General features: G+C 46.2%; 39 protein-coding genes, 10 tRNA genes, 6 rRNA genes and 1 riboswitch (2 of these 56 cut by a window edge). Of the genes, 43 read left to right on the forward strand and 12 right to left on the reverse strand.

Annotation, left to right across the window (positions count from 1 at the left end; all coding sequences use genetic code 11):
• On the forward strand, positions 1 to 378 hold the 3' portion of the coding sequence (gene fabR / locus QMY49_RS15285) for an HTH-type transcriptional repressor FabR (RefSeq protein ID WP_005430912.1). It extends 264 nt beyond the left edge of the window; only the last 378 of its 642 coding nucleotides appear in the window; its start codon lies beyond the left edge, outside the window; its stop codon occupies positions 376 to 378.
• Entirely contained in the window at positions 378 to 743 is a 366-nt protein-coding gene (locus tag QMY49_RS15290; protein ID WP_005430908.1) for a YijD family membrane protein, read from the forward strand. Before fabR ends, QMY49_RS15290 begins: the two co-directional genes overlap by 1 nt.
• A gap of 64 nt (positions 744 to 807) precedes the next feature.
• Here QMY49_RS15290 and trmA read toward each other — a convergent pair whose 3' ends face one another.
• Positions 808 to 1,917 carry a tRNA (uridine(54)-C5)-methyltransferase TrmA gene (gene trmA / locus QMY49_RS15295; protein ID WP_005451984.1) on the reverse strand — a complete coding sequence of 370 codons (1,110 nt, stop codon included), beginning with the start codon at positions 1,915 to 1,917 and terminating at the stop codon, positions 808 to 810.
• Between the two features lie 184 nt (positions 1,918 to 2,101).
• A riboswitch (cobalamin riboswitch) is annotated at positions 2,102 to 2,303 on the forward strand.
• A 58-nt stretch (positions 2,304 to 2,361) separates the two neighbouring features.
• On the opposite strand from trmA, the gene QMY49_RS15300 reads away from it, so the two are divergent.
• The 3 genes from QMY49_RS15300 to murI all read left to right on the forward strand — a co-directional run bounded on the left by QMY49_RS15300 (position 2,362) and on the right by murI (position 5,828).
• A complete protein-coding gene (locus QMY49_RS15300; RefSeq protein ID WP_005451983.1) occupies positions 2,362 to 4,215 on the forward strand; it encodes a TonB-dependent receptor domain-containing protein in 1,854 nt (617 codons plus the stop codon).
• 82 nt (positions 4,216 to 4,297) lie between these two features.
• Positions 4,298 to 4,981: a Dph6-related ATP pyrophosphatase gene (locus QMY49_RS15305; protein ID WP_009695926.1), complete on the forward strand. Its 684-nt coding sequence runs from the start codon at positions 4,298 to 4,300 to the stop codon at positions 4,979 to 4,981.
• Positions 4,982 to 5,021: 40 nt separating this feature from the next.
• Positions 5,022 to 5,828 (forward strand): glutamate racemase, encoded by an 807-nt coding sequence (gene murI, locus QMY49_RS15310; protein WP_049538450.1) that lies wholly within the window; start codon positions 5,022 to 5,024, stop codon positions 5,826 to 5,828.
• Here the strand turns inward: murI and QMY49_RS15315 are convergent.
• A complete protein-coding gene (locus tag QMY49_RS15315) occupies positions 5,791 to 6,246 on the reverse strand; it encodes an RNA-binding protein (RefSeq protein WP_005451980.1) in 456 nt (151 codons plus the stop codon). The genes murI and QMY49_RS15315 overlap by 38 nt on opposite strands.
• Before the next feature lie 598 nt (positions 6,247 to 6,844).
• On the opposite strand from QMY49_RS15315, the gene QMY49_RS15320 reads away from it, so the two are divergent.
• The 12 genes from QMY49_RS15320 to QMY49_RS15375 all read left to right on the forward strand — a co-directional run bounded on the left by QMY49_RS15320 (position 6,845) and on the right by QMY49_RS15375 (position 17,849).
• Positions 6,845 to 8,396: ribosomal RNA gene (locus QMY49_RS15320) — 16S ribosomal RNA — on the forward strand.
• Positions 8,397 to 8,485: 89 nt separating this feature from the next.
• Positions 8,486 to 8,561 (forward strand) — tRNA-Glu (locus QMY49_RS15325).
• Between the two features lie 265 nt (positions 8,562 to 8,826).
• A 23S ribosomal RNA gene (locus tag QMY49_RS15330) occupies positions 8,827 to 11,716 on the forward strand.
• A gap of 92 nt (positions 11,717 to 11,808) precedes the next feature.
• A 5S ribosomal RNA gene (gene rrf, locus QMY49_RS15335) occupies positions 11,809 to 11,925 on the forward strand.
• Positions 11,926 to 12,240: 315 nt separating this feature from the next.
• A 16S ribosomal RNA gene (locus tag QMY49_RS15340) occupies positions 12,241 to 13,792 on the forward strand.
• Between the two features lie 89 nt (positions 13,793 to 13,881).
• Positions 13,882 to 13,957 (forward strand) — tRNA-Glu (locus QMY49_RS15345).
• 2 nt (positions 13,958 to 13,959) lie between these two features.
• Positions 13,960 to 14,035: transfer RNA gene (locus tag QMY49_RS15350), tRNA-Lys, on the forward strand.
• A gap of 30 nt (positions 14,036 to 14,065) precedes the next feature.
• Positions 14,066 to 14,141, forward strand: a tRNA-Val gene (locus QMY49_RS15355).
• A 319-nt stretch (positions 14,142 to 14,460) separates the two neighbouring features.
• Positions 14,461 to 17,350 (forward strand): 23S ribosomal RNA (locus QMY49_RS15360).
• 92 nt (positions 17,351 to 17,442) lie between these two features.
• A 5S ribosomal RNA gene (gene rrf, locus QMY49_RS15365) occupies positions 17,443 to 17,559 on the forward strand.
• The 16S, 23S and 5S rRNA genes sit together here with 6 tRNA genes alongside, the layout of an rRNA operon.
• A 68-nt stretch (positions 17,560 to 17,627) precedes the next feature.
• A tRNA-Asp gene (locus QMY49_RS15370) sits at positions 17,628 to 17,704 on the forward strand.
• Positions 17,705 to 17,772: 68 nt separating this feature from the next.
• Positions 17,773 to 17,849, forward strand: a tRNA-Trp gene (locus tag QMY49_RS15375).
• Positions 17,850 to 18,627: 778 nt separating this feature from the next.
• Here the strand turns inward: QMY49_RS15375 and pssA are convergent.
• Positions 18,628 to 19,968, reverse strand: a complete 1,341-nt coding sequence (gene pssA / locus QMY49_RS15380) for a CDP-diacylglycerol--serine O-phosphatidyltransferase (RefSeq protein ID WP_005451105.1) — start codon at positions 19,966 to 19,968, stop codon at positions 18,628 to 18,630.
• Between the two features lie 71 nt (positions 19,969 to 20,039).
• Positions 20,040 to 20,471: a GNAT family N-acetyltransferase gene (locus tag QMY49_RS15385; RefSeq protein ID WP_283314132.1), complete on the reverse strand. Its 432-nt coding sequence runs from the start codon at positions 20,469 to 20,471 to the stop codon at positions 20,040 to 20,042.
• Between the two features lie 101 nt (positions 20,472 to 20,572).
• Between QMY49_RS15385 and murB the strand changes: the two genes are divergently transcribed.
• Both murB and birA read left to right on the forward strand, forming a co-directional pair.
• Complete coding sequence (gene murB / locus QMY49_RS15390) at positions 20,573 to 21,616, forward strand: UDP-N-acetylmuramate dehydrogenase (RefSeq protein WP_038899707.1); 1,044 nt, start codon at positions 20,573 to 20,575, stop codon at positions 21,614 to 21,616.
• Positions 21,613 to 22,578, forward strand: coding sequence for a bifunctional biotin--[acetyl-CoA-carboxylase] ligase/biotin operon repressor BirA (birA, locus tag QMY49_RS15395; RefSeq protein ID WP_005451112.1), 966 nt, complete (start codon positions 21,613 to 21,615; stop codon positions 22,576 to 22,578). Before murB ends, birA begins: the two co-directional genes overlap by 4 nt.
• 25 nt (positions 22,579 to 22,603) lie before the next feature.
• Here birA and coaA read toward each other — a convergent pair whose 3' ends face one another.
• Complete coding sequence (gene coaA, locus QMY49_RS15400) at positions 22,604 to 23,527, reverse strand: type I pantothenate kinase (protein WP_283312263.1); 924 nt, start codon at positions 23,525 to 23,527, stop codon at positions 22,604 to 22,606.
• A 206-nt stretch (positions 23,528 to 23,733) separates the two neighbouring features.
• On the opposite strand from coaA, the gene QMY49_RS15405 reads away from it, so the two are divergent.
• The 13 genes from QMY49_RS15405 (at position 23,734) to rpoC (ending at position 37,720) form a co-directional block, all read left to right on the forward strand.
• Positions 23,734 to 23,809: transfer RNA gene (locus tag QMY49_RS15405), tRNA-Thr, on the forward strand.
• Between the two features lie 52 nt (positions 23,810 to 23,861).
• Positions 23,862 to 23,946, forward strand: a tRNA-Tyr gene (locus tag QMY49_RS15410).
• Positions 23,947 to 23,981: 35 nt separating this feature from the next.
• A tRNA-Gly gene (locus QMY49_RS15415) sits at positions 23,982 to 24,056 on the forward strand.
• A 13-nt stretch (positions 24,057 to 24,069) separates the two neighbouring features.
• Positions 24,070 to 24,145, forward strand: a tRNA-Thr gene (locus QMY49_RS15420).
• Between the two features lie 101 nt (positions 24,146 to 24,246).
• On the forward strand, positions 24,247 to 25,431 hold the full coding sequence (gene tuf, locus QMY49_RS15425; RefSeq protein WP_005451119.1) for an elongation factor Tu: 1,185 nt from the start codon (positions 24,247 to 24,249) through the stop codon (positions 25,429 to 25,431).
• Positions 25,432 to 25,698: 267 nt separating this feature from the next.
• Positions 25,699 to 26,079 carry a preprotein translocase subunit SecE gene (gene secE / locus QMY49_RS15430; protein WP_005451121.1) on the forward strand — a complete coding sequence of 127 codons (381 nt, stop codon included), beginning with the start codon at positions 25,699 to 25,701 and terminating at the stop codon, positions 26,077 to 26,079.
• Positions 26,080 to 26,092: 13 nt separating this feature from the next.
• Entirely contained in the window at positions 26,093 to 26,641 is a 549-nt protein-coding gene (gene nusG / locus QMY49_RS15435; protein ID WP_005451123.1) for a transcription termination/antitermination protein NusG, read from the forward strand.
• 143 nt (positions 26,642 to 26,784) lie between these two features.
• Positions 26,785 to 27,213 (forward strand): 50S ribosomal protein L11, encoded by a 429-nt coding sequence (gene rplK, locus QMY49_RS15440; protein WP_005451125.1) that lies wholly within the window; start codon positions 26,785 to 26,787, stop codon positions 27,211 to 27,213.
• A gap of 4 nt (positions 27,214 to 27,217) precedes the next feature.
• A complete protein-coding gene (rplA, locus tag QMY49_RS15445; RefSeq protein ID WP_005384683.1) occupies positions 27,218 to 27,919 on the forward strand; it encodes a 50S ribosomal protein L1 in 702 nt (233 codons plus the stop codon).
• Between the two features lie 293 nt (positions 27,920 to 28,212).
• Positions 28,213 to 28,707: a 50S ribosomal protein L10 gene (gene rplJ / locus QMY49_RS15450; protein ID WP_005451126.1), complete on the forward strand. Its 495-nt coding sequence runs from the start codon at positions 28,213 to 28,215 to the stop codon at positions 28,705 to 28,707.
• A gap of 57 nt (positions 28,708 to 28,764) precedes the next feature.
• Positions 28,765 to 29,133, forward strand: a complete 369-nt coding sequence (gene rplL / locus QMY49_RS15455) for a 50S ribosomal protein L7/L12 (RefSeq protein WP_283312268.1) — start codon at positions 28,765 to 28,767, stop codon at positions 29,131 to 29,133.
• A gap of 250 nt (positions 29,134 to 29,383) precedes the next feature.
• Entirely contained in the window at positions 29,384 to 33,412 is a 4,029-nt protein-coding gene (gene rpoB, locus QMY49_RS15460; protein ID WP_005451129.1) for a DNA-directed RNA polymerase subunit beta, read from the forward strand.
• 105 nt (positions 33,413 to 33,517) lie between these two features.
• On the forward strand, positions 33,518 to 37,720 hold the full coding sequence (gene rpoC / locus QMY49_RS15465) for a DNA-directed RNA polymerase subunit beta' (protein WP_005451130.1): 4,203 nt from the start codon (positions 33,518 to 33,520) through the stop codon (positions 37,718 to 37,720).
• A gap of 307 nt (positions 37,721 to 38,027) precedes the next feature.
• On the opposite strand, the gene QMY49_RS15470 is transcribed toward rpoC, so the two are convergent.
• Complete coding sequence (locus QMY49_RS15470; protein ID WP_005434886.1) at positions 38,028 to 38,519, reverse strand: Rsd/AlgQ family anti-sigma factor; 492 nt, start codon at positions 38,517 to 38,519, stop codon at positions 38,028 to 38,030.
• A gap of 178 nt (positions 38,520 to 38,697) precedes the next feature.
• Between QMY49_RS15470 and nudC the strand changes: the two genes are divergently transcribed.
• The 4 genes from nudC (at position 38,698) to hemE (ending at position 42,210) form a co-directional block, all read left to right on the forward strand.
• Positions 38,698 to 39,480, forward strand: a complete 783-nt coding sequence (nudC, locus tag QMY49_RS15475) for an NAD(+) diphosphatase (protein ID WP_005451132.1) — start codon at positions 38,698 to 38,700, stop codon at positions 39,478 to 39,480.
• Between the two features lie 121 nt (positions 39,481 to 39,601).
• Positions 39,602 to 40,093 (forward strand): hypothetical protein, encoded by a 492-nt coding sequence (locus QMY49_RS15480; RefSeq protein WP_005451133.1) that lies wholly within the window; start codon positions 39,602 to 39,604, stop codon positions 40,091 to 40,093.
• A 4-nt stretch (positions 40,094 to 40,097) separates the two neighbouring features.
• Complete coding sequence (locus QMY49_RS15485) at positions 40,098 to 40,838, forward strand: hypothetical protein (protein ID WP_045490586.1); 741 nt, start codon at positions 40,098 to 40,100, stop codon at positions 40,836 to 40,838.
• A 304-nt stretch (positions 40,839 to 41,142) separates the two neighbouring features.
• Positions 41,143 to 42,210 carry a uroporphyrinogen decarboxylase gene (gene hemE, locus QMY49_RS15490; RefSeq protein WP_005433634.1) on the forward strand — a complete coding sequence of 356 codons (1,068 nt, stop codon included), beginning with the start codon at positions 41,143 to 41,145 and terminating at the stop codon, positions 42,208 to 42,210.
• A 220-nt stretch (positions 42,211 to 42,430) separates the two neighbouring features.
• Here the strand turns inward: hemE and QMY49_RS15495 are convergent, their stop codons facing one another.
• Positions 42,431 to 43,003: a uracil-DNA glycosylase family protein gene (locus QMY49_RS15495; protein WP_009697536.1), complete on the reverse strand. Its 573-nt coding sequence runs from the start codon at positions 43,001 to 43,003 to the stop codon at positions 42,431 to 42,433.
• Between the two features lie 7 nt (positions 43,004 to 43,010).
• A complete protein-coding gene (locus QMY49_RS15500) occupies positions 43,011 to 43,934 on the reverse strand; it encodes a D-2-hydroxyacid dehydrogenase (RefSeq protein ID WP_009700453.1) in 924 nt (307 codons plus the stop codon).
• A 66-nt stretch (positions 43,935 to 44,000) separates the two neighbouring features.
• Between QMY49_RS15500 and QMY49_RS15505 the strand changes: the two genes are divergently transcribed.
• Complete coding sequence (locus QMY49_RS15505; protein WP_005451139.1) at positions 44,001 to 44,588, forward strand: YjaG family protein; 588 nt, start codon at positions 44,001 to 44,003, stop codon at positions 44,586 to 44,588.
• Between the two features lie 78 nt (positions 44,589 to 44,666).
• On the opposite strand, the gene QMY49_RS15510 is transcribed toward QMY49_RS15505, so the two are convergent.
• On the reverse strand, positions 44,667 to 45,800 hold the full coding sequence (locus tag QMY49_RS15510; RefSeq protein ID WP_005451141.1) for a CNNM domain-containing protein: 1,134 nt from the start codon (positions 45,798 to 45,800) through the stop codon (positions 44,667 to 44,669).
• Between the two features lie 253 nt (positions 45,801 to 46,053).
• Here QMY49_RS15510 and hupA point away from each other — a divergent pair, with 253 nt between their 5' ends.
• Positions 46,054 to 46,326: a nucleoid-associated protein HU-alpha gene (gene hupA, locus QMY49_RS15515; RefSeq protein ID WP_005433627.1), complete on the forward strand. Its 273-nt coding sequence runs from the start codon at positions 46,054 to 46,056 to the stop codon at positions 46,324 to 46,326.
• A 39-nt stretch (positions 46,327 to 46,365) separates the two neighbouring features.
• Positions 46,366 to 47,064, forward strand: coding sequence for a DUF1481 domain-containing protein (locus QMY49_RS15520; RefSeq protein WP_009697538.1), 699 nt, complete (start codon positions 46,366 to 46,368; stop codon positions 47,062 to 47,064).
• A gap of 90 nt (positions 47,065 to 47,154) precedes the next feature.
• Here the strand turns inward: QMY49_RS15520 and purD are convergent, their stop codons facing one another.
• Together purD and purH are read right to left on the reverse strand one after the other, a co-directional pair.
• Positions 47,155 to 48,444 carry a phosphoribosylamine--glycine ligase gene (gene purD / locus QMY49_RS15525; protein WP_038899382.1) on the reverse strand — a complete coding sequence of 430 codons (1,290 nt, stop codon included), beginning with the start codon at positions 48,442 to 48,444 and terminating at the stop codon, positions 47,155 to 47,157.
• A gap of 133 nt (positions 48,445 to 48,577) precedes the next feature.
• Entirely contained in the window at positions 48,578 to 50,185 is a 1,608-nt protein-coding gene (purH, locus tag QMY49_RS15530; RefSeq protein ID WP_283312279.1) for a bifunctional phosphoribosylaminoimidazolecarboxamide formyltransferase/IMP cyclohydrolase, read from the reverse strand.
• Positions 50,186 to 50,451: 266 nt separating this feature from the next.
• On the opposite strand from purH, the gene zntR reads away from it, so the two are divergent.
• The 4 genes from zntR to QMY49_RS15550 all read left to right on the forward strand — a co-directional run bounded on the left by zntR (position 50,452) and on the right by QMY49_RS15550 (position 56,920).
• Positions 50,452 to 50,850 carry a Zn(2+)-responsive transcriptional regulator gene (gene zntR, locus QMY49_RS15535; protein ID WP_005451151.1) on the forward strand — a complete coding sequence of 133 codons (399 nt, stop codon included), beginning with the start codon at positions 50,452 to 50,454 and terminating at the stop codon, positions 50,848 to 50,850.
• A 156-nt stretch (positions 50,851 to 51,006) separates the two neighbouring features.
• On the forward strand, positions 51,007 to 52,578 hold the full coding sequence (cadC, locus tag QMY49_RS15540; RefSeq protein WP_009697530.1) for a lysine decarboxylation/transport transcriptional activator CadC: 1,572 nt from the start codon (positions 51,007 to 51,009) through the stop codon (positions 52,576 to 52,578).
• A 746-nt stretch (positions 52,579 to 53,324) separates the two neighbouring features.
• Positions 53,325 to 54,668, forward strand: a complete 1,344-nt coding sequence (cadB, locus tag QMY49_RS15545; protein WP_005434864.1) for a cadaverine/lysine antiporter — start codon at positions 53,325 to 53,327, stop codon at positions 54,666 to 54,668.
• 116 nt (positions 54,669 to 54,784) lie between these two features.
• Positions 54,785 to 56,920 carry a lysine decarboxylase CadA gene (locus QMY49_RS15550; RefSeq protein WP_005451159.1) on the forward strand — a complete coding sequence of 712 codons (2,136 nt, stop codon included), beginning with the start codon at positions 54,785 to 54,787 and terminating at the stop codon, positions 56,918 to 56,920.
• 275 nt (positions 56,921 to 57,195) lie between these two features.
• Here the strand turns inward: QMY49_RS15550 and adhP are convergent, their stop codons facing one another.
• Positions 57,196 to 57,671, reverse strand: the end of a protein-coding gene (gene adhP / locus QMY49_RS15555) for an alcohol dehydrogenase AdhP (RefSeq protein ID WP_009697531.1). The gene runs 541 nt beyond the window's last position; the window shows 476 of its 1,017 coding nt (coding positions 542-1,017); its start codon lies off the right edge, out of view; it ends in the stop codon at positions 57,196 to 57,198.

Below are 57,671 nucleotides of genomic sequence, written 5' to 3' on the forward strand. Positions count from 1 at the left end.
AGTGTGATTCGAACTTCAGTTGAAACCTTTATGGAATTCATTGAAAGTAGTCCTAACGTTTTCCGCTTATTGTTGCGTGAGCGCTCCGGCACTTCCTCTGAATTTCGTACTGCCGTCGCTCGAGAAATTCAGCATTTTGCGGCAGAATTAACTGAGTACTTAATGAGCACCGGTATGACCAAAGAAGAGGCGTTCACTCAAGCAGAGGCGTCGGTTACTTTGGTGTTTAGCTCTGGTGCGGAAGCTTTAGATTTAGATCGACGCGAGCGCGATGAACTCGCCGAGCGATTGATCATGCAATTGCGAATGATAGCCAAAGGGGCCTATTGGTATCGCAAAGAACGTGAACGTAACCGATTAAAAGGCGGGATAGAATAATGTCGAATGGAAATAAATCTGAAAAGAAAACGCTGATTTTGGCACTGGTTGCAGGTATGTGTGGTGATGCTTTGTTGTCATGGTTGACCATGAGCGAAGTATCTTTTTCAATCTTCCCTCTGATTGCACTCGTGCTAGCTGTACAGGCGCTGTACCAAGAATACCTTAACAACCCAGTATCAGAAGATATCCCACTTGTTGGTCTGGCGTGTTTCTTCGTAGGTGCATTTGGTCACTCTGCGTTTATTAAAGCGCAATACCCAGAAGCAGGCTCTAACTTCTTCGCTATTCTGGTTTCAATGATTCTCCTAGCGTGGATCGGTAAGAAGCTGGGTTTCATGGAAAAGAAGACCACCGCTGAATAAGCAAAACGAATCCAACAAAAAAGCGAGCCATGAGCTCGCTTTTTTTATGTTTGATGCTGGTTGATTACGCTTTACGTTCCAACAGTACACCTGCTTCCATGTGGTGCGTGTAAGGGAATTGGTCAAACAGAGCAAAACGCGTCACGTTGTGGGTTTCGCATAGAATGTCCAAGTTCTCTTTAAGTGTCTCTGGGTTACAAGAGATGTACATGATGCGCTCGTAACCTTGCACCATCTTACAAGTGTCGACATCCATACCTGAGCGTGGTGGATCGACAAAAATCGTATTACAGTTGTAGCTCTTCAGATCCACACCTGCATCTTGTAGGCGGCGGAATTCACGCTTACCTTCGATTGCTTGAGTAAACTCTTCTGCTGATAGACGTAGGATTTGTACGTTATCAATCTCGTTCGCTGCAATGTTGTATTGCGCAGAAACCACAGATGGCTTCGCTAATTCAGTTGCAAGAACGCGGTCGAAGTTTTGTGCCAACGCCAGAGAGAAGTTACCGTTACCACAGTAAAGTTCTAGTAGGTCGCCAGTGCTTTCTTGAGTACAGTCGACTGCCCATTCCAACATTTTCTCTGCCACTTTACCGTTTGGCTGAGTGAAGCTGTTTTCAACTTGTTGGTAGATGTAGCTTTGACCATTTACGTCTAGCTTCTCGATCACGTAGTCACGGTCTAAGACAATCTTCATTTTACGAGCACGACCAATGATGTTTAGGTTGAAGCCTTCATCATTCAAACGCTGCTTAAGGGCTTTCGCGTTTTCAATCCACTCTTCATCCAGTTGACGATGGTAAAGCAGTGAAACCAGAATCTCACCGCTAAGCGTTGATAGAAAGTCCACTTGGAACAGTTTACGACGTAGCGATTCGTTGTCTTTCATCGCTTCAACTAGTAGTGGCATCAGGTCGTTGATCAGACGGCTTGCTGCTGGGAATTGGTCAACGCGGTATTTCTCACGAGTTTCTTGATTGAACATGATGTAGTAAAGGTCTTCACCCTCATGCCAAACGCGGAACTCAGCACGCATGCGGTAGTGCTGCTCTGGTGATTCAAACACTTCCAGTTCTGGCACGTTGTATGGCGCGAACATATCGTTCAGACGTTCGACTTTTTCAGCCAGTTGTTCTTGGTAGCGTTGTGGGTTTACATCAAGAGTAGCCATGATCTTACCTTTTATGGTGCATTCAATTTAAGAGCGCAGATTTTATTCAATCTCAATAGGATGTCCAGTTTTGTGCCCCAATTGATTTAAAGATAGTGTGTTCTGTGTCAGTTGATACACCAATGAACCAAATCGTTACGATTGTCAGAGGTAATATTGGCTGGACAAATAATCAATAGCTTAATAGTATTTGCCCCAAGCTGGTGCTATCTAGCAATCTAGATGGCTGAAATGGGAATCTGGTGGAAATCCAGAACTGACGCGCAGCGGTAAAAGAGAACGAACGCTCATCAAGACACTGCATTAGTTTATGTGGGAAGTCGAGCAAGTAGGATGGTGTAACCTCGCTCTTAAGTCCGAATACCTGCCAGCAACTGAGCCACAGCACTGGACTGCTCAACACGAGTAGGGCTCGGTAGGAATTACGCGACTTAGGACAATACAATGAGAAAAACATTTCTTGCGATCACGTGTGCATCGCTGCTTTCACCTACCTTTTATTCACAGGCCCAAGAAGTTTCCGCAGATGAAACGGTTGTGGTTACGGCAAACCGCTTCAAGCAAATTGATGGTGCTGTTCTTGCACAAACCGTTACGGTAACCAAAGAAGACATTAAACGCCTGCAAGCAAATAGTCTGTTTGATGTGTTCCGTACACTGCCGAGTGTTGAAGTTGCTCAGTACGGTGGGCGTGGTCAATCCGCATCTATCTACGTTCGAGGTGGTAGCTCGTCTCAAGTACTCGTTTTAGTTGATGGGGTGCGTATGCCTCGTGCAATCATGGGTGGTATCGACTTTAACCAATTTCCAATCAACTCTGTCGAACGTATCGATTACATTCGTGGTGCACGAGCCTCTATCTATGGTTCAGAAGCGATCTCTGGCGTAATCAACATTATTACTCGTGCGCCTATTAATGACGATTCAGGTCGAGTGTCTGCAGGTTATGGCTCAAATAACCATAAAAAAGGCACGTTTGTGGTCTCTAAACCTGTGGGTGAAGGTAAACACTTTAAGGGTGTCTTAGGATACGAGAAAACCGATGGTTTTAATGTTAAGCCTCAGCCAGGATTGAATGATGGCGATGAGCATGGCTTCGAAACGCTAAACCTGAAGTTGGGTTACCAACAAAACTTTTCTGACAACTTGTCTGGTTACGTTGGGGTGAGTGCTTACAACAATGAATACGATTACGACAACAGTAGTATTTGGAGTGGTCATGAGAAAAAAACTGGTGAAGTAGAGTATGTAGGCACCGACTTATCGCTGGAATACAACAAAGACGTTTACTCATCTGAATTAAAATTGGCTTATGGTCAACAAGACAACTACGACCATAAATCAGGTCAAAACAAATCTACTGGCGATCATGTTGCTATTGAGCAGTTCAACGCGATTTGGTTGAACTCGTACAGCGTTAACGAAGAACTGAGTATTGGTGGCGGTTTGGATTACCGTACTGAGAAGCTAGCAAAAGGCTACATTGCGGCGAACAGTTGGGGACCAGCTAAAGACTATGATCCAGAGAAGAACCCAAGAACTAACTTTGGTGTTAGTGCCATTGCTCAATATGTTTATGACGTATGGACGTTAGAAGCAAGCGTACGTAATGACGACAACAATCAATTTGGTAACAACACCACATGGCAAACCGCTGCGGGTTGGAGTTTTTACGAAGGTTACGAGTTAACCCTGAGTCATGGTACTGCTTTCCGTGCGCCGAGCTTTGTTGATTTGTATTACCCAGGCTACGAAATGCCAAACCTAAAACCAGAAGAATCAGAAAATACCGAGCTGTCGCTATCAGGTGCTGTATCGATTGTTGATTGGACGGTGACGGGTTACTACAACCAAATTGAGAACATGTTGATTTGGAAAGGCTCTGGCATGCAAAACGTGGGTGAAGCTGAGATCAAAGGTGTCGAACTAGAGGTGAAATTCGACACGGATATCGTTTCTCACGAGTTTTACTTAGATTATAAAGATCCTGTCGATAAGTCTGGGGCAAAAGATACTCAGCTAGCGTACCGCTCCAAGCGTGGTGCTAAGTGGAACGCCTACGCAACGTTTGACCAATGGACGTTGGGCTCGCAGTACCTGTACCAAGGTGAACGCTTTAATGGCAGTACCAGACTACCGAGCTACAGCCTATGGAACTTCACTGCTTCTTACGCCGTGAACCAAAACTGGGATATTAATGCGAAGCTAAGCAACGCTTTCGATAAAAACTACGAGATGTACACTAGTTACGCGACGCCAGGGCGTCAGTACTTTGTCTCGGCAGACTACCGCTTTTAATCAAGCTAAACGAGACCGCCATATCGGCGGTCTTTCTTTTTGTAAGTAAAGCGCTGGTGGAAATAGGTAACAAGGAAAGACGATGACTAAACCAAAACGTGTTGTGATTAGCTGGTCAAGCGGAAAAGACTCTACATTAACGTTGGAGCGTCTAAACGAAGATCCGCATTATCAGGTAGTTGGCTTGTACACCACTTATGTTGATAAAGAAGTCCCTTTTCAAGCAACCCCGCTTGAGGTCGTGCAAATGCAGGCGGACTTACTTGGCCTTCCGCTCATTACTATCGAACTGCCTGAAGTGTTCCCGAATAACGACATTTATCAATCGACGATCGTTAATGCACTACAAAGCAGTGGGCTGAATGTAGAAGCTGTCGCGTTCGGTGATATGTTTTGTAATGGTATTGCTGATTATCGACGCAGCTATATTGAACCTGCCGGCTGGGAATGTGTATTCCCTTTGTTGGGGGAAGAAAGCAAGGCATTGGCATTTGAAATTATCGAGCGTGGAATTCAAACCATGTTGATTACCACCGATGGAAATGTATTGCCGCCGGAGTGGTGTGGACGTTGGTATGACAAAACGTTGATTGAGTCATTACCCGGTCATATTGATCCCTGTGGCGAAGATGGCGAATTCCATACATTGGTGACATCAACCTCATCATTTCAAGGACATATAGAGTTGGCTAAGCTTGAAGTGGAAACAGGGGAGCGATTCAGTCATCAAAGATACCGAGCCAAAGCATTGCCAAAACAAATCTAACCAGTATGATCGCCGAGTCTCTAATTTGCAGGTAAGACTCGTGCGAGCATCAAGTAAGAAAAAAGTCCTAGTGTTTGATTCCGGTGTCGGAGGGCTATCGGTCTTCCAAGAAATCCACCGACTTCTACCAAACATGGATTACTTGTATCTGTTCGATAACGAAGCTTACCCATATGGTGAGCTAGACCAAGATGTGCTGATCACTCGCGTTAATAAGCTGGTGGCAGCATTGGTTGAAGAGCATCAAGCTGACATAGTAGTCATCGCCTGCAATACCGCAAGTACCATAGTGTTGCCATCATTGCGTGCGAATCTATCCATTCCGGTTGTCGGAGTGGTGCCTGCGATCAAGCCGGCCTCATTACTCGCTTCTCAGGGTGTAGGACTTATTGCTACGCCCGCGACCGTGACTCGTCAATATACTCATGAACTGATCCGTGACTTTGCTCAAGGTAAACCTGTCGAACTATTAGGTTCCACTCGCTTAGTGGATATGGCAGAAGAAAAGCTGCGTGGCGAAAGTATTTCTATTCCAGAGCTCGAAAGCATTCTTCTCCCATTACGTAATAAAGTCGATGTAGCTGTATTGGGGTGCACTCATTTTCCTTTGATTAAAGACGAAATCCATCAAGCGTTAGGTGGAGAGGTTACGTTAATTGATTCTGGCGAAGCCATTGCTCGTCGAGTGAAAGCATTACTACTCAGCGATATGAAGGAAGAAAGCCAAGAGGAAGGGAGTAAGAAGATTTATGCCAGTGCACCTCCTTGGCAAGAAGATGCACTGAATACCTGTTTGGCGACCTTAGGGTTTAATCCTGTTCAGGTTTACCGCCATCAGGGTGTTTAGGATCGTTAGCAATACGCACTTTAAGTGTACGCTCCATATATTCCTTCTCGTTAAGTTTAGCGATAGCAGGTTTTGCATCTGCCGCAGCCATCACTACAAAACCAAACCCTCTCCTTTTACCAGTGCGCTTATCTTTCATTAAGCGTACTGCATAGACCTGACCATACTCAGCAAACAAATCTCGAACGTGACTTTCATTTGCCTTATAAGGAAGGTTGCCGACATACAGCGTTTTAGTTGAAGGATCGGAATCCGAAGATTGAAGAACAGGTGTTTTGCTAGAAAGTGAAAAAAGAAAAGCAGTAGCGACAACACCGATAACAAAGCTCAAGGCAGGTGACACAGGTAACTGAGAGAAGATGATTCCCCCAATGACCGCCAACCCAGCACACAAGATCAGATTTTTTTTAGACGTCATTTTGATTACTACATATAGATGATAAAGAGATTGGCTGCCTATTAACAAAATAGACACATGAATCTTACGTATATGGTTGGTGTTTTTCCAACCAATTGCTGTGATATGTCTCAAATGTGACGAAGAAATATGCAGATATAACGCATTTGGTGGATAAATAACCGCTTAGAAAGTTTTTTTCAAAAAAAGGTTGCGCTAATTTCTCAACTCCCTATACTGCGCATCCACCGACACGGAGTGAGACGAAAGTCACACAGCGAGTCGGAAGAGAGAAAAAAGAATTTGAAAAAATACTTGACTCTCAAAGCGGGAAGCGTAAGATACGCACCCCTAACGACGAGGCGCTGAGGCGGCAAGTTAGTTAGAAAAGTTCTTTAAAAATATAGACCTATCAATCTGTGTGGGCACTCGTTGATGATAATCCAATTAGATACTTCGGTATCAAATTAGGTTTCAATGAAACGAAGTGACCATTCGAATTGGGAAGCAGCCTTGAGCTGTTTTATTTCACTTTTTAAAAGTGAAAACCAATAAGAGCACAGTCAATTCAAACATTACTTATGTAATGTTCAGTATTCATTGAGCCGAACAAAATCTTAAATTGAAGAGTTTGATCATGGCTCAGATTGAACGCTGGCGGCAGGCCTAACACATGCAAGTCGAGCGGAAACGAGTTATCTGAACCTTCGGGGAACGATAACGGCGTCGAGCGGCGGACGGGTGAGTAATGCCTAGGAAATTGCCCTGGTGTGGGGGATAACCATTGGAAACGATGGCTAATACCGCATAATACCTACGGGTCAAAGAGGGGGACCTTCGGGCCTCTCGCGTCAGGATATGCCTAGGTGGGATTAGCTAGTTGGTGAGGTAATGGCTCACCAAGGCGACGATCCCTAGCTGGTCTGAGAGGATGATCAGCCACACTGGAACTGAGACACGGTCCAGACTCCTACGGGAGGCAGCAGTGGGGAATATTGCACAATGGGCGCAAGCCTGATGCAGCCATGCCGCGTGTGTGAAGAAGGCCTTCGGGTTGTAAAGCACTTTCAGTCGTGAGGAAGGTAGTGTAGTTAATAGCTGCATTATTTGACGTTAGCGACAGAAGAAGCACCGGCTAACTCCGTGCCAGCAGCCGCGGTAATACGGAGGGTGCGAGCGTTAATCGGAATTACTGGGCGTAAAGCGCATGCAGGTGGTTTGTTAAGTCAGATGTGAAAGCCCGGGGCTCAACCTCGGAATAGCATTTGAAACTGGCAGACTAGAGTACTGTAGAGGGGGGTAGAATTTCAGGTGTAGCGGTGAAATGCGTAGAGATCTGAAGGAATACCGGTGGCGAAGGCGGCCCCCTGGACAGATACTGACACTCAGATGCGAAAGCGTGGGGAGCAAACAGGATTAGATACCCTGGTAGTCCACGCCGTAAACGATGTCTACTTGGAGGTTGTGGCCTTGAGCCGTGGCTTTCGGAGCTAACGCGTTAAGTAGACCGCCTGGGGAGTACGGTCGCAAGATTAAAACTCAAATGAATTGACGGGGGCCCGCACAAGCGGTGGAGCATGTGGTTTAATTCGATGCAACGCGAAGAACCTTACCTACTCTTGACATCCAGAGAACTTTCCAGAGATGGATTGGTGCCTTCGGGAACTCTGAGACAGGTGCTGCATGGCTGTCGTCAGCTCGTGTTGTGAAATGTTGGGTTAAGTCCCGCAACGAGCGCAACCCTTATCCTTGTTTGCCAGCACTTCGGGTGGGAACTCCAGGGAGACTGCCGGTGATAAACCGGAGGAAGGTGGGGACGACGTCAAGTCATCATGGCCCTTACGAGTAGGGCTACACACGTGCTACAATGGCGCATACAGAGGGCAGCCAACTTGCGAGAGTGAGCGAATCCCAAAAAGTGCGTCGTAGTCCGGATCGGAGTCTGCAACTCGACTCCGTGAAGTCGGAATCGCTAGTAATCGTGGATCAGAATGCCACGGTGAATACGTTCCCGGGCCTTGTACACACCGCCCGTCACACCATGGGAGTGGGCTGCAAAAGAAGTAGGTAGTTTAACCTTCGGGAGGACGCTTACCACTTTGTGGTTCATGACTGGGGTGAAGTCGTAACAAGGTAGCGCTAGGGGAACCTGGCGCTGGATCACCTCCTTATACGATGATTATTCACGATGAGTGTCCACACAGATTGATACGGTTTATAAAGTAAAGAGAGGAAGAGCTCCCAAACTCTTCAATCCAGTGTCCCGTTCGTCTAGAGGCCTAGGACACCGCCCTTTCACGGCGGTAACAGGGGTTCGACTCCCCTACGGGATACCATCTTTAAACATTCTCTCTTGAGAGTTTTTAAAAATGGTTACTTCATTAGAAGTGATTAGCTCTTTAACAATTTGGAAAGCTGACAAAACAAACTTTTAAGTTTGTTTGTAAAGTTCTCAATGTTTGTCTTTATGACAAACACCAATACAACACATTCAAGTGTTCTTGGAATTTGAGTCCGGCAAAATCGAGTCTGCATCATGTATAAAAATTGCAGACAACTTTGGTGACTTGTTCATCAACTCGAAACTCCTTCGGGTTGTATGGTTAAGTGACTAAGCGTACACGGTGGATGCCTTGGCAGTCAGAGGCGATGAAGGACGTATTAACTTGCGATAAGCCCAGATTAGGTAGTAAAAACCATTTGAGTCTGGGATTTCCGAATGGGGAAACCCACTAGCATAAGCTAGTATCGCTGCGTGAATACATAGCGCAGCGAGGCGAACCGGGGGAACTGAAACATCTAAGTACCCCGAGGAAAAGAAATCAACCGAGATTCCGAAAGTAGCGGCGAGCGAAATTGGACTAGCCCTTAAGCTTTTTATGCGTCAGGTGAAACTTCTGGAAAGTTGTGCGATACAGGGTGATAGCCCCGTAACCGGCAACGCATATAAAGTGAAATCGAGTAGGGCGGGACACGTGATATCCTGTCTGAATATGGGGGGACCATCCTCCAAGGCTAAATACTACTGACTGACCGATAGTGAACCAGTACCGTGAGGGAAAGGCGAAAAGAACCCCTGTGAGGGGAGTGAAATAGAACCTGAAACCGTGTACGTACAAGCAGTAGGAGCACCTTCGTGGTGTGACTGCGTACCTTTTGTATAATGGGTCAGCGACTTATATTCAGTGGCAAGGTTAACCATCTAGGGGAGCCGTAGGGAAACCGAGTCTTAACTGGGCGTTCAGTCTCTGGATATAGACCCGAAACCAGGTGATCTAGCCATGGGCAGGTTGAAGGTTGAGTAACATCAACTGGAGGACCGAACCGACTAATGTTGAAAAATTAGCGGATGACTTGTGGCTAGGGGTGAAAGGCCAATCAAACCTGGAGATAGCTGGTTCTCCCCGAAAGCTATTTAGGTAGCGCCTCGGACGAATACTACTGGGGGTAGAGCACTGTTAAGGCTAGGGGGTCATCCCGACTTACCAACCCTTTGCAAACTCCGAATACCAGTAAGTACTATCCGGGAGACACACGGCGGGTGCTAACGTCCGTCGTGGAGAGGGAAACAACCCAGACCGCCAGCTAAGGTCCCAAATTACTACTAAGTGGGAAACGATGTGGGAAGGCTCAGACAGCCAGGATGTTGGCTTAGAAGCAGCCATCATTTAAAGAAAGCGTAATAGCTCACTGGTCGAGTCGGCCTGCGCGGAAGATGTAACGGGGCTAAGTAGTAAACCGAAGCTGCGGCAATGCACTTTAGTGCATTGGGTAGGGGAGCGTTCTGTAAGCGGTTGAAGGTGTGTGGTAACGCATGCTGGACGTATCAGAAGTGCGAATGCTGACATGAGTAACGATAAAGGGGGTGAAAAACCTCCTCGCCGGAAGACCAAGGGTTCCTGTCCAACGTTAATCGGGGCAGGGTAAGTCGACCCCTAAGGCGAGGCCGAAAGGCGTAGTCGATGGGAAACGGGTTAATATTCCCGTACTTCTTACAATTGCGATGGGGGGACGGAGAAGGCTAGGTGGGCCTGGCGACGGTTGTCCAGGTTCAAGTGCGTAGGCTTAAGAGTTAGGTAAATCCGGCTCTTTTTAAGGCTGAGACACGACGTCGAGCTACTACGGTAGTGAAGTCATTGATGCCATGCTTCCAGGAAAAGCCTCTAAGCTTCAGATTGTAAGGAATCGTACCCCAAACCGACACAGGTGGTCGGGTAGAGAATACCAAGGCGCTTGAGAGAACTCGGGTGAAGGAACTAGGCAAAATGGTACCGTAACTTCGGGAGAAGGTACGCTCTCGACGGTGAAGTCCCTTGCGGATGGAGCTATTGAGAGTCGCAGATACCAGGTGGCTGCAACTGTTTATTAAAAACACAGCACTGTGCAAAATCGTAAGATGACGTATACGGTGTGACGCCTGCCCGGTGCCGGAAGGTTAATTGATGGGGTTAGACTTCGGTCGAAGCTCTTGATCGAAGCCCCGGTAAACGGCGGCCGTAACTATAACGGTCCTAAGGTAGCGAAATTCCTTGTCGGGTAAGTTCCGACCTGCACGAATGGCGTAATGATGGCCACGCTGTCTCCACCCGAGACTCAGTGAAATTGAAATCGCTGTGAAGATGCAGTGTACCCGCGGCTAGACGGAAAGACCCCGTGAACCTTTACTACAGCTTGGCACTGAACATTGACCCTACATGTGTAGGATAGGTGGGAGGCTTTGAAGCACGGTCGCTAGATTGTGTGGAGCCGTCCTTGAAATACCACCCTTGTAGTGTTGATGTTCTAACGTCGACCCCTAATCGGGGTTGCGGACAGTGCCTGGTGGGTAGTTTGACTGGGGCGGTCTCCTCCCAAAGCGTAACGGAGGAGCACGAAGGTGGGCTAATCACGGTTGGACATCGTGAGGTTAGTGCAATGGCATAAGCCCGCTTGACTGCGAGAATGACGGTTCGAGCAGGTGCGAAAGCAGGTCATAGTGATCCGGTGGTTCTGAATGGAAGGGCCATCGCTCAACGGATAAAAGGTACTCCGGGGATAACAGGCTGATACCGCCCAAGAGTTCATATCGACGGCGGTGTTTGGCACCTCGATGTCGGCTCATCACATCCTGGGGCTGAAGTCGGTCCCAAGGGTATGGCTGTTCGCCATTTAAAGTGGTACGCGAGCTGGGTTTAGAACGTCGTGAGACAGTTCGGTCCCTATCTGCCGTGGGCGTTGGAAGATTGAAGGGGGCTGCTCCTAGTACGAGAGGACCGGAGTGGACGAACCTCTGGTGTTCGGGTTGTGTCGCCAGACGCATTGCCCGGTAGCTAAGTTCGGAATCGATAACCGCTGAAAGCATCTAAGCGGGAAGCGAGCCCTGAGATGAGTCTTCCCTGATACTTTAAGTATCCTAAAGGGTTGTTCGAGACTAGAACGTTGATAGGCAGGGTGTGTAAGCGTTGTGAGGCGTTGAGCTAACCTGTACTAATTGCCCGTGAGGCTTAACCATACAACACCCAAGGGGTTTTGATGGACTCGATGTAAGAACATTGAATGTGTGTAAGTAGAATTTAAAATCAGTTTTCCGAATTAAAGAATTTGCTTGGCGACCATAGCGATTTGGACCCACCTGATTTCCATTCCGAACTCAGAAGTGAAACGAATTAGCGCCGATGGTAGTGTGGGGCTTCCCCATGTGAGAGTAGGACATCGCCAGGCTTTATTTCCGACTTGTCTGAATACAGACGAGTCACCATAAAGTTCTAAATAAATTTAGAGTTTTATGTTGACTTTCAAAGTGGAAAGCGTATTATACGCACCTCGCTTAAGTGCTAAGGCACTGAAAGCCAAGCTCTTTAACAATATAGACCTATCAATCTGTGTGGGCACTCGTTGATGATAATCCAATTAGATACCTCGGTATCAAATTAGGTTTCAATGAAACGAAGTGACCATTGAATCGAAAGATTCAGCACAGTCAATTCAAACATTACTTATGTAATGTTCAGTATTCATTGAGCCGAACAAAATCTTAAATTGAAGAGTTTGATCATGGCTCAGATTGAACGCTGGCGGCAGGCCTAACACATGCAAGTCGAGCGGAAACGAGTTATCTGAACCTTCGGGGAACGATAACGGCGTCGAGCGGCGGACGGGTGAGTAATGCCTAGGAAATTGCCCTGATGTGGGGGATAACCATTGGAAACGATGGCTAATACCGCATAATACCTACGGGTCAAAGAGGGGGACCTTCGGGCCTCTCGCGTCAGGATATGCCTAGGTGGGATTAGCTAGTTGGTGAGGTAATGGCTCACCAAGGCGACGATCCCTAGCTGGTCTGAGAGGATGATCAGCCACACTGGAACTGAGACACGGTCCAGACTCCTACGGGAGGCAGCAGTGGGGAATATTGCACAATGGGCGCAAGCCTGATGCAGCCATGCCGCGTGTGTGAAGAAGGCCTTCGGGTTGTAAAGCACTTTCAGTCGTGAGGAAGGTAGTGTAGTTAATAGCTGCATTATTTGACGTTAGCGACAGAAGAAGCACCGGCTAACTCCGTGCCAGCAGCCGCGGTAATACGGAGGGTGCGAGCGTTAATCGGAATTACTGGGCGTAAAGCGCATGCAGGTGGTTTGTTAAGTCAGATGTGAAAGCCCGGGGCTCAACCTCGGAATAGCATTTGAAACTGGCAGACTAGAGTACTGTAGAGGGGGGTAGAATTTCAGGTGTAGCGGTGAAATGCGTAGAGATCTGAAGGAATACCGGTGGCGAAGGCGGCCCCCTGGACAGATACTGACACTCAGATGCGAAAGCGTGGGGAGCAAACAGGATTAGATACCCTGGTAGTCCACGCCGTAAACGATGTCTACTTGGAGGTTGTGGCCTTGAGCCGTGGCTTTCGGAGCTAACGCGTTAAGTAGACCGCCTGGGGAGTACGGTCGCAAGATTAAAACTCAAATGAATTGACGGGGGCCCGCACAAGCGGTGGAGCATGTGGTTTAATTCGATGCAACGCGAAGAACCTTACCTACTCTTGACATCCAGAGAACTTTCCAGAGATGGATTGGTGCCTTCGGGAACTCTGAGACAGGTGCTGCATGGCTGTCGTCAGCTCGTGTTGTGAAATGTTGGGTTAAGTCCCGCAACGAGCGCAACCCTTATCCTTGTTTGCCAGCACTTCGGGTGGGAACTCCAGGGAGACTGCCGGTGATAAACCGGAGGAAGGTGGGGACGACGTCAAGTCATCATGGCCCTTACGAGTAGGGCTACACACGTGCTACAATGGCGCATACAGAGGGCGGCCAACTTGCGAGAGTGAGCGAATCCCAAAAAGTGCGTCGTAGTCCGGATCGGAGTCTGCAACTCGACTCCGTGAAGTCGGAATCGCTAGTAATCGTGGATCAGAATGCCACGGTGAATACGTTCCCGGGCCTTGTACACACCGCCCGTCACACCATGGGAGTGGGCTGCAAAAGAAGTAGGTAGTTTAACCTTCGGGAGGACGCTTACCACTTTGTGGTTCATGACTGGGGTGAAGTCGTAACAAGGTAGCGCTAGGGGAACCTGGCGCTGGATCACCTCCTTATACGATGATTACTCACGATGAGTGTCCACACAGATTGATACGGTTTATAAAGTAAAGAGAGGAAGAGTTCCCAAACTCTTCAATCCAGTGTCCCGTTCGTCTAGAGGCCTAGGACACCGCCCTTTCACGGCGGTAACAGGGGTTCGACTCCCCTACGGGATACCATTGGGTCGTTAGCTCAGTTGGTAGAGCAGTTGACTTTTAATCAATTGGTCGCAGGTTCGAATCCTGCACGACCCACCATTCTTCTCCACGAAGAATCAAAACTTACGTGGGCGATTAGCTCAGTTGGGAGAGCACCTGCCTTACAAGCAGGGGGTCACTGGTTCGAGCCCGGTATCGCCCACCATTCTCTAAGTATTTTTGGATAGGAATTCCAAACCACTTCAGTAAAACGTACGTGGTTAGAATCTTCGTCTCTGAAAGTCTTTAGAAAATGTACTTCCTTGTGAAGAAACATAGCTCTTTAACAATTTGGAAAGCTGACAAAACAAACTTTTAAGTTTGTTTGTAAAGTTCTCAATGTTTGTCTTTATGACAAACACCAATACAACACATTCAAGTGTTCTTGGAATTTGAGTCCGGCAAAATCGAGTCTGCATCATGTATAAAAATTGCAGACAACTTTGGTGACTTGTTCATCAACTCGAAACTCCTTCGGGTTGTATGGTTAAGTGACTAAGCGTACACGGTGGATGCCTTGGCAGTCAGAGGCGATGAAGGACGTATTAACTTGCGATAAGCCCAGATTAGGTAGTAAAAACCATTTGAGTCTGGGATTTCCGAATGGGGAAACCCACTAGCATAAGCTAGTATCGCTGCGTGAATACATAGCGCAGCGAGGCGAACCGGGGGAACTGAAACATCTAAGTACCCCGAGGAAAAGAAATCAACCGAGATTCCGAAAGTAGCGGCGAGCGAAATTGGACTAGCCCTTAAGCTTTTTATGCGTCAGGTGAAACTTCTGGAAAGTTGTGCGATACAGGGTGATAGCCCCGTAACCGGCAACGCATTTAAAGTGAAATCGAGTAGGGCGGGACACGTGATATCCTGTCTGAATATGGGGGGACCATCCTCCAAGGCTAAATACTACTGACTGACCGATAGTGAACCAGTACCGTGAGGGAAAGGCGAAAAGAACCCCTGTGAGGGGAGTGAAATAGAACCTGAAACCGTGTACGTACAAGCAGTAGGAGCACCTTCGTGGTGTGACTGCGTACCTTTTGTATAATGGGTCAGCGACTTATATTCAGTGGCAAGGTTAACCATCTAGGGGAGCCGTAGGGAAACCGAGTCTTAACTGGGCGTTCAGTCTCTGGATATAGACCCGAAACCAGGTGATCTAGCCATGGGCAGGTTGAAGGTTGAGTAACATCAACTGGAGGACCGAACCGACTAATGTTGAAAAATTAGCGGATGACTTGTGGCTAGGGGTGAAAGGCCAATCAAACCTGGAGATAGCTGGTTCTCCCCGAAAGCTATTTAGGTAGCGCCTCGGACGAATACTACTGGGGGTAGAGCACTGTTAAGGCTAGGGGGTCATCCCGACTTACCAACCCTTTGCAAACTCCGAATACCAGTAAGTACTATCCGGGAGACACACGGCGGGTGCTAACGTCCGTCGTGGAGAGGGAAACAACCCAGACCGCCAGCTAAGGTCCCAAATTACTACTAAGTGGGAAACGATGTGGGAAGGCTCAGACAGCCAGGATGTTGGCTTAGAAGCAGCCATCATTTAAAGAAAGCGTAATAGCTCACTGGTCGAGTCGGCCTGCGCGGAAGATGTAACGGGGCTAAGTAGTAAACCGAAGCTGCGGCAATGTACTTTAGTACATTGGGTAGGGGAGCGTTCTGTAAGCGGTTGAAGGTGTGTGGTAACGCATGCTGGACGTATCAGAAGTGCGAATGCTGACATGAGTAACGATAAAGGGGGTGAAAAACCTCCTCGCCGGAAGACCAAGGGTTCCTGTCCAACGTTAATCGGGGCAGGGTAAGTCGACCCCTAAGGCGAGGCCGAAAGGCGTAGTCGATGGGAAACGGGTTAATATTCCCGTACTTCTTACAATTGCGATGGGGGGACGGAGAAGGCTAGGTGGGCCTGGCGACGGTTGTCCAGGTTCAAGTGCGTAGGCTTAAGAGTTAGGTAAATCCGGCTCTTTTTAAGGCTGAGACACGACGTCGAGCTACTACGGTAGTGAAGTCATTGATGCCATGCTTCCAGGAAAAGCCTCTAAGCTTCAGATTGTAAGGAATCGTACCCCAAACCGACACAGGTGGTCGGGTAGAGAATACCAAGGCGCTTGAGAGAACTCGGGTGAAGGAACTAGGCAAAATGGTACCGTAACTTCGGGAGAAGGTACGCTCTCGACGGTGAAGTCCCTTGCGGATGGAGCTATTGAGAGTCGCAGATACCAGGTGGCTGCAACTGTTTATTAAAAACACAGCACTGTGCAAAATCGTAAGATGACGTATACGGTGTGACGCCTGCCCGGTGCCGGAAGGTTAATTGATGGGGTTAGACTTCGGTCGAAGCTCTTGATCGAAGCCCCGGTAAACGGCGGCCGTAACTATAACGGTCCTAAGGTAGCGAAATTCCTTGTCGGGTAAGTTCCGACCTGCACGAATGGCGTAATGATGGCCACGCTGTCTCCACCCGAGACTCAGTGAAATTGAAATCGCTGTGAAGATGCAGTGTACCCGCGGCTAGACGGAAAGACCCCGTGAACCTTTACTACAGCTTGGCACTGAACATTGACCCTACATGTGTAGGATAGGTGGGAGGCTTTGAAGCACGGTCGCTAGATTGTGTGGAGCCGTCCTTGAAATACCACCCTTGTAGTGTTGATGTTCTAACGTCGACCCCTAATCGGGGTTGCGGACAGTGCCTGGTGGGTAGTTTGACTGGGGCGGTCTCCTCCCAAAGCGTAACGGAGGAGCACGAAGGTGGGCTAATCACGGTTGGACATCGTGAGGTTAGTGCAATGGCATAAGCCCGCTTGACTGCGAGAATGACGGTTCGAGCAGGTGCGAAAGCAGGTCATAGTGATCCGGTGGTTCTGAATGGAAGGGCCATCGCTCAACGGATAAAAGGTACTCCGGGGATAACAGGCTGATACCGCCCAAGAGTTCATATCGACGGCGGTGTTTGGCACCTCGATGTCGGCTCATCACATCCTGGGGCTGAAGTCGGTCCCAAGGGTATGGCTGTTCGCCATTTAAAGTGGTACGCGAGCTGGGTTTAGAACGTCGTGAGACAGTTCGGTCCCTATCTGCCGTGGGCGTTGGAAGATTGAAGGGGGCTGCTCCTAGTACGAGAGGACCGGAGTGGACGAACCTCTGGTGTTCGGGTTGTGTCGCCAGACGCATTGCCCGGTAGCTAAGTTCGGAATCGATAACCGCTGAAAGCATCTAAGCGGGAAGCGAGCCCTGAGATGAGTCTTCCCTGATACTTTAAGTATCCTAAAGGGTTGTTCGAGACTAGAACGTTGATAGGCAGGGTGTGTAAGCGTTGTGAGGCGTTGAGCTAACCTGTACTAATTGCCCGTGAGGCTTAACCATACAACACCCAAGGGGTTTTGATGGACTCGATGTAAGAACATTGAATGTGTGTAAGTAGAATTTAAAATCAGTTTTCCGAATTAAAGAATTTGCTTGGCGACCATAGCGATTTGGACCCACCTGACTTCCATTCCGAACTCAGAAGTGAAACGAATTAGCGCCGATGGTAGTGTGGGGCTTCCCCATGTGAGAGTAGGACATCGCCAGGCTTGTATTTTATTTTCACTTTTTATGAAAAAGTGAAGACAAAAACTTAGACTTTAGGTCTAACCAGTGCGGAGCGGTAGTTCAGTTGGTTAGAATACCGGCCTGTCACGCCGGGGGTCGCGGGTTCGAGTCCCGTCCGCTCCGCCACTTATTTCAAAGACCTCGCTTTTGCGAGGTTTTTTTGAATCTACAATGTGATAAACTGTAGTTTCTACAGGGGTGTAGCTCCAATTGGCAGAGCAGCGGATTCCAAATCCGCGTGTTGGGAGTTCGAATCTCTCCACCCCTGCCATATTTAAGGCTCTAGCAGAAATGCTAGAGCCTTTTTCGTATATGGAGGAACGAGTACCAGTCTAGTTGGAAGAGCAGGGGATTCCCCTAATGCCAAAATAGTGCGTGTTGGGAACTGAGCCGCCAGTCCGCTTGGCAGCAAGCCATATCGAATCTCCGGAGTGCCGGTCCAATCCACCCCTGCCATATTTAAGGCTCTAGCAGAAATGCTAGAGCCTTTTTCGTATATGAAGGAACGAGTACCAGTCTAGTTGGAAGAGCAGGGGATTCCCCTAATGCCCAAATAGTGCGTGTTGGGAACTGAGCCGCCAGTCCGCTTGGCAGCAAGCCATATCGAATCTCCGGAGTGCCGGTCCAATCCACCCCTGCCATATTTAAGGCTCTAGCAGAAATGCTAGAGCCTTTTTCGTATATGAAGGAACGAGTACCAGTCTAGTTGGAAGAGTATCTGATTCTCCTAACGCCAGAATCGTGCGTGTTGAGATTAGATCTCCAGCTCGCTTGGCAGTAAGTCCTATCGAATCTCGGAGTATTGATCCAATCTACCTCTGTCATATTTAAAGCTCCAGCAGAAATGCTGGAGCCTTTTCGTTACAATCTGGACCTGTTATCTTGTTGAATTTCTTAGAATACAAAGTCGTCTCATCCCATTGTATATCGAACTGTCAGTTTAAATACTTAAAGAAAGCAACAATGTTGTAATCTATGTCGCTAGCTGTACATAATAAAAAAGCCCAGTATTTTCATACTGGGCTCTGTAAGTTTACTATCGAAGCATTTTAAAGAATGCGTTTTAGTACACCATCAGCTTTGATACGTGTGATCTTACGGACCAGCTTCTGAACACTGACTGGATAGTCTTCCACTTTCTCTAATTGCTTGTAAGTACAAATAAGCTGAGTGTGCTCTAGAATGTTTGCCACCTCTTGTTCAAATTTGTCTGTCATCTTCGCGAAGTTGTCTTGTACTAAAAGACCATTTTCAAGATCTAGTGACCATGCTCTAGGGTTTAGGTTGTTGCCTGTCATAAGCATGTAGCGCTTATCAACCCAGATACCTTTGAGGTGGAAGCTATTGTTATCATGTTTCCAAAGGTGAATAGATAATTTGCGAGCAGCAATGCTTGCTTCATTCGCTTTAGCGAAACGACGTAAGTTGAGTTCGTACAGATATGGTAAACCACCAATAGTTTTGAACTCTTCTTCAGGAGAGATGTAAAAGTCGTTTGCAGTCTTGTCACCAACCACGATTGTTACTTTTACACCACGTTTCATTGCACGTTTTACTTCACGATTAATCGCTTTCGGGAAGTTAAAGTAAGGTGTACAGATAAAGATTTCGTTCTGAGCAGCTGCAAGCAGCTTAACGATTTTCTGGTTGAGTAAATTACGGCGCTTCCCTAAACCTACCAGCGGTGTAACTTTCACTTCGTCTTCGCTGGCTACTTCTGGTTTAAATTCGTAATTAGCACGAGCTAAAGAAGAGCGAAGTTGGCGAATGTCCGCTTTGATCTCTTTTGTCTCAGGTTTATCTTTATCTGCAAGATCATTAACTGCAGGGTGGGCGATCATTTCATCCTGAATGAATCCTACCATCGAGTCTGCTAATGCTTTGTGTTGAATGACATGGTAGCGATCGAAGCGGTAACGACCATTGTATTGTAGGTATACGTTGTTAAGACTTGCTCCGCTGTAAATGACGGTGTCATCTACGATGAAGCCTTTAAGATGAAGTACACCAAAGACTTCTCTGCCTCGTACAGGAATACCGTATACAGGAATTGAGTGCTGGTATTTTTTTGCGAATGCCTTGTAAAGTGCTGCGTTGCCTTCAGATGATTCTGCACCAATGAGACCACGTTGCGCTCGGTGCCAATCTACACAGATATTGATGTCCAATCCAGGATTGCGCTGTTTCGCTTCATAAAGCGCTGTGAAAATTTCACGTCCAGCTTCATCATCTTCCAGATATAGAGCGACTAGGTAAATTCGTGACGTTGCTTTGCTGATCGCATCAAGAAGACGAGCTCTGAAAGCATCTGCTGCGTGCAGAACTTCGAAGTCTTCAGGCTTAACTGCGAGACTTGGCAACTGTTCGAATGGGTTCCTACTTACTATCATACCGGTGTGAGTACCTTAATTAAGTGCAATATTGCGAACCTGATATTTTACCAAAGATATGATTTCTCTGGCTACAAAAGCGCACTGTTTGAAGCACTAGAAGTAATGAATTGCATTGGAATGAGATCTTTGCCACTGTCCACGTACCGTAAATAAGCCATTTTCAATGAGTTTGGAAGCTCAGAGCTATCAATGGTTTTGAATCTATGTTGAGAGTAATAAGCCTCTAAATGATTAAAAGCAAAGCAATAATCTCCATTGTTGAAAACAGTGTTTTCGCAATGAGTAAGTAATGCTTGACCGACCCCTGTTCCCCTACATTCCGGAACAACAAGCATACCAGTCAGCAAGCGAGACTTTTCGACCGCTTTCATTCTAAGGAGAGCAACGATTTTTCCTTCTAAACTTGCGGTGATGATCAGCTCATCACGCTTGGCTTTTCCGGCAGGGTAATGTGCTTTGTATAATCTCTTGATCAGAGGTAGTTTGATCGGATTTAACACTTCTATGATTAATGAGCTAGGTATTGTCACTGCGGCTAAAACATAACTAAGGTAGAATGGCTACAGTTTAAGAGAATCTCATCTGGCGTTGCAAATCCACTATGGAAATTAAGAAACATGCGAGCCTCAAGGCTTTCCACACATTTGGTATCGAACAAACCTGTGCTTATTTAGCGATCGTTGAAACTATCGATGATGTTATTCAGCTATTTAAAGATGAAGCTTACCTAGAGTTACCGAAGCTATTTTTAGGTAAGGGCAGTAACATGCTGTTTACTCAACACTATGAAGGCATGGTCATTATTAACCGCTTAATGGGCAAAACTGTTACTGAAGAAGGTGCTCATTATCTATTGCACATTGAAGGCGGTGAGGATTGGCCGGCGCTTGTTCAATGGTGTGTAGAACAAGGCATGGGAGGTATTGAGAACCTCGCACTCATCCCTGGCTGTGCAGGCTCGGCACCTATTCAAAATATCGGAGCCTATGGATTGGAACTGCAAAATGTGTGTGAATACGTAGATATCCTCGATTTGGAGAACTTCACGACCAAACGCATGACAGCAGAAGAGTGCCAATTTGGCTATCGTGATTCGATCTTCAAGCATGCATTATATGAAAAATGCTTTATTACTGCGGTCGGTCTCAAACTGCCAAAGCAATGGAAGGCGATCAATCAATATGGTCCTTTGCAAAGTATTCCTGAAGAAGAGCTTAGTCCCCTAACCATTTTTGAGCGTGTATGCCAAGTGCGAATGGAAAAACTGCCAGACCCTGCAAAAGTTGGTAACGCAGGAAGCTTTTTTAAAAATCCAGTGATCAGCCAAGATCATTACGATCAACTTATCAAAAAGCACAGCAATATGGTGGCTTACCCTGCGAAAGGAGGAATGAAAGTCGCTGCGGGTTGGCTAATCGACCAATGTGGTTTGAAGGGGGTATCAGTGAACGGTGCTCAAGTAAATCCACTCCAAGCTTTGGTTCTAACTAATGTTGATAATTGTAGTGCTAATGACGTTGTCGAGCTTGCGTCTTTGATAAAAAGGACCGTTTGGGATAAATACCAAATTGAACTAGAACATGAAGTTCGTTTTATGAATAACAAGGGCGAGACTAACCTAACTGAGATTGAGGCTACGCGATGAGAAAGGAACACTCTGCAAAACTGCATATTCTCAAAGCGCTAAGTGACGGTGATTTTCATTCTGGGGAAGCCTTAGGGCAAGAATTGGGTATATCACGCGCTGCTATTGCAAAGCACATCAAAGGTCTTAATGATTGGGGCGTAGACATTTACCGGATTCAAGGACGTGGCTACCAGCTAGCTCAGCCTTTACAACTGCTTGATGAGCAAAGGCTTCAAGCTCATGTTGATACTCAACTTGAACTCATCTCGGTTATAGATTCAACCAACCAATATCTGCTCGAGAAAGTCGATGACTCCGATAAGGGGCGCGTATGTTTGGCTGAATATCAAGCAAAAGGAAGAGGACGACGTGGGCGCCAATGGATATCGCCTTTTGGAACTAACTTGTATTTGTCGATGTACTGGCGTTTGGATGCTGGTATGGCAGCGGCTATGGGGTTGAGCTTAGTTGTTGGTATCGCAGCAGTGGAAGCTATTGAAGAGATGGGTATCCAAGGCGTAAAACTCAAATGGCCGAACGATATTTACTACGAAGATAAAAAGCTTGCAGGCATTTTAGTTGAAATGTCAGGGCAAGCCGGTGGGGCTGCGCATCTAGTTATTGGCATGGGGCTTAATATCGGTATGCCAGACTTGCAACCTGAAATCGATCAACCGTGGACAACCTTAAACCAAGTGAGCGATAGCCTAGATATCGATCGTAACCAGTTAGCGATTAACCTGATTGAACACTGGAAGAAAGCACTAGAAGAATATGAAATGACAGGGCTCGGTGGATTTGTAGAGCGTTGGAATCGTTTAGACAACTTTATTGGACGCCCTGTAAAGCTATTGATGGGACCTAGAGAAATCCATGGGGTAGTAAAGGGCATCGATCAGCAAGGTGGTGTAGTATTAGAAACCACTAATGGATTGGAGACCTACGTTGGTGGTGAGATCTCCCTGAGGAAAGGTGATTAACCTCTAGTCTAGTGCCTGATAGAGGTTATTTTCTCAACGACACCTTGTCGACGAGATGACTAGGACCTTTGTGCAGAATTAGATGGGCTCTCTCGCGAGTTGGCAGAATGTTATGTTCTAGATTGAGCCCGTTAATGCTTTGCCAAATTTCTTTAGCTTTGTTTTTCGCCTCTTCGACAGACAATTGCGTGTAATGACTAAAATAAGAGCCTGGTTGAGTAAATGCACCTTGGCGGAATTTCAAAAATCGTTCTACATACCATTGCTCAATGGTCTCAGTTTCTGCATCAACATAAATAGAGAAGTCTAGGAAATCAGAGACAAACACGCGATGTGGAGCATGCGGATAGTCCATACCACTTTGCAGAACGTTTAACCCTTCGATAATCAGTACATCTGGACGATCTACTTTCTTTCGTTCTTTAGTAATGTCGTACGTAATGTGTGAATAAACTGGGACTTCTAAGTTTGGTTGACCTGCTTTTACATCTGAAACGAATTCTACCAAGCGTTTAATATCGTAAGATTCCGGAAAGCCTTTACGATGCATGATGCCTCTCTCTTCCAGCACTTTCTTTGGATATAAGAAACCATCTGTTGTCACAAGGGCGACTTTCGGATGGTTCTCCCAACGAGAGAGCAATGCTTTTAGAAGTCGTGCGGTAGTACTTTTTCCTACCGCCACACTGCCGGCAATGCCGATAACAAAGGGTGGAGCATGTTCTTCCGTGTTGAGGAACTGCTGAAGTACAGAGTTACGACTTTGGCGAGCCTGAACGTACAGATTTAAAAGACGTGACAAAGGAAGGTAGATCTCTACCGCTTCCTCCATAGTGAGGTTTTCATTAATGCCTTGAAGCGCTTTCAGATCGTCTTCAGAGAGTGTCATCGGAACAGAATTGCGCAATTCTGCCCATTCGGCACGGTCAAATGACAAAAATGGACTCATGGGTCTCTTTTATCCTTGGTTTCATCGAGAGCAAGAACATACAACAAGCTCCGTGCAAAGCAAACGACAAAGCTCGAAAGTTTGCTTTAAAAAGCGAGGTTTGTATGATTTTGCAGCAATCGATTCTAAAAAGTCGAATTTTACGATTTTTTTTGAAATAGCTATTGCAACCTAGAAAATCATTCAATAGAATGCGCACCACTTATGCCGACTTAGCTCAGTAGGTAGAGCAACTGACTTGTAATCAGTAGGTCACCAGTTCGATTCCGGTAGTCGGCACCATTCTTTCCTGTTTCTAGTGGAAACAATTGTAGTAAGAATGGCTTAAAAATTTGGAGGGGTTCCCGAGTGGCCAAAGGGAGCAGACTGTAAATCTGCCGGCACTGCCTTCGATGGTTCGAATCCGTCCCCCTCCACCATATTCTTTAGGAAATAGCTCTCAGAGTTACGTGTTGCGGGCATCGTATAATGGCTATTACCTCAGCCTTCCAAGCTGATGATGCGGGTTCGATTCCCGCTGCCCGCTCCACTCTAATTTGAGTGCTGATATAGCTCAGGTGGTAGAGCGCATCCTTGGTAAGGATGAGGTCGGCAGTTCGAGTCTGCCTATCAGCACCAGCTCTCAAAGTTATCTCCTTTTGATATAAGATTTACCAATTATCTTTTTTGGTTGCGTGGTCAATTCGGGCCACCTAAATCCGTACCTAGAGGGACTACTCATGTCTAAAGAAAAATTTGAACGTGTAAAACCGCACGTAAACGTTGGTACTATCGGCCACGTTGACCACGGTAAAACTACTCTAACTGCAGCTATCTGTACAACACTTGCTAAAGTATACGGCGGTGCTGCTCGTGACTTCGCATCTATCGATAACGCTCCAGAAGAGCGTGAGCGCGGTATCACAATCGCTACTTCTCACGTAGAGTACGATACTCCAACTCGCCACTACGCGCACGTTGACTGTCCAGGACACGCGGACTACGTTAAGAACATGATCACTGGTGCTGCACAGATGGACGGTGGTATTCTTGTAGTTGCTGCAACTGATGGTCCAATGCCACAAACTCGTGAGCACATCCTACTAGGCCGTCAGGTTGGTATCCCATACATCATCGTATTCATGAACAAATGTGACATGGTTGACGATGAAGAGCTACTAGAACTAGTAGAAATGGAAGTTCGTGAACTTCTATCTGAGTACGACTTCCCAGGTGATGACCTACCAGTTATCCAAGGTTCTGCTCTAGGCGCACTAAACGGCGAAGAGCAATGGGAAGCTAAGATTGTTGAACTAGCAGAAGCGCTAGATTCATACATCCCTGAGCCAGAGCGTGCAGTAGATATGCCATTCCTAATGCCTATCGAAGACGTATTCTCAATCCAAGGTCGTGGTACAGTAGTAACTGGTCGTATCGAACGTGGTATCCTAAACGTAGGTGACGAAGTTGCTATCGTTGGTATCAAAGAAACGACTACTACAACATGTACTGGTGTTGAGATGTTCCGTAAGCTTCTTGACGAAGGTCGTGCTGGTGAGAACGTTGGTGCACTTCTACGTGGTACTAAACGTGATGAAGTTGAACGTGGTCAAGTACTAGCTAAGCCTGGTTCAATCACTCCACACACTAAGTTCGAGTCAGAAGTATACGTACTTTCTAAAGATGAAGGTGGTCGTCACACTCCATTCTTCAAAGGCTACCGTCCACAGTTCTACTTCCGTACAACTGACGTAACTGGTGACATCTCTCTACCAGAAGGCGTAGAAATGGTAATGCCAGGTGACAACATCCAAATGCAAGTTGAGCTAATCGCTCCTATCGCTATGGATGAAGGCCTACGTTTCGCTATCCGTGAAGGTGGCCGTACTGTAGGTGCTGGTGTTGTTGCTAAGATCTTCGACTAATTCTTAAAGAATTAAACGAATGTCTTCGGAAAATCTTGAATTAGATTTGACGAACCAGTAGCAAAAAGGGCATCATTTGATGCCCTTTTTCTGCACTCAACATTATTTTAGCTGTTTTCTTGTTCAGATTTTGGTTGAGAGCAGAGCAAGATTGGCCGGAGAGGCTTAATCTTAAGAGAGTAACGCTGATTTTTTCAGCGATATGGAGTTTGCCCTGCAACAGCGGGGTTGTTGTCGTCTATATTAAGACTTGTGACAGGTTGGTTTATGAAAGCAAATAATGCTGAAACTCCTGATAGCTCAAACGCAGCAGATACGTTTAAGTGGATTGCCGCTTTCGTATTAGCAGCGGCCGCTGTTGTGGGTAATTACCTGTATGGTGAAATGTCTGTAGTAGTTCGCGCTGCAGGCGTTGTTGTTCTAATTGCAGCTGCTCTTGGCGTTGCAGCAACAACGACTAAAGGTAAAGCAGCGATCAGTTTTGCAAAAGAATCTCGTATGGAAGTTCGTAAAGTTGTTTGGCCTACACGCCAAGAAACTATGCAAACAACACTGATCGTTTTAGCTGTAAGTATTGTAATGGCTCTAGCGCTATGGGGTATTGACGGCATCATGGTTCGTCTAGTAGCTCTAGCGACTGGGGTATAGAGGGTTTTAATTCATGAGTGAAGCTCCAAAAAAACGCTGGTATGTGGTTCAAGCCTTCTCTGGATTTGAAGGTCGTGTAGCTCAATCTCTTCGCGAGCATATCAAAATGCACAGCATGGAAGAGCTATTCGGTGAAGTACTGGTTCCTACTGAAGAAGTAGTGGAAATGCGCGCGGGTCAGCGTCGTAAATCTGAGCGTAAGTTCTTCCCAGGTTACGTCCTTGTTCAGATGATTATGAACGATGAATCATGGCACCTAGTACGCAGTGTGCCGCGTGTCATGGGCTTCATTGGTGGTACCTCAGACCGTCCAGCACCTATCACAGACAAAGAAGCTGATGCGATTCTTAATCGTCTTGAGAAAGCAAGTGAAGCTCCTCGTCCACGTACTATGTACGAAGCGGGCGAAGTGGTACGTGTTAATGAAGGTCCATTTGCTGACTTCAATGGTACTGTTGAAGAAGTGGATTACGAGAAGAGCCGCCTGAAAGTGTCTGTGTCGATCTTTGGTCGTGCAACACCAGTTGAGCTTGAATTTGGTCAGGTTGAAAAACTTGATTAAAAAAACACCTTTTTAAGGGTTGTCTAAGGCGCGAATTATGACTATAATTTCGCGCCTTTTTACTTCTGGTGAAGTAAAGAGTTTTTTCATTAAACGGGGAGCTGATCGATGATTAGCGTTTGTACCCAAACTTAGGAATTATCATGGCTAAGAAAGTTGAAGCTTACATCAAGCTACAAGTTGCAGCTGGTATGGCGAACCCAAGTCCACCAGTTGGTCCTGCACTAGGTCAACACGGTGTTAACATCATGGAATTCTGTAAAGCGTTCAACGCGAAAACAGAATCTCTAGAGAAAGGTCTACCTACTCCTGTTGTTATCACTGTATACAACGACCGTTCTTTCACGTTCGTAACTAAGACTCCACCTGCTGCTGTTCTTCTTAAGAAAGCTGCTGGCGTTAAGTCTGGTTCAGGTCGTCCAAACACTGAAAAAGTGGGTACTGTAACTGACGCTCAAATCCAAGAAATCGCAGAAACTAAAGCTGCTGATATGACTGGTGCTGACATCGAAGCAATGAAGCGTTCAATCGCTGGTACTGCTCGTTCAATGGGCCTAGTGGTAGAGGGTTAATAAGATGGCTAAACTAACTAAGCGCATGCGCGTAATCCGCGAAAAAGTTGACGTAACTAAAGAGTACGAAATCAACGAAGCTGTTGCTCTTCTTCAAGAACTAGCTACTGCTAAATTCGTAGAGTCTGTTGACGTTGCTGTTAACCTAGGCATCGATGCTCGTAAATCTGACCAGAACGTACGTGGTGCAACTGTACTACCTCACGGTACTGGCCGCGAAATCCGCGTTGCAGTGTTCACTCAAGGTGCAAACGCTGAAGCAGCTAAAGAAGCTGGCGCAGACATCGTTGGTATGGAAGATCTTGCTGAGCAAGTTAAGAAAGGCGAAATGAACTTCGACGTAGTTGTTGCTTCTCCAGATGCAATGCGCGTTGTAGGTCAACTAGGTACTATCCTAGGTCCTCGCGGTCTAATGCCAAACCCTAAAGTTGGTACTGTAACTCCTAACGTTGCTGAAGCAGTTAAGAACGCTAAAGCTGGTCAGGTTCGTTACCGTAACGACAAAAACGGCATCATCCACACTACTATCGGTAAAGCAAACTTCTCTGCTGAGCAGATCAAAGAGAACCTAGAAGCTCTTCTAGTTGCTCTGAAGAAAGCTAAGCCATCTTCAGCGAAAGGTACTTTCCTGAAGAAAGTAAGCATCTCTACTACTATGGGTGCTGGTGTTGCTGTTGATCAGGCTAGCCTGAACACTCAAGCATAATTTATTTGCTTAGGCGCAAAATTTGTGTATAATTTTGCGCCTAATATTTGTGGTTGGGGCTGAACATTGGTTCTTTGAACTGTCTCCTAGTTCGAAATGAATTAAGACCCAGTCTCCGTCCAAGACCGTAGGTGTTTGTTCTCAAAACAAACTTAATCATCCTACGTAGATGGTGCCCGAACTGACAGAAAGCTCTATGTAAATAGTTAACTTTCTTCTGGGAATGCACCTCAATAGCTCTCACTGTCGTGATGATAGTGAGTGGTGTAACGACAACCAGGAGTAAATCCAAGATGGCTTTAAACCTTCAAGACAAAAAAGCAATTGTTGCTCAAGTCAACGAAGCTGCCAGTGGTGCACTTTCTGCAGTTGTAGCTGATTCTCGTGGCGTTGAAGTTGGCGCGATGACTTCTCTACGTAAACAAGCTCGCGAAGCGGGTGTTTACATGAAAGTCGTGCGTAACACACTAGCACGTCGTGCGGTTCAGGGTACAGACTACGAGTGTCTAACTGACACTTTCACTGGTCCTACTCTAATCGCGTTCTCTAACGAGCACCCAGGTGCTGCAGCGCGTCTTTTCAAAGACTTCGCTAAAGAGAACAAAGATTTCGAGATCAAAGCTGCTGCATTTGAAGGCGCTTTAACTGACGCTGAAGTACTAGCAACACTACCAACTTACGACGAAGCAATCGCACGCCTAATGATGTGCATGAAAGAAGCTTCTGCTGGCAAGCTGGTACGTACTATCGCTGCTATCCGCGATCAAAAAGAAGAAGCAGCGGCTTAAGCCTTGCTTTTTACTGGTTGCAAAATAAACTTATTGTTGACTTAAAAGAGAATTGTTATGTCTATTACTAACGAGCAAATCCTAGACGCAGTTGCAGAAATGTCTGTAATGCAAGTTGTTGAACTAATCGAAGCTATGGAAGAGAAATTCGGTGTATCTGCTGCTGCTGCAGTAGTTGCAGGTGGCGCAGCAGGCGGCGAAGCTGCAACTGAGCAAACTGAATTTGACGTAATCCTAGAATCTGCTGGCGGCAACAAAGTTGCTGTAATCAAAGCAGTACGTGGCGCAACTGGCCTAGGTCTTAAAGAAGCTAAAGCTCTTGTAGACGGCGCTCCAGCACCTCTTAAAGAAGGTGTTGACAAAGCAGAAGCTGACGCACTTAAAGCTCAGCTAGAAGAAGCTGGTGCAACTGTTGCTGTTAAGTAATTATTGCATAGTTTCTTAGCCTAACGGCTAATTGGCTGGTGGTTTTTTAACCACCGGCCTTTTTGCGCTGTAGGGTATAGGCGAATTTTCCCGCTGTTTAAGCGCCTGTTCCCAAGCAAAAAACATTTCATTCCTACGCAATGAAATGTCACTACAGTAAACAGCTATTTAGTCACTGTCCCTTACCCCCCTTAAGTAACTAGGAGCGGGCGGACAGTTTGGGTCACTTATCAGCGAGCTGAGGAACCCCATGGTTTACTCTTATACCGAGAAAAAGCGCATCCGTAAGGACTTTGGTACTCGTCCACAAGTTTTGGACATTCCATACCTGCTATCGATCCAGCTCGATTCGTTCGACAAATTCATCGAACAGGATCCTGAAGGTCAATACGGTCTTGAAGCTGCTTTCCGTTCTGTATTCCCAATTCAGAGCTACAACGGCAATTCTGAGCTGCAATACGTTAGCTACCGTCTTGGTGAGCCAGTTTTTGACGTTAAAGAATGTCAAATCCGCGGTGTAACTTACTCAAAGCCACTACGCGTAAAACTACGTCTAGTAATCTTTGATAAAGACGCGCCAGCAGGTACTGTAAAAGACATTAAAGAACAAGAAGTCTACATGGGCGAAATTCCGCTTATGACAGACAATGGTACCTTCGTAATTAACGGTACCGAGAGGGTTATCGTATCCCAGCTGCACCGAAGCCCAGGCGTGTTCTTCGACAGCGATAAGGGTAAGACCCACTCTTCAGGTAAAGTTCTATACAACGCACGTGTTATTCCTTACCGTGGCTCATGGTTAGACTTTGAGTTCGACCCTAAGGATAACTTATACGTACGTATTGACCGCCGTCGTAAGCTACCAGCTTCGATCATCCTTCGTGCACTTGGTAAAACGTCAGAAGAAATCCTAGATATCTTCTTCGAAAAAGTGAACTTCGAAGTGAAAGACCAAACTCTACTAATGGAGTTGGTTCCTGATCGTCTACGTGGTGAAACTGCGTCATTCGACATCGAAGCGAACGGTAAAACTTACGTTGAGCAAGGTCGTCGTGTAACAGCTCGTCATATCCGCCAACTAGAGAAAGATGGCGTTGATCACATCGAAGTACCAGTTGAGTACATCGTTGGTAAAGTTGCATCGAAAGATTACGTCAACGAAGCGACAGGCGAGATCATTGTTAACGCTAACCAGGAAATCAGCCTGGAAGCTCTAGCGAACCTATCTCAGGCTGGCCACAAATCACTAGAAACGTTGTTCACCAACGATCTAGACCATGGTCCATTCATGTCAGAAACGCTACGCATCGACAGCACTGTTGATCGTATTTCTGCTTTGGTAGAAATCTACCGCATGATGCGCCCTGGTGAGCCACCAACAAAAGAAGCTGCAGAAGCACTATTCGAAAGCCTATTCTTCTCTGAAGAGCGTTACGATCTATCGACTGTTGGTCGTATGAAGTTCAACAGCTCTATCGGTCGTGAAGATGCTCAAGAGCAAGGCACACTTGACGAGCTAGATATCGTTGAAGTGATGAAGAAGCTTATCGCGATTCGTAACGGTAAAGGCGAAGTGGACGATATCGACCACCTAGGTAACCGTCGTATCCGCTCTGTAGGCGAAATGGCTGAGAACCAGTTCCGTGTAGGTCTAGTACGTGTTGAGCGTGCAGTTAAAGAGCGTCTAAGCCTAGGCGATCTTGACGCAATCATGCCTCAAGACTTGATCAACGCGAAACCAATCTCTGCAGCTGTTAAAGAATTCTTTGGCTCTTCACAGCTTTCACAGTTCATGGACCAAAACAACCCGCTATCAGAAGTAACGCATAAGCGTCGTATTTCTGCATTGGGTCCTGGCGGTCTAACTCGTGAACGTGCTGGCTTCGAAGTACGTGACGTACACGTAACTCACTACGGTCGTCTATGTCCTATCGAAACGCCGGAAGGTCCAAACATCGGTCTGATCAACTCTCTATCTGCGTTTGCGCGTTGTAACGAGTACGGTTTCCTAGAGACACCATACCGTCGCGTTGTAGATGGCATTGTAACAGACGAAGTAGATTACCTATCTGCAATCGAAGAAGGTCAATTCGTTATCGCACAGGCTAATGCTGCGTTAACTGAAGAAGGCGGTTTTGCAGATGAGCTGATCACAGCTCGTCAAAAAGGTGAATCTGGTCTACACCCTCGTGAGCACGCTCAGTACATGGACGTTGCGACAAACCAGGTTGTATCTATCGCTGCATCGCTTATCCCGTTCCTAGAACACGATGATGCGAACCGTGCATTGATGGGTGCGAACATGCAACGTCAGGCAGTTCCAACACTGAAAGCTGACAAACCGCTTGTTGGTACTGGTATTGAACGTAACGTAGCAGTTGACTCAGGTGTAACTGCAGTTGCTAAACGTGGTGGTGTAATCCAGTCTGTAGATGCTTCTCGTATCGTTGTTAAAGTGAACGAAGAAGAGCTAGTACCAGGTGAAGCTGGTATCGACATCTACAACCTGACTAAATACACACGTTCTAACCAGAACACATGTATTAACCAGCGCCCATGTGTGATGCCAGGTGAACCTGTATCACGCGGTGACGTTCTTGCTGATGGTCCTTCAACAGACCTTGGTGAACTAGCGCTTGGTCAAAACATGCGTATCGCGTTCATGCCTTGGAATGGTTACAACTTCGAAGACTCGATCTTAGTATCTGAGCGCGTAGTTCAAGAAGACCGTTTCACGACTATCCACATCCAAGAACTTACTTGTGTGGCGCGTGATACTAAGCTTGGTTCTGAAGAGATCACAGCTGATATTCCAAACGTAGGTGAGTCTGCTCTGTCTAAACTAGACGAGTCAGGTATCGTTTACATCGGTGCTGAAGTTAAGGGTGGCGACATCCTAGTTGGTAAAGTAACACCTAAAGGTGAAACTCAGCTAACGCCTGAAGAGAAGCTACTACGTGCAATCTTCGGTGAAAAAGCATCTGACGTTAAAGATACTTCACTACGTGTACCTAACTCTGTATCAGGTACGATCATCGACGTTCAAGTCTTCACTCGCGATGGCGTAGAGAAAGACAAGCGTGCGCTTGAAATCGAACAAATGCAGCTTAAAGAAGCGAAGAAAGACCTAACTGAAGAATTCCAGATTCTTGAGGGTGGCCTTCTAAACCGTGTTAAAGCTGTACTGATTGAAGGTGGTTACTCTGAAGCGAAACTAGACACAACTGATCGTAAGAAGTGGCTAGAACTAACGCTAGAAGATGACGCTCTACAAACTCAGCTAGAACAACTAGCAGAGCAGTGGGACGAGCTAAAAGCTGACTTCGATAAGAAATTCGAAACTAAGCGTCGCAAGATCACTCAAGGTGATGATCTAGCACCTGGCGTACTGAAGATCGTTAAGGTTTACCTAGCGGTTAAACGTCGCATTCAGCCTGGTGATAAGATGGCGGGTCGTCACGGTAACAAGGGTGTAATCTCTAAGATTAACCCTGTTGAAGACATGCCATACGATGAGAAAGGTCAGCCTGTAGACATCGTACTTAACCCACTGGGTGTACCTTCGCGTATGAACATCGGTCAGATCCTAGAAGTACACTTAGGTCTGGCAGCGAAAGGTATTGGTGACAAGATCAACCAGATGGTTAAAGAGCAGCAAGAACTAGCGAAATTCCGCGAGTTCCTACAAAAAGTTTACGATCTAGGCGAGACTCGCCAGAAAGTAGATATTGCTTCTCTATCTGATGACGAAGTTCGTACTCTGATCAAGAACCTACGTGGCGGTCTACCAATCGCGACTCCAGTATTTGACGGTGCACCAGAAGCGTCTATTAAAGCGCTACTGAAACTAGCAGACCTACCAGAATCTGGTCAGCTAAAACTGTTTGATGGTCGCACAGGTGACCAGTTTGAGCGCCCTGTAACAGTAGGTTACATGTACATGCTGAAACTGAACCACCTTGTTGATGACAAGATGCACGCTCGTTCAACTGGTTCGTACAGCCTAGTAACTCAGCAGCCACTTGGTGGTAAAGCTCAGTTCGGTGGTCAGCGTTTCGGTGAGATGGAAGTATGGGCACTAGAAGCATACGGTGCGGCTTACACTCTACAAGAAATGCTAACGGTTAAGTCGGATGACGTTAACGGCCGTACTAAGATGTACAAAAACATCGTAGACGGTAACCACAGCATGGAACCTGGTATGCCAGAATCGTTCAACGTACTGTTGAAAGAGATTCGCTCGCTAGGTATCAACATCGAGCTAGAAGACGAAGAGTAATCTCTTTCTCTCTTGACTAAGGTTGAGAGAATCTAAAGCGATTATTTGGTAGAAGGTGCTCACTTTAGCGAGTGAGCTCCTTTTAACTCCTTACAGGAGCTGATTGTGAAAGACTTATTAAACTTTCTAAAAGCACAGCATAAGACCGAAGAATTTGATGCAATCAAAATCGGTCTATCTTCACCAGACATGATCCGTTCATGGTCTTTCGGTGAAGTTAAAAAACCTGAAACGATCAACTATCGTACGTTCAAACCTGAACGCGATGGTCTGTTCTGTGCGCGTATCTTTGGTCCAGTTAAAGACTACGAGTGTCTTTGTGGTAAGTACAAGCGCTTGAAGCACCGTGGTGTTATCTGTGAGAAGTGTGGTGTAGAAGTTACACAAACTAAAGTTCGTCGTGACCGTATGGGCCACATCGAGCTTGCTTCACCAGTAGCTCACATCTGGTTCCTAAAATCGCTACCGTCTCGTATCGGTCTACTAATGGATATCCCTCTACGTGATATCGAACGTGTTCTTTACTTCGAAATGTACGTAGTAACTGAGCCGGGTATGACTGATCTAGAAAAAGGTCAGATGCTTACGGAAGAAGAGTATCTAGACCGTCTAGAAGAGTGGGGCGACGAGTTCACTGCTAAGATGGGTGCAGAAGCTATCAAGGACCTACTAGGTTCTATGGATATGCACGCTGAAGCAGAACAAATGCGCGAAGAGCTAGAAACTACTAACTCTGAAACTAAGCGTAAGAAAGTAACTAAGCGTCTGAAGCTGGTAGAAGCGTTCATCGCATCTGGTAACAACCCAGAGTGGATGATCCTAACTGTACTTCCGGTACTTCCGCCAGATCTGCGTCCTCTAGTACCACTAGATGGCGGTCGTTTTGCGACTTCTGATCTAAACGACCTATACCGTCGTGTGATCAACCGTAACAACCGTTTGAAGCGTCTTCTAGAGCTAGCAGCTCCGGACATCATCGTACGTAACGAAAAACGTATGCTGCAAGAGTCTGTTGATGCGCTACTAGACAACGGTCGTCGTGGTCGTGCGATCACTGGTTCTAACAAGCGTCCTCTGAAATCTCTTGCTGATATGATCAAGGGTAAGCAAGGTCGTTTCCGTCAGAACCTTCTAGGTAAACGTGTAGACTACTCTGGTCGTTCTGTAATCACAGTAGGTCCATACCTTCGTCTACACCAGTGTGGTCTTCCTAAGAAGATGGCACTTGAGCTATTCAAACCATTCATCTACAGCAAGCTAGAGACTCGTGGTCTTGCGACTACAATCAAAGCTGCTAAGAAAATGGTAGAGCGTGAAGAAGCGGTAGTTTGGGATATCCTAGACGAAGTAATCCGTGAGCACCCAGTACTATTGAACCGTGCACCTACACTTCACCGTCTAGGTATCCAGGCGTTCGAACCAGTACTAATCGAAGGTAAAGCGATCCAGCTACACCCACTAGTGTGTGCGGCGTACAACGCGGACTTCGATGGTGACCAAATGGCGGTTCACGTACCTCTAACTCTAGAGGCACAGCTTGAAGCTCGTACTCTGATGATGTCGACAAACAACATTCTGTCGCCAGCGTCAGGTGATCCGATCATCGTACCTTCTCAGGACGTTGTATTGGGTCTGTACTACATGACTCGTGACAAGATCAACGTGAAAGGTGAAGGCATGTACCTTTCTGGCCCAGCAGAGGCTGAGAAAGCATACCGCACTAAGCAAGCTGAACTTCACGCACGCGTTAAAGTACGTATTACAGAAACAGTTGTAGACGAAGACGGCAACAGCACAACAGAGACTAAGATGGTTGATACAACTATCGGTCGTGCAATGCTATGGCAAATCGTGCCAGCTGGTCTACCGTACAGCATCGTTAACCAAAAGCTAGGTAAGAAGCAAATCTCTAACCTACTAAACGAGGCGTACCGTAAACTAGGTCTGAAAGACACTGTAATCTTCGCTGACCAAATCATGTACACAGGTTTCGCATACGCGGCACTATCTGGTGTATCTGTTGGTATCGACGATATGGTTGTACCGCCAGCTAAGTACACTGAAATCGCAGAAGCGGAAGAAGAAGTACGTGAAATCCAGGAACAATACCAATCTGGTCTTGTTACTGCGGGCGAACGATACAACAAAGTTATCGATATCTGGGCATCGACCAACGATCGCGTAGCGAAAGCGATGATGGCAAACCTTTCATCTGAAACGGTAGTTAACCGTGACGGTGAAGAAGAGCAACAAGAATCGTTTAACAGCATCTACATGATGGCTGACTCGGGTGCTCGTGGTTCTGCAGCTCAGATTCGTCAGCTAGCGGGTATGCGTGGTCTGATGGCGCGTCCAGATGGTTCAATCATCGAAACGCCGATCACAGCGAACTTTAAAGAAGGTCTAAACGTACTTCAGTACTTTATCTCAACGCACGGTGCTCGTAAGGGTCTTGCGGATACGGCACTGAAAACAGCGAACTCGGGTTACCTAACTCGTCGTCTAGTAGACGTTGCTCAAGACGTTGTTGTAACTGAACATGACTGTGGCACTCACGAGGGTGTTGACATGATGCCTCACATCGAGGGTGGTGATGTTAAAGTTGCACTAACTGAGCTAGCGCTAGGTCGTGTAGTAGCTGAAGACGTTCTTAAGCCAGGTACAGAAGATGTTCTGATCCCACGTAACACTCTAATTGATGAGAAGTGGTGTCAGATCATGGAAGAGAACTCAGTAGACAGCATGAAAGTGCGCTCTGTAGTTACTTGTGATTCTGACTTCGGTTGTTGTGCACAGTGTTACGGTCGTGACCTAGCACGTGGTCACCTAGTGAACCAAGGTGAAGCAGTTGGTGTAATCGCTGCTCAGTCTATCGGTGAACCGGGTACACAGCTTACGATGCGTACGTTCCACATCGGTGGTGCGGCATCTACTGCAGCAGCAGAGAACAGCATCCAAGCGAAGACAACTGGTACAGTTAAACTGCACAACGCTAAGTTCGTAATCAACAAAGATAAGAAGCTGGTAATCACGTCTCGTGCATCTGAGCTAACTATCATTGATGAATTCGGTCGTACTAAAGAGAAGCACAAACTTCCTTACGGTTCGATGCTAAGCAAAGGCGACAACGACGCAGTAACAGCTGGTGAAGTTGTTGCTAACTGGGAAGCGCACACCATGCCAATCATCACTGAAGTGGCAGGTCGCATCCAGTTCGTAGACATGATCGACGGTGTTACAGTTTCTCGTCAAACAGATGACCTAACAGGTCTATCTTCAAGCGAAGTAACTGATCCAGCAGCTCGCCCAGCAGCAGGTAAAGATATGCGTCCAGCTATCAAACTTGTTGATGAGCAAGGTAACGACGTAATGATCCCTGGTACAGAAATGCCAGCTCACTACTTCCTACCTGGTAAAGCGATTGTAAACATCGAAGATGGCGCTGAAGTTGGCATTGGTGACACACTATCTCGTATCCCTCAGAAATCTGGCGGTAACAAAGATATCACCGGTGGTCTACCACGCGTAGCTGACCTATTCGAAGCTCGTAAGCCTAAAGAGCCTGCGATCCTTGCTGAGCACACAGGTACTGTGAGCTTCGGTAAAGAAACGAAAGGTAAGCGTCGTCTAGTTATCACTCGCGACAGCGGTGATACTTACGAAGAGATGATTCCTAAGCATCGTCAGTTGAACGTATTTGAAGGTGAGCGTGTTGAACGTGGTGACGTGATCGCAGATGGTCCAGAGTCTCCACATGACATTCTACGTCTACGTGGCGTACACGCTGTAACTCAGTACATCGCTAACGAAGTACAAGAAGTTTACCGTCTACAAGGCGTTAAGATTAACGATAAGCACATCGAGACTATCGTTCGTCAAATGCTACGTAAGTGTACAATTACTCACGCTGGTGACTCTGAGTTCCTACCTGGCGAGCAAGTTGAATACTCACAAGTTAAGATTTCTAACCGTAACCTAGAAGCTGAAGGCAAAGAGCCAGCACGTTTCGAGCGTGAGCTACTAGGTATCACTAAGGCATCTCTAGCGACTGAGTCATTCATCTCTGCGGCATCGTTCCAGGAGACAACTCGCGTACTAACAGAAGCTGCGGTTTCTGGTAAGCGTGATGACCTACGTGGTCTGAAAGAGAACGTAATTGTTGGTCGTCTGATCCCAGCTGGTACTGGTTTCGCATACCACCAAGATCGTCAAGCTAAACGTGCTGAAGCGCAAGAAGGTCCATCTGCTGAACAAGCAACAGATAACCTAGCTGCACTTCTAAACGCAGGCTTCTCTTCTGACGAGTAATCGTTAAGAGCTTAAAAGAAAAGGCACCCTCGGGTGCCTTTTTTGTTTTTGGGAGCAAAGGTTAGAACGCTACGCTTCGAGATGTAGGTATGCTTCGTTTACGGAATCGAGAGGTGTGCCTTTGGAGAACCGTGAAAGTGATTGACGAAGAGGGCGTTGACTGGATTTATCCCTAGAAAGATAAAATAGAAGCGAATCCCGAAAAACAAAAAGGGTTGACGTGCACACGCCAACCCTTAAGAATTTTCTCGCTTCTCGCTTCTCGCTTCTCGCTTCTCGCTTCTCGCTTCTCGCTTCTCGCTTCTCGCTATGCGCCAGGCGGCATCGCTAAACTGTCGGCAATCAACTGAATCAAGTGGTCTTCTACCGCGAAGCGTGTCTCAATGATTTCCCCAATCAAAGACATATCTTCGTCAAAATCAGCCAGTTCATCTTCGGCTGAAACATCAGAATATTTGTCGGTAAAGTTCAACAACGGCTCAGTAGTGAGGACGATCTTCGCGTAAGTTTGGTTAATTTCATCAGTAGCAACAAAGCCAGTGGCTTTCCACTTATCCATCACCATATCGTAGATTTTAAAATGACCTTCAGAGATATAATCCACAAGGTGTTGGCAGAAGTGCTGAAGTTCGTCAGGGGAAGGGAGTTCAATGACATTGGATTTCGAACAAGGTTGCAGTGCTGCAAGCTTACAGTATTCGACAATCAGAGATTGTCTCGTTTCCAGCCAATGGTCAATAACGTCACTGGAACCGCCCCATTGGTCTTGTGTTTGTTTGAATTTTTTTAGCATGACCATGCCCTCATGATCTGATCGCCCATTGGCGAACGTATCCTTTGCAAAGCAAAGTTAGTAAAGTGATTACAAACTCTTGTCCTTACTAGAATTTATAGTTGCAAATTTAGCGAACGACAAACTCTGGTATGAAATTAGATTGCCAGTAAAATGAATGAACTTCAAGCAAAGGGACGCTGTAATGTTAAGAAAAGGTGAAGTTAACCGTACGAAAAACGCCTATTGGTGTGTTGTCTCAGGAAGCGATGTTTGGCTGGTGGATGGTGCTATCCCATTTGGCAATGCAGAGCAGTTCTCACTGCCAGAAGCGAGTGCAAGGCAGATAGGTGAATACCAAGATGCCCCGGTGATGTGGGTAAACCTGTCGGATTTAGACCACGATTTAGAGCTTGTATCTTTGCGTGATTGTCTCCATTTCTCAGACTCCCTTTTTCTTTTGATCAGTAAAGCCATTCAGTATGGTCATATGACACAAAGTCTGCGTTTTTGTCCGCAATGCGGTGGTCGCAATTTCCTCAATAACAATCAATTGGCAATGCAGTGTGGTGAGTGCCGTACTTTGCATTATCCGCGTATTTTCCCATGCATCATTGTCGCTGTGCGTAAAGACAACCAAATCTTGCTAGCTCAGCACCCTCGCCATCGAAATGGCATGTATACCGTAATAGCGGGCTTTTTAGAGGTGGGTGAAACCTTGGAGGAGTGTGTGACACGCGAGGTGCACGAAGAAACCGGCGTACACGTTAAAAATATTCGCTATTTTGGCAGCCAACCATGGGCCTTTCCATCCAGTATGATGATGGCATTTCTTGCGGATTACGAGTCTGGTGAATTGAATCCTGATTACACCGAGCTGTCTGATGCTCAATGGTTTGGCGTTGATGATATGCCACCAGTAGCCCCAAAAGGGACAATCGCAAGAGCATTAATTGAGCAAACAATTAGTGATATTCAGCAGGCTTGAGAGCCGACTCGTAAAGCGATTAAAGGAAAATGTAGAATCACTTTTGAGACAAAGGGGATTGTTAGACTGACCTAGCACAGCATTCTGTAATGACACAATGATTAATAAAGGAGTATGTCTAATGAAATACAGATCAGCGTTATGGCTAGGTATTGCGTCTTTTTCTTTGGTAAGTGTTTCGGCACAGGCAAGTATTGAAGTGAAAGCGAAGCGTATGTTGACCGAAAATACAATGACGGAAAACGTCGCAAAAGTGCAAACCGCTTGTGGCAATGAAGTTCTTGAAACAAACTTTGACTGGGCTGCGTGGGATGACTACGACTTTGCTGAAGCTCGTTTAGACAAAGTAAAAACCACAGGTTGGCTGGGTGGCTTAATCAACTATATCTACGATGATATGGTTAAGCTATGCACGACGACTGAACATGCCGCACTTTATAAAGAAGAGTTCCAAAAAGTTCAACAAATCCAATTTGTTGGTCAAGACTCTGTGAAGGCGCGTAAAGCAGGTTTCTCTCTTGATGATGGTGGCAGTGTGCTTAAAGTCGCTTTGAACCCGAACGCGGCTTACGACTCTTCAACGCTGAAATATCTCAAGCAAGCGTGGAACTAAGGTAATGAAAAAAATACTCTTCCCCTTAGTTGCCATGGCTTCAAGCTTTTCTGCGGTCGCTGAAGAGCGTTACTCTATGGAAGATTTAACCGCTCTTCATAAAGCACAAAGCTGGAATGAGCTGCTCTATCATGCCAATGATATTCGTCCATCACAGCGAGATGATGCTTGGCAAGGACTGGTGGCAGATGCTGCAACAGGAGCTTTCAATAGTTACGTTTCTTCCGGAGCCGCTGATAGCGCTATTGGTTTAGGGCAGCAGCTACTCACTGAGTATGCGTTTCTGTCTCAATCCAGTGATTTTACTCAAAGTTTTGCAAAAGCCTTAGTTCCGGCAGCGCAATCTTGTATCAAGTATTCGATGGAAGGGTGTGTAGAGAGCTACGGACAACTGCTCGCCGAACTCTCTCCTGCGGGTAACGTAAGTTTTGAAGAAGGGACTAAGGTGTTCCAAAATGTCTCTAAATCTCTCGCGATTCCATTCTATGCCGCTGCAGTCAAGCAGTCTCCGGAATACTGTGCAGATGAAAAGGTCTCGAATGCGCTGCTGTATACGCTTGATCGACCGAGTAATTCTCAGTTTGCATTGGCAAAAGAAGTCGCAACAAATGGGTGTGCTAACACGGCACTAACAAACTTTGAGAATTACATTATTGACTCGCAATCGGTGCGGGAGACCTTGTGTCCGACTTACCTATCCAAAGGATATGTAAAAGGGGTCATGAAAAAAGTTTGCCAATCATGATTATGAAATATGAAGCCACCGCAAGGTGGCTTTTTTAATTCATTGAAAAATAGATAAAAAAAACCCTCCGAGAGGGAGGGGGTAAGTAAGATGTCGTTATGAGATGCTGAGTACCGGGTACTCAGTTTATAATTGTAGTTTTCGCTAGCGAACAAATTTTTAACACTGATACCGATTGGGTGCAAATTAAGCACTGATTTAAAAGTTAATAACTTGATCCAGGTTGCAAAGCACACAGCTATTAGCCTTAAATCAGTGATAGAATACCCCCTTTCAAAGAAAGCCTAACAATTGGAATTACGGAATGACTGAATTAAAAAATGATCGTTATCTGCGTGCCCTTTTAAAAGAGCCAGTAGATTACACGCCAGTATGGATGATGCGTCAGGCAGGTCGTTACCTACCAGAATACAAAGCAACTCGTGCGCAAGCGGGCGATTTCATGTCTTTGTGTAAAAACGCGGAGTTGGCGTCAGAAGTAACGCTTCAACCACTACGCCGTTTTCCTCTTGATGCAGCGATCTTGTTCTCTGACATCCTAACTATCCCAGATGCAATGGGCTTAGAACTTCGTTTTGCTGCTGGTGAAGGTCCGGTTTTCGATAAACCTATCACTTGCAAAGCAGACGTTGAAAAGATCGGTCTGCCGGATCCAGAAGGCGAACTGCAATACGTAATGAACGCAGTGCGTCAAATCCGCAAAGACTTGAATGGTGATGTTCCACTGATTGGTTTCTCTGGTAGCCCGTGGACACTGGCGACTTACATGGTTGAAGGCGGTAGCTCGAAAGCGTTCACCAAGATCAAGAAGATGATGTACGCAGAACCACAAACTCTGCATCTACTTCTAGATAAGCTAGCAGACAGCGTTATCGAGTACCTAAACGCGCAAATTAAAGCGGGTGCACAATCGGTGATGGTATTTGATACATGGGGTGGTGTACTGACACCTCGTGACTACAACCTGTTCTCTCTGCAATACATGCACAAGATTGTAGATGGTCTGATTCGTGAAAACGACGGCCGCCGTGTACCAGTAACGCTGTTCACTAAGAACGGTGGTATGTGGCTTGAGCAAATCGCAGCAACGGGCTGCGATGCGGTAGGTCTAGACTGGACAATCAACATCGCAGACGCGAAAGCGCGTATCGGTGATAAAGTGGCTCTACAAGGTAACATGGACCCATCAATGCTTTACGCTTCACCAGAGCGTATCCGTGAAGAAGTCGCGGGTATTCTAGAAGGCTTTGGCGATGCAGGTACTGGTCACGTGTTCAACCTAGGTCACGGTATCCACTTGGATGTGCCGCCAGAAAACGCAGGTGTGTTTGTGGAAGCGGTACACGAGCTATCTAAGCCATACCACAAGTAACTTCGACTTTTTGAAATTAAATACCGGCAATCAGTGCCGGTATTTTTTTACCTGAAATTCAAGATAGTACAGCTCTGATAGTATTTGGTCTGCCATGATCTAATTACTATTCTAGCTGCACGTTAGACATTAAAGTTTAATATAAACAAAGGTTTATGATTGCTAGCTTTATGTTCTAATTTTCTTGTACAGATAAACAAGCAATTAGATCATGGGTAGCCTAAAGCATCGAATGAACGCGTTTTTTAAGATATGGCACGACGTCAGATTCAAACCAAGGGTTCTTCTTTAACCACAATGTGTTGCGTGGAGAAGGGTGGGGAAGTGGAATAAAGTCAGGTTCCCAATCCTGCCATTGCTGAACAGTTTGCGTGAGCGTCTTTGGTTTGTTGGTGAGATAGTACTGCTGTGAGTACTGACCAATCAGTAGCGTCAGCTCTATATTGGGCAACTGCTCAAGAATCTGTTTATGCCAAGCTGGCGCACATTCTTTACGAGGTGGTAGATCACCTGAGTTTCCTTTACCTGGATAACAGAAGCCCATTGGGACAATGGCAATTTTGTTTGGGTCGTAGAAAATGTCTTTGTCGATATCGAGCCATTGGCGTAACCGATCGCCGCTTGGATCGTTCCAAGGTATCGAGGTTTTGTGTACGCGCGTTCCCGGCGCTTGTCCGATGATTAGAATGCGTGCGTCTTTTGCGGCTTGTACGATAGGGTTTGCACCCAAAGGTAAATCGTCTGCACAGATCTGGCAGGCACGTACTTGCTTTAGCAATGTTTCTAAAGACATAAGATGGTTAATACCCTTTATCGAAATCGACCTGATTATTAAGAGAGAAACCGTCTCGCCAACTCAAGTAGTTATCTGCAAAAATGTCGACCACTTGCTCAGGGAAACTCAATGCTGCGATGTGGGGTGTGATGGTTACCTGCGGAAGTTTCCAAAACGGATGTTGCGGCGAGAGTGGTTCTTGTTCAAATACATCGAGAAAAGCATGTTCCACCCAGCGATTCTTGAGCGCGAGCAATAGACCTACATCATCAATCACATCACCTCTTCCGACATTAAATAACAGTGCCTGATTAAGGTGGCTTAACACTTCACTATTGAGTAAGCGCTGCGTATCCGGTGTGCTCGGTAGCGTATTCACGACAATATCCGCTTGGTGAAAAGCGCTTGCTAGTTCATTGATGTGATAGGTTTGAGTAAATTCACCGCCAGAAGTTGGAATCCCGGTACGATTCACTCCGATAGTCTTTATTCCCATCAATTGCGCTGCATTCCCCAAGTAGCTACCAATGCTGCCTGTACCAACAATCACCATAGTTTTGCTTTGCAGCGAGGTGTACAGATGCGGTTGCCACTGCTTGTTCTGCTGTTGCTGGTGGTATTGCATAAAGTGGCGGAAGTGAGCAATGCAGTAGCCAATTACGTACTCGGCAATTAATGGTCCGAAAATGCCGCGTACGTTGGTTAAAGTGTAATCCTGGCGTAGATTTGGTGACATTAAGGCATTCACACCAGCAAATGTGGATTGCACCCACTCAAGCTGTGAAAACTCGTCTAACCTTTGTGATAGTAATGGTGGATCCGCCAGTACGATCTGAGCTTCTTCAGGTTGGTCGGTGAGGCAAAGATCGGGCAGATTTTTCTCTGCCAGTAACGTTTCGTAGGTGTCGCGATGCTCTGAGAGCAGGAAAATCTGATTTGGATGCTGCATTAACTTTTTTCCCTGTGATGAATCAAGTACACTTTCGCTGTTTTTTTCTTCAATGATTGAGTGACTATGCTTAAGAATCCTCTTCAGGTTCGTTTGGAAAAACTAGAACCTTGGCAACAAATTACCTTCATGGCGTGTCTGTGTGAACGCATGTATCCAAACTATGCGATGTTTTGTGAGAATACAGAATTTGCTGAGCCACGTGCTTACCGAGCGATTCTTGATAGTGTATGGGAAATTCTGACGGTTAAGAACGCGAAAATTAACTTCGAACGTCAATTAGAGAAGTTAGAAGAGTTGTTCCCAAGTGCGGATGAATTCGATTTTTACGGTGTTTACCCAGCGATGGACGCGTGTCAGAGCCTGTCGACATTGTTGCATGGCCTGTTGGATCGCGACTACCTTTTCGACTCAATGCTTAAAGTGAGCCAACAGTCGGTAAAAACCGTTGCTGACCTAGAACAAGCACAAGGTGCGGAGCCAATCACCAACGACAATCAAAAAGAAAATGAAGCCGTATGTGAAGAGTGGGATGTTCAATGGGCGATCTTCCGTCCACTGCGTGAAGCGGTGGAACGCGACATCTGCTTGATTAAAGATTTGCGTGAAGAGCTACGTGAAGACGCCGTGAGCAATATCGGCATCACACTTTAATTATTGAATAGACAGAACAAAGGCATCCAAATTGGATGCCTTTTATTTTTGCATATGGGCTGTTATGCCCAGTACTGATTACGATTCTTTAGATTCTGGCTTCGTTGGCTCTTGAGCTTCTGGCTCTTTGTCCTGTTTCTCCAGCCCTTCCTCTTCTTCATCGTCATCGCGGCTTTCAATTACGCCGTGCTTTTCTTTCCAGCTTTCCCAGCGTTGGTAAGCCAGTTCTTGCATGTCTGTGCTCTTATCCGCTTCATCGATGATCTCTTCACCCAATAGGTGCTCAAAGATGTCTTCTAGCGTTACCAAGCCTTGTACTGTGCCGTATTCGTCAACCACAAGCGCTAGCTGCAGACGGTGAGTCATCATTTGGTCAAACACTTTTGGTAGAGCTGTGTTGTTCAGTACCACTTGGATTGGACGCATGACCGAACCGAGTTGTTTTTGACCACTGCCCGATTGTTGCAGCTTGAACAGCTCTAGACGGTGCACAAAACCAATGATGTTATCTTTCTGTTCGCTGTAAACCAGTGGGCGAGAGAAAGGCGTCTCTTTATGCTTCTCTAGGAAGTCGTTGATGGTCATGGTTGCGTCTACGCGGAATACGACCGGACGCGGTGTCATGACTTGTGTTACTGGCACGTCTTGAATGCCCAGTAGGTTGCTCAGGATCTTTGATTCGCCTTCTGCGAACTCTCCGCTCTCTTTTGCCAGAATGGCCATAGCAGATAACTCATCGCGCATCTTCGGTGCTTCGTGGTTACGAGCTAGGCGCTTAGTGATTTGCTCAGAGAACCATACGAACGGCGTTAGTGCCCATACCATCCAGCGCAGCGATACCGCCGCAGATGGTGCAAGTTGGCGCCAGTAAGTTGCACCAATCGTCTTAGGCACAATTTCTGATAGAACAAGAATCGCCAGTGTCAGTACCGCAGAGAAGATACCTAGTGCTTCGCTACCGAACACTACCGCCGCTTGTGCACCTGCCGTTGCTGCACCGATAGTGTGAGCAATGGTGTTCAGGGTCAGGATCGAAGCCAGTGGTCGGTCGATGTCTGCTTTCAGTTTTTCTAACTGAGCAGAAGCAGGGTGCCCCTGTTGTTTGAGCTGCGCAATGTAGCTCGGACTGATACTAAGAAGTACCGCCTCCAGTACCGAACAGATAAACGAAATGCCGATAGCAATAGAGATATAAATGGATAACAGCAGCATAGTTGCCCTTGAATGTAATGTGATAGTCGGGATTTTAAGCGATTATAACCGCAAAAGCGCCCTATAAATCGTTCTAATTGCATTAGAAAGCAAGCGCTTTGCCCGTACAAGTAGTAACAAATTGTGAGTTATTACTCATATTATGGCTAAAACTACGTCAGAAAATCGAAAGATCGCTTACAAACCTTTGCCAGATGGGGCATTTATGTTTTAGAGTGAGATGAATTCGATAACATATGAGAAGGGAAACCTAATGAACAAGACCCAATTAATCGACTTTATTGCAGAGAAAGCAGACCTATCTAAAGCACAAGCTAAAGCTGCTCTTGAAGCAACTCTTGAGGGTGTTACTGGCGCTCTTAAAGAGGGTGACCAAGTTCAACTAATTGGTTTTGGTACATTCAAAGTAAACCACCGCGCTGCACGTACTGGTCGTAACCCTAAGACTGGTGACGAGATTCAAATCGCAGCAGCTAACGTACCAGCATTCGTAGCAGGTAAAGCGCTGAAAGAATCAGTAAACTAAGTTAAAATGCACCGAGGTATCCTGCCTCGGTGCAATTTCATGAAAAAACATCTACTCACTTCACTCCTTTTATCAAGCCTCGCTCTTGTTGGCTGTTCTTCTGTTGAAACCCCAAACCTTGACCAATTTACCCATTTCTCTGGCGGGAAAATCATGGGTGATGCCACCAGTTTGTATTGGATGACAGAACGTCTGACACGCGTTAGTACGGCTGCAGACTACGTAGCTATGGGTGATTCCGGCTCGTATCAGAGTGATTATCGCTGGGACGATGGTGAGCTAAGAGAGTTGATTCGAAAAGGTGAGCAACTCGATACAAAACAAGGATTGGTGCCTTTTCAAATCCACATTCGATTCAATAAAGATGGCGATGCGATCTATCAGCAATACCGTGTGAACGGGAAAGTGCTGCCTTTACGACGTGATCAGCTAGAGCGTTACAAGACAGAAGCGAATGATGTGGTTGCTTCGATCAAGAGTCAATCTCGCGAAGGTCAGAGTTTGATTCAAGGTTTTTGGGATGGCGAGACGTTCGAAACCTGCAAAGGACGTGAGTTCGCGACGCTGGAATTTAACCAGACTTTACCTAAGTTTGTGATTGATAGATTGGCATCGGTAGATAGCTACATTGCGTTTATCGGCAAAGAGTCACGTAATACAGCAACTGTTGACGAATTGTTGATGCTCAATGATGACAACTTTGATTGTATCCCACGACCAAAGCTGATCTCTGAATAAGTTCTGAGCTTAGCTTCATGCTAGTGGAGTCACATGAATAAAAAAGGCGCTTAATGCGCCTTTTGTCTTTTTAGCCAACTGAAGTTGTTTTTATTTTTCTTGCTCACGTGCGATTGCACGGTAGCCGATATCGTTGCGATGGAACATGCCATCCCAACTGATCTGTTTTGAAAGTTCATAAGCGCGTTGCTGTGCTTCTGATACGCTGTTACCAAGTGCTGTTGCACAAAGTACACGGCCGCCGTTTGTCACAATGTCGCCGTCTTTGTTGTGTGTACCTGCGTGGAAGACCTTCTCACCTTCAATTTCAACTTGTGGAAGACCTGAGATAACGTCGCCCTTGTCGTACGCAGCAGGGTAGCCTCCGGCGGCTAACACAATACCAATCGATGCTCGTGGATCCCATTTTGATTCCACTTGATCCAGTTTGGCATCAATAGCAGCCAGACATAGATCAACAAGATCCGATTCCATGCGCATCATGATCGGTTGCGTTTCTGGATCACCAAAGCGGCAGTTGTACTCGATCACTTTCGGCGTACCGTCTTTATCGATCATTAAACCCGCGTATAGGAAACCTGTGTAAGGGTTGCCTTCTGAAGCCATCCCACGCACTGTTGGGTAAATCACTTCTTCCATGATGCGGTTATGAATTTCAGATGTTACCACTGGAGCAGGAGAATAAGCGCCCATGCCGCCTGTGTTTGGACCGGTATCTTTGTCGCCTACGCGTTTGTGGTCTTGGCTGGTGGCCATTGGCAAAACGTTCTCACCATCCACCATCACGATGAAGCTTGCTTCTTCCCCATCTAGGAATTCTTCGATAACCACACGACTGCCAGCATCACCAAATGCATTACCCGCTAGCATATCCTTGATGGCGTCTTCAGCTTCTTCTAGTGTCATTGCCACAATCACGCCTTTGCCAGCGGCAAGACCATCAGCTTTGACTACAATTGGTGCACCTTGTTCACGTACGTAAGCGAGTGCTGGCTCGATTTCAGTGAAGTTTGCGTATGCTCCCGTCGGGATTTGGTGACGAGCAAGAAAGTCTTTAGTAAACGCTTTAGAGCCTTCAAGCTGCGCAGCTGCTTGTGTTGGACCAAAGATTGGCAGACCTGCTTCTCGGAAAGCATCCACAACACCGATAACCAATGGTGCTTCAGGACCGACGATGGTCAGCTCAATGGCTTTCTCTTTTGCGAATGCAACCAGACCTGCGATGTCTTCTACTGCGATATTTACGTTCTCTAGTTTAGGCTCTAGTGCTGTGCCTGCGTTACCCGGAGCAACGAAGATAGTCTCAACATTTGGGTTTTGCGCCGCTTTCCAACCTAGTGCGTGTTCACGACCGCCTGAACCAATGATAAGTACATTCATGTTTTAAACCTTCAATCAAAATTGATAGTAGTAGAACTAGAAAATGTTTGAGCAACACGAAAGGAAAGTGTTGCTCATCTCGGAGCGCAACGCTCTTGTATCCAGTAGCGAAGCGCTCTCGCATCTTTTCTTTCTAGTGGCGGAAGTGACGCATACCTGTAAAGATCATTGCCATGCCGTGTTCGTCTGCTGCTGCAATAACTTCGTCATCACGCATCGAGCCGCCAGGTTGAATCACACACTTGATGCCAGCTTCTGCTGCCGCATCGATACCATCACGGAATGGGAAGAACGCATCAGATGCCATTACGCTACCTGCGACTTCTAGACCTTCGTCTGCAGCTTTGATGCCTGCGATTTTCGCAGAGTAAACGCGGCTCATTTGACCTGCGCCTACACCGATAGTCATGTCGCCTTTCGAGTAAACGATCGCGTTAGATTTCACGTATTTCGCTACTTTCCAGCAGAACAGTGCATCTTTCAGCTCTTCTTCTGTTGGCTGGCGCTTAGAAACCACTTTTAGGTCATCTAGGCTTACCATGCCTTGGTCACGGTCTTGAACCAGTAGACCGCCGTTGACGCGTTTCATGTCAAAGCCCGTTGTCTTCGTTGACCATTCGCCACACTCAAGCAGGCGCACGTTCTTCTTCGCTGCAACCACTTCAATCGCTTCAGCAGAAACACAAGGTGCGATGATGACTTCAACGAATTGACGTTCAACAATAGCGGTTGCTGTTTCAGCATCTAGCTCTTGGTTGAATGCAATGATGCCGCCGAATGCAGATGTTGGGTCAGTTTGGTAAGCGCGGTTGTACGCTTCTAGGATGTCTTTACCTAGAGCCACACCACATGGGTTCGCGTGTTTTACGATCACACATGCTGGTTCGTTGAACTCTTTCACACACTCAAGTGCTGCATCTGTGTCTGCGATGTTGTTGTAAGAAAGGGCTTTACCTTGGATTTGGCGAGCAGTAGAAACAGACGCCTCTTGTGGGTTTGCTTCTACGTAAAAAGCAGCTGCTTGGTGGCTATTCTCACCGTAGCGCATATCTTGTTTTTTCTCGAACTGTTGGTTGAATGTTCGAGGGAATTTGCTCTTGTTTTCAGGAGAAGGTTCATCACCTTCTTTGTTCTCACCGTAAGATGGAACCATAGTGCCGAAGTAGTTTGCGATCATGCCATCGTAAGCCGCAGTGTGCTCAAATGCTGCGATAGCAAGGTCGAAACGGGTATCTAGAGTAAGGGATTTGTCGTTTGCATCCATCTCTGCGATTACGCGCTGGTAATCACCTGCGTTAACGACGATAGTCACGTCTTTGTGGTTTTTCGCAGCAGAGCGAACCATAGTTGGACCGCCGATATCGATGTTTTCAACTGCGTCAGCTAGAGTACAACCCTCTTTTGCGACGGTTTCTGCGAATGGGTATAGGTTAACAACAACCATATCGATAGGGTTGATGCCGTGTTTTTCCATCACGTCATCATCTTGACCACGGCGACCCAGTACACCACCGTGAACTTTCGGGTGAAGCGTCTTAACGCGACCGTCCATCATTTCTGGGAAACCAGTGTAGTCAGAGACTTCGGTTACTGCGATGCCTTGCTCAGCAAGTAGACGAGCCGTACCACCAGTAGATAGGATATCGACACCGCGCTCAGCAAGAGCTTGTGCAAACTCAACAATACCTGTTTTGTCTGATACGCTGATAAGCGCACGGCGAATAGGACGAGCGTTGTTCATGCTTCCATTTTCCTCAAATTCACGGAGTTAAAGATGTTTGCCAAAAATGAACTTGTTTTTACCTCATGGGGTAAAATATTGGCCAGTTTTGGTAAAGACCTTTGCAGGTGTTTTCATGCTTAGAAAACAGTCTCCACTATTTGATGGCGCGTATTCTAACCAATTTATTACAAAAAAGCTCGCGCAATCGTTTGGCATCTCAAAAATAATTGCAAAAAACTCGATCTTTGGCTTTAAAAGTAACGAGATAGTTAATAAGGAAAGTTATGTTTCAGATAGGTGAACTGGCGAAACGCTGTGGTGTGACTGCCGATACATTACGTTTCTACGAAAAAAATACACTGATCCAGCCCGCAGGGCGAAGTGAATCGGGCTATCGCTTATACAACGAAGAAAACCAAAAACAGGTACGCTTCATTCTCAAAGCGAAAGAGCTTGGCTTAAGTTTAGAGGAAATAAAAGAGCTTCTAGAAATCAAATTAGAAGCGACAGAACACAGCTGTGCAGAAGTAAAAGCTATCACTTCTGCAAAGTTAACTTTAATTGATGAAAAAATAGCGGAACTGACAAAGATTCGCACCGCATTAAAGAAGATCAATGACGCTTGCTGTGGGCATAACAATGACGATGCCAGCCACTGTTCTATCCTCGCAGCCCTTGAGTAGCGTGCTACTTAATTTAAGTTTGCATTTTTGGCGGCTTGCTTTTCTAGGTTCAAGCCGTTTTCCCACCTATAATCTCGGCTTTAGTCGACTGTAAGAATGTGTAGTCCTATCTATTCCTAAAGCGACGCTGTCTATTAGATACGAGAGTTTTCATACATGGTTGGAGTCTATTTTCAAATCAATGACTGGGTTTTGAGCGTTGATGAAAATAAGCTGTATCGACAAGACAGGGAAGTTACCGTTGAGCCACGCTTAATTAATTTGCTGCATTTTCTTGCAGAGCACGCTAGTGAAGTATTCAACCGCGAAGAGCTGATCCAATACGTTTGGGCGGGTGCGATTGTGACAGACCAAGTTGTGACGCAATCCATTTTTGAACTGCGTAAACTGCTGCGCGACGGTCGAGAAGAAAACACCAGCTACGTGATCACTGTGCCTAAACGTGGTTACAAGTTGGTAGCAAATGTGACGCCGATGACGCACGAGGAATTCCTCGCTCGCCGCCATTGTGATACAGAGATTCTTGCTCCGATCGTAGAAGAAATCGAAGAAGAACAATCAGAAATCTCAACTTCTACGATTGCATTTCCGGCAGGTCCGTTAACTCGCGCTGTATGCGAGATGTCAAAAGAGAAAAAAGCACCGCGCAAGCCGAATAAAATCAGCCCTTGGCGATTAGGTTTCATGAACTTCATTTGGATCAGTATTTTGGTCGTGGTGATGGGGGTGTTTACCTATAAGCAATCTGAAGTGCGCATTACACAAGCCATTGATACTCACCTTATCGAATTCAAGTTTCAGGATAACTTCAGCAAAGAAGGTCGTAGCTATGACTTAGCCGACGGGTTTGCACAGAAGTTGATGGCAGATGTGGCTCAAGTCAGTGATTATCGAGTCATGTTGAAAAAGGCGACCTTTACTACTGGTATTGTACCGGGTAAGTCTGTGGTGGTACGTGTTAAAGAAAACGACGGTGGCAGCTTCCTTGAGGTGGAATATCGCAATAACTCCTCCGAAAAGGTTTTGTTCAGCCGCCAATACGCGTTAACCAATAGCCATTTGAAGTCGGTTATGCAGCAAGCCTCTCTAGATTTGATGCGCGCACTAAAAGTGCCAGATGCAAAATTAAAATCCAAGGTGCTGGTGGCGGGTATGCCAATGAACCCAGACGCATTGGAGCTGTTTGTTGAGGCAAACCACTACTTGAATGTGTCGGATGCGAATCAATTCCAGCACGGTATCGACTTGATGGAGAGAATTCTCGAGATTGAACCGGATAACGCTTATGTACAAGCTGAGCTGTTGATTGCCTATCATGTGCAAAAGGCGCTTGATCCTGCATTGGAGCTGAGAAAAGGCAGAGTTCAGCAGTTGAGTGAGAAATTGGAAACCAATTCAAAGATGATGGTGGGACCAATTCAGCCACGTATTTATGAAGCGTTAGCGCTGCATGAGACCATTGCAGGTGACATCGATTTGGCTAAGCAGCATTTGAATCAAGCTCTCGAGGTTCGAGACTCAGTTCTGTCTTATGTCATTAGAGGCAAGCACGCGGAATTGGATGGTGATTTGGATTGGGCAAGTGAGTCTTACAGTGAAGCATTCTATATAGATACATCTGTAGAGACCTATTTGCTGTGCGAAAACTTGGTCTTTCCAAGCAATATGAAGGCGATTGATTACGCCATGTATCGAGCAGTGCACCCTTCTGTGGTTCGTATGTTGTAGTAAGCCCTCTTTTATCAATCAGAGACACTTAGCCCTTCACTTCGGTGAGGGGCTTTTTTGTCTCTACGTTATTAAATCGCTATCTTCTTACTTTTTGAATAGAGCTTGCTTTACAGGGGGGTAGGCTTTTCATTCTATCTTCTATCTTCTATCTTCTATCTCACCATCTTTGTATTTTGCTTGTGTTTATTAATGAGCGGCTCTTATCGAGTTTTTGCTAGATCTACCTTTTTTCCCCATTGCTCTACCTTTGGTTTGTGTACTTATTGTCTGTCACAACCACACTGTTGTTTATGTGTACTTACGTTGGTATCTATGCAGAACGAGGGGAAAAGAAGAGGGAAGTTTGATGTAAGTCAACGGAGCAATAAAGGTAGGAAAAAGCGGCGTCAACAGTTTGGGTAATTAGCCATGGTTTCTTTTGATGTTGATAGAGGTTGATAAGCTTGATGGAAAATTTGTTGAGGTTGATGTTTTTAGGTTTCCGGTAAGAGCGTTTGATGTTATTGGGCTAACCTTCTGTATTTATTGGTTTTATATTTTTGTGTTTATAAGGTTTATCTCAACTTTATACCGATGGGCTAATTGTTTTATTGATAACGCCAAGTTTATTTTTTTCCCAGTTTTTGGGCGTAGTCTTCACTTCGAAATTTAGCGAGGTCGAGCAGATTCCTCCTCATAGCATCTCGCTAATAACCATTCAGTTTGAGTCATGTTGACTCGAGTAGAATAGATTTGGAGATGTTATGTCATCGAATGCGAAAAAAATCGGCCTTATTGCCTGTACGGGTGTCGTAGCCGGTAACATGATGGGTAGTGGTATTGCACTATTACCTTCTAGTCTTGCCTCTGTAGGCTCTGTTTCAATCTTCAGTTGGCTGATCTGTTTGGTCGGTGCACTGAGTCTGGCGTTCGTTTACGCTCGTCTGGCAACCAAAAACCCACAAGAAGGTGGTCCTATCGCTTATGCTGGCGAAGTGTCTCCGGTATTTGGTTTCCAAACGGGCGTTCTTTATTACCACGCGAACTGGATCGGTAACCTGGCTATTGCCATTACAGGTGTTTCTTACCTTTCAGTATTCTTCCCTGTGCTTAATAACCCAATCCCAGCAGGTATTGCGACGATTGCATCGGTATGGATCTTCACTTTCGTCAATCTACTTGGTGGTAGCTGGGTAAGCCGTCTATGTACGCTTGGTCTAGTTCTTATCCTTATCCCAGTTGTTGGTACAGCCGCATTTGGTTGGACGCACTTCGATACTGCGCTTTACAGCCAAAACTGGAACGTATCAGCAGGCACTGACAGCCACGCGGTAGTAACTGCGGTTCTTATCTGTCTATGGTCATTCGTAGGTGTGGAATCAGCAGCGGTATCTACTGGTATGGTAGAAAACCCTAAACGTACCGTACCACTAGCAACTATGTTGGGTACTGGTATCGCAGGTGTGATTTACATCCTATCAACTCAAATGATCAGCGGCATGTTCCCTGCGTCAGAAGTTGCGGCATCAGGTGCGCCATTTGCACTAGCAACAACTGAGCTATTCGGTAGCTGGACAGCGCCATTCGTATCAGCATTTACAGCACTAGCATGTTTCACTTCGCTAGGTTCTTGGATGATGCTAGTAGGTGAAGCGGGTAAACGCGCAGCAAACGACGGCAACTTCCCTAAAATCTATGGTGAAACTGATAAAAACGGTGTGCCTAAGAAAGGTCTAATCCTTGCGTCAATCAAGATGACTGCGTTAATGGTTGTACTGATGTTCTTCAGCTCTAAAACAGCACACGCATCAGACCTGTTCAACCAGCTAACGACTGACGCAGTTCTACTAACTATGCTGCCTTACTTCTACTCAAGCATTAACTTGATTCGCTTCGAAGGTATGACAACACGTAACGGCTTCGTAATGCTGTTCTCTGGTGTGGCTTGTCTGTTCTGCTTCATCGCACTAGCGGGTGCAGAGGGCGGTACGCTAACAGCAACCTTCATCGTTTCTCTAGTTATCTTGATGTTCTACAGCAAAAAAGCAGGTCTTGCTCAGTACGTGAAAATGCACGCTGACGACATGCCTGCCCAAGCAAGCAACTAATCCCCAAAACGCTGGCACTACGGTGCCAGCCCATAAACCCAAATTCACGCGGCGCTCACCTTACTCATTGCCTGTAAATGGCAAAGAGCGCCCTCATTCGCCTTGGAGATGTCCAAATGAATATATTCGCTATCTTGAACCACATGGGTGTGTTCTTTAAAGAAGAGCCAGTTCGTCAACTTCACGCTGCTCTTGAGAAAGCGGGCTACGAAGTGGTTTACCCAGTAGATGATAAAGACTTGATCAAAATGATTGAGATGAACCCACGCATTTGCGGTGTGCTGTTCGACTGGGATAAATACTCACTTGAGCTATGTGAACGTATCAGCCAAATCAACGAAAAACTGCCTGTTCACGCATTTGCTAACGAACAGTCTACTCTAGACATTTCACTAACAGACCTACGTCTAAACGTGAGCTTCTTCGAGTACGCTTTAGGTATGGCTGACGACATCGCTATCAAAATCAACCAAGCGACTGAGGCATACAAAGATGCCATCATGCCTCCATTCACTAAAGCGCTATTCAAATACGTAGAAGAAGGTAAATACACCTTCTGTACTCCAGGTCACATGGGTGGTACTGCATTCCAGAAAAGCCCTGCTGGTAGCATCTTCTACGATTTTTACGGTCCAAACACATTCAAAGCGGACGTATCAATTTCAATGCCTGAACTAGGTTCTCTACTAGACCACTCAGGTCCACATAAAGATGCTGAAGAATACATCGCACGTACATTCAATGCAGACAGCTCGTACATCGTAACTAACGGTACGTCTACATCGAATAAAATCGTTGGTATGTACTCAGCGCCAGCAGGCAGCACAGTACTGATTGACCGTAACTGTCACAAGTCTCTGACTCACCTAATGATGATGAGCGACGTGACACCAATCTACTTCCGCCCAACTCGTAACGCATACGGCATCCTTGGTGGTATCCCACAAAGCGAATTCAGCCGCGATGTAATCGCAGAGAAAGTGGCGAAAACACCAGGTGCAACAGCACCAACTTACGCAGTAGTGACTAACTCAACTTACGATGGCTTGCTGTACAACACACAATTCATCAAAGAGTCGCTAGATTGTAAACACATCCACTTCGACAGTGCTTGGGTGCCTTACACTAACTTCAACCCAATTTACGAAGGTAAATGTGGTATGAGTGGTGAAGCGATGCCAGGCAAAGTGTTCTACGAGACACAATCAACACACAAACTGTTGGCAGCGTTCTCACAAGCTTCAATGATTCACGTGAAAGGTGACTTTGATAAAGAATCTTTCAACGAAGCATTCATGATGCACACTTCAACTTCACCTCAGTACGGCATTGTTGCTTCTACTGAAACTGCAGCGGCAATGATGCGCGGCAACACTGGTAAGAAGTTGATGCAAGACTCTATCGATCGCGCAATCCGCTTCCGTAAAGAGATCAAACGTCTAGAAGCAGAAAGCGACAGCTGGTTCTTCGATGTATGGCAACCAGAAAACATCGATACCACAGAATGTTGGAAACTAGACCCTAGCGACACATGGCACGGCTTCAAGAACATGGATGATAACCACATGTATCTTGACCCAATCAAAGTAACGCTACTGACTCCAGGGATGAATAAAGAAGGCGAACTAGAAGAATCAGGTATTCCTGCTTCGCTGGTGGCTAAATTCCTAGACGAGCGCGGCATCGTGGTAGAGAAAACAGGTCCATACAACTTGTTGTTCCTATTCTCAATCGGTATCGACAAATCAAAAGCAATGCAATTGCTACGCGGTCTAACTGAATTTAAGCGTGGCTACGACTTGAACCTAACCATCAAGAGCTTCCTACCTTCGCTATACAACGAAGATCCAAGCTTTTATGAAGGCATGCGCGTTCAAGAACTAGCACAAGCAATTCATGACCTAACTAAGAAATACAACCTACCAGAGCTAATGTACAAAGCGTTCGATGTTCTTCCAGAAATGAAAGTAACACCACACGCAGCATGGCAAGAAGAGCTTCGCGGTAACGTAGAAGAAATCAAACTGGAAGAAATGGTTGGTCGCGTAAGTGCGAACATGATCCTTCCTTACCCTCCAGGTGTGCCACTAGTACTTCCTGGTGAAATGGTGACTCAAGAGTCTCGCCCTGTGCTGGACTTCCTAGAGATGCTTTGTGAGATCGGTGCGCATTACCCAGGTTTCGAAACCGACATCCACGGTCTATACCAACAAAAAGATGGTAGCTACACCGTAAAAGTATTGAAGAACTAAGTTCCTCTCGAAGATGACGCTATTGGGAATGCAAGCATGCTCCACTCTTACGAGCTCAATGCGTCATCGAACAATAACGGCATTTAGATATACCCCTAACTATTCTGTCGTAAAGAGAAGGGCAAGGATGCTCTGATCTTTTCTTCTATATAGAAGAATAACTTTTCCAAGACTTCACCTGAAGTACCCCAAGTAAAAAGCAAAGACCAAAAGAGCAGCATGAAAGTGCCGCTCTTTTTTTGCTATCTATATAGAAAAGATATCAACAGCCAAAGCTAGGCAAACTCCATCACGATACGCCCATTAATTTCACCTTTCTCCATATCAGCAAAGATGTCATTGATATCTTCAAGATGTTTAACTTCGGTAATGGCTTTTACTTTTCCTTCTGCTGCGAATTGTAAGCACTCTTGCAAGTCTTTGCGTGTGCCAACAATAGAGCCAATCACTTTGACACCATTTAGCACCGTATCAAAGATAGGGATTGGCATCTCTTCAGGAGGAAGACCAACAAGAACGCATGCGCCACCACGGCGTATGGAGTGATAAGCCTCTTGGAATGCAGGCTTCGATACTGCAGTACATACAACGCCATGCACGCCGCCATTAGTGATGGTCTTAATACGCTCTGATGGTTTCTCTTTCATAAAGTCGATGGTGTGTTGCGCACCTAGACTTTTAGCGAGTGCGAGCTTCTCATCACCAGTATCTACAGCAATAACATTCATGCCCATAGCTACAGCATATTGAA

Origin of the sequence: Vibrio harveyi (assembly GCF_030060435.1) — a bacterium.
In the GTDB taxonomy this organism is placed as follows: domain Bacteria; phylum Pseudomonadota; class Gammaproteobacteria; order Enterobacterales; family Vibrionaceae; genus Vibrio; species Vibrio harveyi.

Bases quoted from the DNA above. Each gene is read 5' to 3' on its own strand.
- QMY49_RS15290 (WP_005430908.1), top strand. From the start codon at position 378: ATGTCGAATGGAAATAAATCTGAAAAGAAAACGCTGATTTTGGCACTG.
- trmA (WP_005451984.1), bottom strand. From the start codon at position 1,917: ATGGCTACTCTTGATGTAAACCCACAACGCTACCAAGAACAACTGGCT.
- QMY49_RS15300 (WP_005451983.1), top strand. From the start codon at position 2,362: ATGAGAAAAACATTTCTTGCGATCACGTGTGCATCGCTGCTTTCACCT.
- QMY49_RS15305 (WP_009695926.1), top strand. From the start codon at position 4,298: ATGACTAAACCAAAACGTGTTGTGATTAGCTGGTCAAGCGGAAAAGAC.
- QMY49_RS15315 (WP_005451980.1), bottom strand. From the start codon at position 6,246: ATGACGTCTAAAAAAAATCTGATCTTGTGTGCTGGGTTGGCGGTCATT.
- pssA (WP_005451105.1), bottom strand. From the start codon at position 19,968: ATGATAGTAAGTAGGAACCCATTCGAACAGTTGCCAAGTCTCGCAGTT.
- murB (WP_038899707.1), top strand. From the start codon at position 20,573: ATGGAAATTAAGAAACATGCGAGCCTCAAGGCTTTCCACACATTTGGT.
- birA (WP_005451112.1), top strand. From the start codon at position 21,613: ATGAGAAAGGAACACTCTGCAAAACTGCATATTCTCAAAGCGCTAAGT.
- coaA (WP_283312263.1), bottom strand. From the start codon at position 23,527: ATGAGTCCATTTTTGTCATTTGACCGTGCCGAATGGGCAGAATTGCGC.
- tuf (WP_005451119.1), top strand. From the start codon at position 24,247: ATGTCTAAAGAAAAATTTGAACGTGTAAAACCGCACGTAAACGTTGGT.
- secE (WP_005451121.1), top strand. From the start codon at position 25,699: ATGAAAGCAAATAATGCTGAAACTCCTGATAGCTCAAACGCAGCAGAT.
- nusG (WP_005451123.1), top strand. From the start codon at position 26,093: ATGAGTGAAGCTCCAAAAAAACGCTGGTATGTGGTTCAAGCCTTCTCT.
- rplK (WP_005451125.1), top strand. From the start codon at position 26,785: ATGGCTAAGAAAGTTGAAGCTTACATCAAGCTACAAGTTGCAGCTGGT.
- rplA (WP_005384683.1), top strand. From the start codon at position 27,218: ATGGCTAAACTAACTAAGCGCATGCGCGTAATCCGCGAAAAAGTTGAC.
- rplJ (WP_005451126.1), top strand. From the start codon at position 28,213: ATGGCTTTAAACCTTCAAGACAAAAAAGCAATTGTTGCTCAAGTCAAC.
- rplL (WP_283312268.1), top strand. From the start codon at position 28,765: ATGTCTATTACTAACGAGCAAATCCTAGACGCAGTTGCAGAAATGTCT.
- rpoB (WP_005451129.1), top strand. From the start codon at position 29,384: ATGGTTTACTCTTATACCGAGAAAAAGCGCATCCGTAAGGACTTTGGT.
- QMY49_RS15470 (WP_005434886.1), bottom strand. From the start codon at position 38,519: ATGGTCATGCTAAAAAAATTCAAACAAACACAAGACCAATGGGGCGGT.
- nudC (WP_005451132.1), top strand. From the start codon at position 38,698: ATGTTAAGAAAAGGTGAAGTTAACCGTACGAAAAACGCCTATTGGTGT.
- QMY49_RS15480 (WP_005451133.1), top strand. From the start codon at position 39,602: ATGAAATACAGATCAGCGTTATGGCTAGGTATTGCGTCTTTTTCTTTG.
- QMY49_RS15485 (WP_045490586.1), top strand. From the start codon at position 40,098: ATGAAAAAAATACTCTTCCCCTTAGTTGCCATGGCTTCAAGCTTTTCT.
- hemE (WP_005433634.1), top strand. From the start codon at position 41,143: ATGACTGAATTAAAAAATGATCGTTATCTGCGTGCCCTTTTAAAAGAG.
- QMY49_RS15495 (WP_009697536.1), bottom strand. From the start codon at position 43,003: ATGTCTTTAGAAACATTGCTAAAGCAAGTACGTGCCTGCCAGATCTGT.
- QMY49_RS15500 (WP_009700453.1), bottom strand. From the start codon at position 43,934: ATGCAGCATCCAAATCAGATTTTCCTGCTCTCAGAGCATCGCGACACC.
- QMY49_RS15505 (WP_005451139.1), top strand. From the start codon at position 44,001: ATGCTTAAGAATCCTCTTCAGGTTCGTTTGGAAAAACTAGAACCTTGG.
- QMY49_RS15510 (WP_005451141.1), bottom strand. From the start codon at position 45,800: ATGCTGCTGTTATCCATTTATATCTCTATTGCTATCGGCATTTCGTTT.
- hupA (WP_005433627.1), top strand. From the start codon at position 46,054: ATGAACAAGACCCAATTAATCGACTTTATTGCAGAGAAAGCAGACCTA.
- QMY49_RS15520 (WP_009697538.1), top strand. From the start codon at position 46,366: ATGAAAAAACATCTACTCACTTCACTCCTTTTATCAAGCCTCGCTCTT.
- purD (WP_038899382.1), bottom strand. From the start codon at position 48,444: ATGAATGTACTTATCATTGGTTCAGGCGGTCGTGAACACGCACTAGGT.
- purH (WP_283312279.1), bottom strand. From the start codon at position 50,185: ATGAACAACGCTCGTCCTATTCGCCGTGCGCTTATCAGCGTATCAGAC.
- zntR (WP_005451151.1), top strand. From the start codon at position 50,452: ATGTTTCAGATAGGTGAACTGGCGAAACGCTGTGGTGTGACTGCCGAT.
- cadC (WP_009697530.1), top strand. From the start codon at position 51,007: ATGGTTGGAGTCTATTTTCAAATCAATGACTGGGTTTTGAGCGTTGAT.
- cadB (WP_005434864.1), top strand. From the start codon at position 53,325: ATGTCATCGAATGCGAAAAAAATCGGCCTTATTGCCTGTACGGGTGTC.
- QMY49_RS15550 (WP_005451159.1), top strand. From the start codon at position 54,785: ATGAATATATTCGCTATCTTGAACCACATGGGTGTGTTCTTTAAAGAA.